Here is a 57,671-nt window from a genome sequence, read left to right on the forward strand (position 1 = left end):
CCCCGCTCAGCGGCAGGGTGATGCGGGTGCCGGCGTCCAGCAGCACTTCGCAGCTTTGGCCGTTAACGCGGGTGACTTTGCCCTTGAGGAAGCCCATTTTCGGCGTGCCGAGGAAGCCTGCGACAAACAGGTTGGCCGGCTGGTGATACAGGTCCAGTGGCGAACCGACTTGCTCGATCTTGCCGCCATTGAGGACGACGACTTTGTCGGCCATGGTCATGGCTTCGACCTGGTCGTGGGTCACGTAGATCATCGTGGCTTGCAGTTCCTTGTGCAGGCGCAACAGTTCCAGGCGCATCTGCACCCGCAGGGCGGCGTCGAGGTTGGACAGTGGTTCGTCGAACAGGAATATTTTCGGGTTGCGCACGATCGCCCGGCCGATCGCCACGCGTTGACGCTGACCACCGGACAGTTGCTTCGGCTTGCGCTCCAGCATCGGCCCGAGTTCAAGGATGCGCGCCGCTTCGCCGACTTTTTTCTCGACTTCGGCTTTCGCCACACCGGCCAGGTCCAGAGCGAACGACATGTTTTTGCGCACGCTCATGTGCGGGTACAGGGCGTAGGTCTGGAACACCATCGCCAGGTCGCGCTTGGCCGGGCTGACTTCGGTGATGTCGCGGCCATCCAGTTCGATGGTGCCGCCGCTGACCTCTTCAAGACCCGCGATCAACCGCAGCAGGGTGGATTTACCGCAGCCCGACGGGCCGACGAACACCACGAATTCCTTGTCATTCACTTCGAGGTCGATGCCTTTGATGATGGAAAAACCTTCGAAGCCTTTTTGCAGATTTTTGATTTTCAGGTTGGCCATGATGGCGCTCCTTTGTGCTTATTCTTTGAGGGCTATTTCACGGCACCGAACGACAGGCCGCGGACCAATTGTTTCTGGCTGATCCAGCCGAAGATCAGGATCGGCGCACAGGCCAGGGTCGACACTGCCGACAACTTGGCCCAGAACAGACCTTCAGGACTCGAGTACGAGGCGATCAACGCGGTCAGTGGCGCGGCCTGCGACGAGGTCAGGTTCAGCGACCAGAACGCCTCGTTCCAGCACAGGATCAGCGACAGCAAAACCGTGGAAGCCAGGCCGCCCTTGGCGATCGGCAGTAGCACCCGGACCATTTCCTGCCACAGCGTTGCGCCGTCCAGGCGTGCGGCTTCGAGGATGTCTTTGGGGATGTCTTTGAAGTAGGTGTAAATCATCCAGACCACGATCGGCAGGTTGATCAGCGTGTAAATCACGATCAGCGCGATTCGCGTGTCCAGCAGGCCGAAACTCTTGGCCAGCAGGTAGATCGGCATCAGCACGCCCACCGGCGGCAGCATCTTGGTCGAGAGCATCCACAGCAGCGTGCCTTTGGTGCGCTGGGTTTCATAGAACGCCATCGAGTAGGCCGCCGGCACGGCGATCAGCAGGCACAACGCAGTGGCACTGAAGGAAATCACCACCGAGTTCCAGGCGAAGCTGAAGTAGTCGCTGCGCTCGTTGATGTGCAGGTAGTTCTCCAGCGTCGGTGTGAAGATGAACTGCGGCGGCGTGGCGAACGCATCGATTTCGGTTTTAAAACTGGTCAACACCATCCAGAAGATCGGGAAGAAGATCAGGATCGCGATGGCCCAGGCCAGAGTGCCGAGCAGCAGGCTTTGCAGGCGGCGGGATTGTTGAAGAGTCATGGCGCAGGCCTCAGGCTTTGTCTGTCAGGTTTTTGCCGATCATTCGCACCAGCACGATGGCCGCGACGTTGGCAATCAACACCGCGATCAAACCACCGGCGGACGCCATGCCGACGTCGAACTGCACCAGCGCCTGGTTGTAGATCAGGTAGGCGAGGTTGGTCGAGGCGTAGCCGGGGCCACCGTTGGTGGTGGTGAAGATTTCGGCGAACACCGACAGCAGGAAGATGGTTTCAATCATCACCACCACCGCGATTGGCCGGGCCAGGTGCGGCAGGGTCAAGTGCCAGAAGATCGCGACCGGACCGGCACCGTCCAGGCGCGCGGCTTCTTTCTGTTCCTGATCGAGGGACTGCATGGCGGTCATCAGGATCAGGATCGCGAAGGGCAGCCACTGCCACGAGACAATGATGATGATCGACAGCAGCGGGTAGTGCGCCAGCCAGTCCACCGGCTGCGCGCCGAACAGCTTCCAGATGTAGGCGAGAATCCCCGAGACCGGGTGAAAGATCAGGTTTTTCCAGATCAGCGCACCGACGGTGGGCATGATGAAGAACGGCGAGATCAACATCACCCGCACGATGCCGCGACCGAGAAACTCACTGGCCTCCAGCAACGCACTGATCAACACGCCGAACACCACGCTGATCAGCAACACGCTGCCCACCAGCAACAGGGTGTTGGTGGCGCCAGGCAGAAAGCCCGAGTCGCTCAGAAAGTAGCTGAAGTTCTCCAGCCCCACGAACTGGTTTTCACCGGGGTAGAGCAGGTTGTAGCGAATCAATGAAAAGTAAACGGTCATGCCCAGCGGCACGATCATCCATAGCAGCAACAACGCTACCGAGGGGCTGACCAGAAACCAGCCGGGGTTGCTCAACCGGCTTTTACGCACCGGTTGGGGGATGTCCATGTGAGCTTTGACAGTTGAAATATTCATGGCGATAGAACCGATTGGGAACAGACAAATGAAGATCTAATGTGGGAGCGGGCTTGCTCGCGAAAGCGGTGTTCCAGTCTCTGAAGATGCATCGGATGTACCGGCCTCTTCGCGAGCAAGCCCGCTCCCACATGGATTGCGTTACACCTGTGGGAGCGTGGCTTGCCCGCGATGGAGGCAACTCGGTGTCCAGACAATCAGAACAGTTGCACCCACCGCACCGTTACTATTTGGGATAACCGGCGCGCTTCATCTCACGTTCGGTGGTTGACTGGGCGGCGGTCAGGGCCTGGTCGACCGTGGTCTGGCCGATCAGCGCTGCCGAGAACAGCTTGCCGACCTGGGTGCCCACGGCCTGGAACTCAGGAATGGTCACCAATTGGATGCCGACATAGGGCACAGGCTTGAGGGACGGTTTACTCGGGTCCGCGGCCTTCAGCGATTCCAGCGTCACCTTGGCGAACGGCGCGGCATTCATGTAGGCCTCGGTGTAGGTCGAGGCACGAGTGCCTGGCGGCACGTTGGCGATGCCGTCTTTTTCCGCGACCAGCGCACCGTATTCCTTGGAAGTGGCCCAGGTGCTGAATGTTTTCGCCGCGTCCTTGGCCTTGGAACTGGTCGGAATGGCCAGCGCCCAGGAATACAACCAGGCCGAACCTTTGTCGGTGGTTTCATGCGGTGCGTAGGTGAAGCCGACGTGATCGCTGACCTTGCTTTGGGTCTTGTCGGTGACGAACGAACCGGCGACGCTGGCATCGACCCAGATCGCACACTTGCCGCTGTTGAACAGCGCCAGGTTTTCGTTGAAGCCGTTGCTCGACGCGCCCGGCGGGCCGGACTTTTTCATAGTGTCGACGTAGAAGTTCAGCGCGTTCTTCCACTCCGGCCCGGTGAATTCTGGCTGCCATTTTTCATCGAACCAGCGTGCGCCATAAGCATTGGCGACGGTGGTGATCAGCGCCATGTTCTCGCCCCAGCCAGCCTTGCCGCGCAGGCAGATGCCGTACTGTTCTTTGTCTTTATTGGTGAGTTTGCTGGCAAATTCGCTGATCTGAGTCCAAGTAGGGCGTTCGGGCATGGTCAGCCCGGCGTCCTTGAACAGGTCGGTGCGGTAATAGGTGATGGAGCTTTCCGCGTAGAACGGCAGGGCATAGAGCGAGCCCTTGACCGAAAGGCCTTCACGGACCGAAGGGAACACGTCGTCGAGGGCGTAGGTGGCCGGCAAGTCCTTCATCGGTTCCAGCCAACCCTTGGCACCCCAGAGTGCGGCTTCGTACATGCCGATGGTCAACACGTCGAACTGTCCGCCCTGGGTGGCGATGTCGGTGGTCAGGCGTTGACGCAGGACGTTTTCTTCGAGCACCACCCAATTGAGCTTGATGTCCGGATGTTCGGCCTCGAAGGTTTTCGAGAGTTTTTGCATGCGGATCATGTCGCTGTTGTTGACGGTGGCAATGGTCAGGGTCTGGGCGCCGAGGCTGACGCTACTGAGGGTCATGCAGGTGAGAGCAAGCAGAGCTTTTACAGAAGGTTGCATCGTGCACTCCTTTTCTGCACCCGGCGGGTTACAGAAGGACAGTTATTGTTTTTGTGTCTTCCGAAGGGCAGGAAGAATGTGCACTGATTACAGCCTTCAAACGATGGGCTGACAAATCATCCATCGCACTGTCACCGATACTTTTTTGCACTGGGGTTCAGTTCAAGAAGCTTGGAGAACGGTGTTTTAGCGATTAGAATCGATTGAATCCGTACAGGTTTATAGGGCTGAAAATCAAAAGATCGCAGCTTTTAACCGTGGTTTTGCTCAGTCAAACGCTGCACTGCCAACCGCCGGTAGTGCGACGGCGTCATGCCCTTGAGCTGTTGGAAACGTCGGTTGAAGTTGGAAATATTATTGAAGCCTGACTCGAAACACACATCGGTCACCGTTTTGTCGCCATCGGCCAGCAGCTCGCAGGATTTGCTGATGCGCAGACGATTGACGAATTCGATGAAGCAGCGCCCGGTGGCCTGTTTGAACACTCGGCTGAAGTAGGTCGGCTTCAGACCCAGATGCTCGGCGACTTCTTCCAGCGGCAGTTCCCGGGCGTAATGGGCAAAGATGTAGTCCACCGCGCGGTTAGTGCGGTCGATATTGTGTTCATCGGCCAATTGCGGCGTCGTGGCACCGGACAGCAACTGATAGTCATCGGACGCCGCCAGCAACTCCAGCAGAATGAAAAAATGCCCGAGCCGGGTCATGCCCTTGGTATCAGCGATGCGCTGCATCAAGGTCATGGCCTGACGGATCGTGCGCTTGCAGCGAAACTCGATGCCGTACTGCGCGCGCTCCAGCAAGGGTGCAAGCGTCTTGAGTTCGGCGAACACCTGATGGCCGCTTTCAAACAGCTCGTCAGTGAAATTGACCAGCATGTCGCGCTTGGGCACCACTTCGTCTTCAGCCACCTGGCTGATCCAGTTGTGCGGCAGGTTGGGGCCGGTCAGGAACAGCGTTTCCGGGTAGAAGTTACCGATGTAGTCACCGATGAACACCTTGCCGGAGCTGGCGACGATCAGGTGCAGTTCGTATTCCTTGTGGAAATGCCAGCGCACCAAAGGGCACGGGAAGCCGTGCTGACGATAGATGATGGACAACCCGTTATGGTCGTCCATCAATTCGTAGGAAGGATCGGTAACTCTGGCTGGTCGGCTCATGTCAGGGCACTTTTATTGTTATCGCCCGTTGATCATGCCTCTTTCCAGGCTCACTGTGCCAGCCCGCGACGTTGACCGTTCAGGACCGTTCATGCAACGAGCGGCCATAAACGGCTTTCATGCTGGAGGCGATCCAGCAGTAGCGAACAATCTCGCACTCGTCGAAAAAGTCAATGTTAATGATGCTGCAACGGGTTACCCAGTCGCGCGTTGTGCTGAACCAGTCATTGATTTGGCTTTTTATGTGCTGAGGGCCGCCCAATAGTGAATAGGTGGTCGCCGACAGCGACCAGAGAAACGTTTCGTAGGGCGCATCTTCAAGGGTCGTAGCGATATGGCTATGCAGCTCTGTGGTATCAGTGAAGGCCTGGTCGCGCCACTTGTGCGTTATGCGCGGCCAGAAGTACTTGCTGTCCAGCCCCGACGCACCTTGGGCCGCCATGACGATGCGGCGCAATGAACTGGTGCGCTTGAGTTCGCCCACGGTTTTCAATGCGTCGCTATGCGGGATGATTCGCAGCCCAAGGCGACGCACCAGTACGTCGTTGAATTTCCGATAGTCGAAGGGTTTGCCCGCGATTCCAAGTTGATGAAAGTCCAGCACGATGAATTCATCCGGATTTCGATCCAGGAAGGTCGATACCGCATCGATCAGTTCATCGAGGATCCGATGGGACTGAAACCCATTGTGATGAAAGTAAAACACCGGCTCTACGGGGCCGAATGTGTAACCAAGCCGCAGATCGAAAGCCCGCGCGCCATTGGCCAGTTGCCAGGCAAATGAATCGTTCTGGCAGGTTGTCCAGTTGCCGACCACCACTTCATAGTTTGGCGCTTTTTTGTCCATGCCGGCGTTATGAGCGCCGGGCCAGACAATGTCGGTCAGCTTCAACTGATCGATATCCAGTACGTTGCTCATCCACTTCTGTTTATCAAGCGTTCCCGTTGCACTGTGAGTCATGATTATTCCTTGTGCGTTAACTTCGCCCCATCCGTGGGGCGAATTGGTTCGTGAGCCGGAGGCGGCGAAGGGCCGCGTCCGGATTGTCAGGCTGTCATAAAGACAAGTTCAGAAACCAGCATAGGAGTGCTTGGCAGTATTGCCAGCGATAGAAATATCTCAACAAATATAGCTAAATGATGGCGCGCTAGAGTGGGGGGTTATTTGATCCGGCTGTTCGCCTTCTTAAGATTTACGGTTCGGCAATAAGAAACTATCTTCGTTTCTTCAAAAAAATCGACGTTGATAATGTTGCACTTTTCCGCCCAATCGGATTTTTCCGGATCAAACCACAAATCAAGTTGAGTGTGAATGTCTACGGGGCCGCCGAGAATGCTGTAGCTGGTTGCGGAAAGAGACCACGGTGCCCATTTGCCGGGAGGGTTGTTCAGCACTTCGATGATGTGTTTTTCCAGCTCCGCGGCACTGGTAATATTGTTGCCACTCCATTTGTGGTCGATCTTCTCGCAAAATGCATTTCGATCAAGTGCGCCGTGCCATGGGGCTGCGACCAAAATTCTTTGCTCAGTGCTGATTTGTTTGAGTTGGCTGAGGCTCAGGTGCAAGTTTCTGGTGGGAATGATGCGATGGCCAAGGAAGTGGATCATCATGGAGTTGAAGTAGGTAAAATCAAACGCCTCTTTATTTTCATTCAGTTCGTGGAAGTCAAGGGTAATGAACTCATCGGGGTTGTCCTTTAGGAATTGATTCACGTCAGTAATGAGTTCCCCCAAGGTGCGGGAAGAGAGGATGCCACCGTGCTGGAAGCGAAATTTTCCGAGCCCCTGTGCACTAGCGTCGTACTCCAACCGGACATCAAGTACGCGTGCACCGCTGTTCAGTTGTGCATGAAATGGTTTGTGCTGACACGCCACCCAGTGCTTGGGCAAGGAATAGGATGCTTCCCAGTCGCAGCCCGCGTTGTGAGTGCCTGGTAGAGTCAACTCGCAGAGCGATAAAGTGTCGATGGCCGGTGTCGCGGTCATCCAGTTGTTGAGTGCGTAATTGTCTAAAGTATCGTTGTTCATTAATGCATCCTTGCATCATTTAATAGGAAAGGTCGCACCTTTGGTGAGTGATGTGTTTGGGGTGCGACTTCCCCATGTTTATAGCGATGAAAGTATCAATGGCCAATCGCTGGATTGATGCAAGGTATGTGGTTTCTATATCAGATAGTTGGAATGAATTGAAAACTTAGTTATTGAGTTCGATTCTTTGCCTCAATCCACTGCGCCATGTACTGAGTGCTTTTGTGATGGTGATGGCGCAACATGCTGCCGGTGAAGTTATCCCTTCTAAGTTGTGCCAGGTGTTGCTGGCAATACAACAGTTTCTCGATCAGTGCCGGGCCATGTATCGCTGACTGATAGCGCTCGGCCAACAGCGTCTGCCCATTGGATTGGGCACTCATCCAGAGGTCTTTGTCTTTATAAAGACGAACCGCACAATCGGCGAACTCACGCGCAGTTCGGGTCACGGCGCCCGGCCACGGCTGTTCGCGGTGCATCGCTTCTGCGCCAATCGGCGTGGTGACATTGGGTGTACCGCACAGCATGGCATCGACGATCTTGCCTTTAATGCCCGCACCGAAACGTAACGGCGCCAGACACACCCGGGCCGCAGACATGACTTGCAATGCATCTTCTGCCCAATTCATCACATGAAACCCTTGGGCTGCATTGTGCAGGGCGGTGGCTTTGGGTGGCGTATAGGCGCCATAGATATGCAATTGCGCCTCTGGCAACTGCGCACGGATCAGCGGCCAGATCGTGGTTTTCATCCAGAGTACGGCGTCCCAATTCGGCGCGTGGCGGAAGTTACCGATACTGAGGAAATGCGCACGCTCCTCAAACGCCGGCGACGTGGTGGTCAGCGGTTCGACCATCAATGGGCAGCAGTGCAGCAGTTGTTGCGGCAACCCGAACTGCTCGACCAACAATTCAATCTCCACTTCGGAGATCATCAGGTTCAAGTCGCAGCGATACAGCGCGGCGATCTCCCGTTTTGCCAGATCGGTGTCGGCCATGAGTTCGAACTCTTCACGCAATGTCGGGGCGAATAACTCGCTGAAATCGTTGGCGTCGTCACTGGCCTTCAAGCGCTCCTTGAGGCGCTGATGCCGAGCATGTCGCAGGCATTGCAGATCGGAGGTCTCCAGCACGCGCAAGGCGTCGGGGCAGTGTTTCTCTACTCGCCAGCCGAACTGTTCCTCCATCATGAACTGGTCGAATAGCACGATATCCGGTGCCAGTTTACTGACAAAGGTGTCGAAACTGCTGTTATTCAACTCGATCGGCACTTCGCGAATGCCCAACGCAGTCAGGTCCGCACGGTGCTCACCGGTGCCGGCCGGGCTGCTGAAGGTAATGTCCCAGCCTTGCTGCAAGAACGTATCGAGAATTTGCATCACATGCCCACTGGCCGCAGAAGAGCGGGGCTCGGGCCAGACGTAACCAATCACCAGGACTTTGGTTGCGCGGGGCTGACTCATTGACGGGTATTCCTTGAAGCGGGTAGAGAACGGAGAGAATCGGGGCGCGAGAAAAGTCAGGCCTGGACGAGTATGCCTTTGACCTTGTCCCGCAACTGATCAATGGAAAACGGCTTGCCAATGATATGCATGCCGTCAGGTACCTCGATGCTTTCGGCATAACCGCTGGCGAACAGAATGGGCAATTCGGGACGCAGCATGTGTGCCTGTTTCGCCAATTCCCGACCGTCCATGACGGGCAGACCCACATCCGTCATCAGCAAATCGATGTCCTGGTCTTCATCATTGATGAACTCCAGCGCCATTTCGCAGCCATCCGCCGCAAGTACCCGGAATTCCAATTCCTCCAGTACATCAACGATCAGCGTGCGCACGATGGCATCGTCTTCGACGACAAGGATGGTGGAGGCGTTGGTGGGCATAGTGGGCTCTCAAAGGTTGAATTCGCGGTTGCCGGTCGATCGAAATCGCCGGGCTCTTGCATGAGTAAGTGACGAATCATGACAAGTTCCCGACGCGCTACAAAAACAATAGCCGCACAAGAGCCGCAGAGAATAACCGCTCCTTTGTCCCAGAGCAGCTAAATGCAGGTTTTTGCCGCAAAACATGTCAGAAAAATGGATGAGCTCGGCCGTTTTGGGGCAGACTCGATGCTTTTCAACAGTACGACAAGGCTTCCCCATGACCTCTGCGTCCTCGGTTGATGAGCAACGATTCCGTAAACTCCTGAGTCGCAACGTCAGTCTGCCGTTGGGTGTCGGCATTATCAGCGCGGTTTTCTTCGTTTCGCTGATCAGCTACCTGCTGTCGGTGATCCAGTGGGTCCAGCACACCGACCGGGTGATCAATAATGCCAATGAGGCGATAAAGCTGACCGTCGATCTGGAAACCGGCATGCGCGGGTTCCTGCTCAGCGGCGACGAACATTTCCTTGACCCTTACGAGACGGCCAAGCCGAGAATCGCCGTCGCTCTCAATACCTTGCTCGAATTGACCACCGACAATCCGGTCCAGACTGATCGTCTGCGCCGGCTCCAGGCCTTGCAGACGGAATGGGCTAATTACGCGCAATCGATGATCGATTTGCAGCGCGCCAGCGGTGACTACCGTGGCGCGGTCAAGGCCGGACGCGGCAAGCGTCTGACCGATGAGATCCGCAAGCAATTCGAAGATGTGATCGATCTGGAACAACAGTTGCGCGCTACTCGCAACGAGGAAGTGCGCCAAACCACGATTTGGAGCATCGCCCTTTATCTGCTGTTCGTGGCCGGTATCAGCGGGTTGCTGGCCTACATTGGCCGTCGGGACTTGCTCAAACTGTCCCAAAGCTATAGCGCCAACCTCGCGGGGCAACAGGCCAGTGCCCGGCGCCTGGAACAGCAAGCCTGGTTACGCAACGGTCAGACCGAATTGGCCGAGCAAGTCCTGGGGCAGTTATCCCTCAATCTGTTGGGGCGCAACATTCTGCAGTTCTGCGCCCAATATTTAGGTACGGCTGTCGCGGCGATCTATGTCCGTGAGGATCATGGTGGCCTGAAGCGCATCGCGTCTTACGGTTTCTCCCGGGAGCAGGAAGCGCTTGAGCAGCAGATCTACAGTGGCGAAGGGATTGTCGGCCAGGTGGCGCAACAGGCGCGCTTGATTCGTCTTGATGACGTACCGGGCGACTACTTCAAAGTCAGCTCCGGCCTGGGCGAAGGTTTACCACACAGCGTGCTGGTGGTGCCGACCAGCGACGACGATCGGGTCAACGGTGTGATCGAACTGGGGTTCCTGCGCACGCTGACCGATCGCGATGTTGAACTGCTCGAATTGATTGCCGGCAACATCGGTACCTCGATCGAGGCCGCCCGCTATCGCCAGCGCTTGCAGGAAGTGCTGGCCGAAGCCCAGCAACTCAACGAAGAGCTGCAAGTTCAGCAAGAAGAACTCAAGACCGCCAACGAAGAGCTGGAAGAGCAGTCGCGGATTCTCAAGGAATCCCAGGGCCACCTGGAAGCCCAGCAGGTAGCGCTGGAGCAAACCAACGAACAACTCGCCGAGCAGGGGCAGATCCTGGCCGCGCAACGCGATGCCATGGACCTGAAGAACACTGAATTGAATCTGGCTCAAGTTGAGCTCGAAGCGCGCGCCGAAGAGTTGCAGCGCTCCAGCAAGTACAAATCCGAATTCCTCGCCAACATGTCCCACGAGCTGCGCACGCCGCTGAACAGTTCGTTGATTCTGGCCAAATTGCTGGCGGAAAACCCGCAGGAAAACCTCAGCGCCGAGCAGGTCAAATTCGCCGATTCGATTTACTCCGCCGGCAACGACTTGCTTAACCTGATCAACGATATTCTCGATATTTCCAAGGTCGAGGCCGGCAAGCTTGAGGTGCGTCCGGAGAACACCAATGTTGCGCGTCTGGTGGAAGGCCTGCGCGGCATGTTCCAGCCGATGGCTGCGGACAAGAAACTGGATTTTCAGGTGCAATTGCAGGCCGATGCACCGCTGACGCTGTTCACCGACCGCCAGCGGCTGGAGCAAGTGATCAAGAACCTGCTGTCCAACGCGGTGAAGTTCACCGAAAAGGGCACGGTCAACCTGAGCGTCGCTGCTCAGCCAGACAATGGCATCGCCTTTATCGTCCGCGATTCCGGTATCGGTATTGCGCCGGATCAGCAGGAAAGCATTTTCGAAGCCTTCCGTCAGGCCGATGGCACCACCAATCGTCGTTACGGCGGCACCGGCCTGGGCTTGTCGATCTCTCGTGATCTGGCCACGTTATTGGGCGGCTCCATCAGTGTGACCAGCATGCCTGGGCAGGGCAGTGTGTTCACCCTGGTGTTGCCGCAGCACTACGTCGAGCCGGGCGACGCGCCTGTCGAGACGATGAAAGCCACGCCGGTGGTCATGCCGAAAAGCGCCGTGGTTACTGCGCCTGTGCCGCTGATTGCCGACGTCGACATTCCGCGTTTCGACGATGATCGCAACAAGGCGCCATTCGCCACTCGCTGCATTCTGGTGGTGGAGGATGAGCCGAACTTTGCGCACATCCTCTACGACCTGGCCCATGAACTGGGTTATCAGTGCCTGGTAGCCCACGGCGCCGACGAAGGCTACGACCTGGCCAGGCAGTTCATCCCTGATGCGATTCTGTTGGACATGCGCTTGCCGGATCATTCCGGGCTGACGGTATTGCAGCGTTTGAAAGAACATGCCGAAACCCGGCACATCCCGGTGCACGTGATTTCGGTCGAAGACCGCGTCGAAGCCGCCATGCACATGGGCGCCATCGGTTATGCGCTCAAGCCGACCACGCGTGAGGAACTCAAGGATGTGTTTGCTCGCCTCGAAGCCAAACTGACGCAGAAGGTCAAACGGGTATTGCTGGTCGAAGACGACGATGTGCAGCGCGACAGCATCGCCCGACTGATCGGCGACGAGGACATCGAAATCACCGCTGTCGGCTTGGCGCAGGATGCGCTCGACCTGCTGCGCACGACGATTTTCGACTGCATGATCATCGACCTGAAGCTGCCGGACATGCTCGGCAACGACTTGCTTAAACGCATGTCCACCGAAGATATCTGCTCGTTCCCGCCGGTAATCGTCTATACCGGACGTAACCTGACCCGGGACGAAGAGGCCGAGCTGCGCAAGTATTCGCGCTCGATCATCATCAAGGGCGCGCGCTCGCCCGAGCGGTTGCTGGACGAAGTGACACTCTTTCTGCACAAGGTCGAATCCCGGTTGTCCCAGGAACGCCAAACGATGCTCAAGACCGCCCGCAGTCGCGACAAGGTTTTCGAGGGACGTAAAGTGCTGCTGGTGGACGACGATGTACGCAACATCTTTGCCCTCACCAGTGCGCTGGAGCAGAAGGGCGCAATCGTGGTCATTGGCCGTAACGGCCGTGAAGCGATAGAGAAATTGAATGAAGTCGAGGACATCGACTTGGTGCTGATGGACGTCATGATGCCGGAAATGGATGGTTTCGAAGCCACCCTCGAAATCCGCAAGGACCCGCGCTGGCGCAAGCTGCCGATCATTGCGGTGACGGCCAAGGCCATGAAGGACGATCAGGAGCGCTGCTTACACGCCGGCGCCAACGACTACCTGGCCAAGCCCATCGATCTGGATCGTCTTTTCTCGTTGATTCGTGTGTGGTTACCGAAGATGGAACGCATCTAGTGGAGCGCAACACCGAAATCGAATTGCGCTTGTTGATTGAGGCGATCTACCTCAAGTACAGCTACGATTTTCGCGATTATTCCGCCGCGTCGATCAAACGCCGGGTCAATCATGCCTTGAGTCAGTTTGAGTGCAAGACCATCTCGTCGCTGCAGGAGAAGGTTCTGCACGACCCGACCGCATTCATGCAACTGCTGCAATTGCTGACGATTCCGGTCAGCGAAATGTTTCGCGACCCTTCGCACTTCCTGGCGCTGCGTCAGGAAGTGGTGCCACTGCTCAAGACTTATCCGTCGATCAAGGTCTGGATCGCCGGTTGCAGCACCGGCGAAGAGGTCTATTCAATGGCGATTCTGCTGCGCGAAGAAGGCTTGCTGGATCGCACCATCATCTATGCCACCGATATCAACCCGCGCTCACTGGATAAAGCCAGGCAGGGGATTTTCTCCCTGGAGAATGTTCGGGCCTACACTCACAACTATCAGCAGGCGGGTGGTCAGCGCTCGTTCGCCGATTACTACACGGCGGCCTATGGCTACGCCATTTTCGACAAGAGCCTGTGCGACAACGTGACCTTCGCCGATCACAGCTTGGCCACTGACAGTGTGTTCTCGGAAACTCAATTAATTTCGTGTCGTAATGTGTTGATTTATTTCAACAAAAAACTACAGGGTCGCGCGTTCGGCTTGTTTCACGAATCCCTGTGTCATCGGGGGTTTCTTGCACTGGGCAGTAAGGAAACCCTGGATTTCTCGGCTTATGGCAATCAGTTTGAAGCCTTGGTCAAACCCGAACGGATATACCGCAAATCATGAACAGGGCAGTGCAGGATACTCATCAGCTGGATCTTCGCGGCATCAGCCGTCTGCTTGTCGAGCTGGAAGGAGTCGCATGTTAAGTAGCATCCAGGCCAAATTACTGATCGTCGACGACCTGCCGGAGAATCTTCTGGCGCTCGAAGCATTGATCCGGCGTGAAGACCGTATGGTCTATAAAGCCCTATCCGCCGACGAAGCCTTGTCGCTGTTGCTGCAACACGAATTTGCCATGGCCATTCTCGATGTGCAGATGCCCGGCATGAACGGCTTCGAGCTGGCCGAGTTGATGCGCGGCACGGAAAAAACCAAAAACATCCCGATTGTGTTCGTCAGTGCCGCCGGCCGCGAGCTTAATTACGCGTTCAAGGGCTATGAAAGCGGTGCGGTCGACTTCTTGCACAAGCCGCTGGATGTTCATGCGGTCAAGAGCAAGGTCAATGTCTTCGTCGACCTGTATCGTCAGAGCAAAGCGATGAAGCATCAGGTTGAAGCGCTGGAGCAAAGTCGCCGGGAGCAGGAGGCGCTGCTCAAACAGTTGCAGAACACCCAGAATGAGCTGGAGCAAGCGGTGCGCATGCGGGATGACTTCATGTCCATCGTGGCCCACGAAGTCCGTACGCCGCTCAATGGCCTGATTCTCGAAACCCAGTTGCGCAAAATGCACCTGGCCCGGGATAACGCCGCAGCCTTCACCCTGGACAAGATGCACGCCATGGTCGACCGCGATGAGCGGCAGATCAAAAGCCTGATCCGCCTGATCGAAGACATGCTCGATGTGTCGCGGATCCGCACGGGCAAGCTGTCGATTCGCCCCAGTCGGTTTGACCTGGTGCAACTGGTGAACAACCTTCTGCAAAACTTTGCCCCGCAGGTTGAAGCCTCGGAATCGTCGGTCACCCTGACGGCCGAGCAGCCCGTGATGGGGCACTGGGACGAGTTCCGTATAGAACAAGTGATTTCAAACTTATTGACCAATGCGCTGCGTTACGGCGCCAAGAGCCTGATCGACGTACGCGTGTACAATCAGGACGGGCAAGCGTGGGTTGAGGTTCAGGATCGCGGCATCGGGATCAGTGAAGAGAATCAGCAGCGCATTTTTCAGCAGTTCGAGCGAGTGTCCGCCAAGGCCGTTGTAGCAGGGCTGGGCCTGGGGCTGTTTATTTCGGAACAGATTGTCGCCGCCCACGGTGGCTCCATCACCGTCGAGAGCCGGATTGGCGAAGGCGCCTTGTTTCGCGTTTGTCTGCCGCTGCAGGAAAACAGCCCGATAAACGCAACCTCTGAGTGACCACACGGTCGTATCAGCAGCTATTGACCGAACAAAGGCTTTCCATGAGTGAAGATGCACAAGATGTGGTACTGATCGTCGAGGATGACCCTTCGATCTTGATGGTGCTGTCTGCTTATTTGTCGGGTGAGGGGTATCGGGTGCTGCAAGCCGAAAACGGCGAGCAGGCCTTTGAAATTCTGGCGAGCAAACCGCATCTGGACATGATGATCACCGACTTCCGCTTGCCGGGGGGAATCTCTGGCGTGCAGATCGCCGAACCCGCCGTGAAGCTTCGACCGGAGCTCAAGGTCATCTTCATCAGCGGCTACCCGCAGGAAATTCGCGAGACCGACAGCCCGATCACCCGCAAAGCGCCGATCCTGGCCAAGCCGTTCGATCTGGATGTGTTGCAACAGATCATGCAGGACATGTTGTCTTGATCGTACCTCCGTGTCAGGGAACGATTTGATCAGCCGGATAGTAGGCGAACAGCGCCTCTTCGCGGGGAGAGGCGGGTAGTACCATTTGCACGATTGGAACCACCATCCCCCCACTTTTATTGTAGAAGTCCTTCTGGTCATGTTGTGCACCGGCCAACCCGCCCGGGGTGTAGAGATAGAAGAACGCCTGGATGGGCAATTCTCGAGGGATATTCTGCGGCCAAGTCGCCAGGATCAGTTCGTTTTGTTGAGGGAACCAACTTGCGCCGAGCATGTTCCTCGTGCGTATGGATTGGTAAAAGGAGTCGGCCGCCAGGTGGTTCATGCTGTCGCGCACATCAAAACTGCATTGATAAGCCGGGGCATTCGACGGAGCAGGGGCGCGTTGCCAATGCGCCATCCATTGTTCGGCCGTCGTGATGCCCAACGTTTGGCAGCGCCGGCTTTCCAAAGGGTAGGCGGTGTGCCCCCCGCACCCCGGCTTGTCTCGAAGCTGACTCCAGCCGTCGATGGGGTAGCTGCACAGTACCTCGATCTTCCGCATGCCAGGCTGGTTGGCAAGAACCGGAAGGAAAATGAGCCCGTTGGTCTGGCCGAACACCAGATCCCTGAATTTCGAATCCTTGCGCAGAAATGAGAACGACACACCACCACTTTGCTGTGAATGCGGGCTGGGATTCCAGCTTGAGTATTCCGTGGATGGCACCGTCGAGCGCAGCACAATGCCTGAGCACAGAAACGCCGGCATCGAGGCCTGGCCGCAATCGGTGCGGGTGTCTTGATAACGTCTGGTCAGCTCGGCCACAACCGCCGCGCCATTGGCTGTCGCGCCGCGGGTTGGCGAAGTGCTCCCCGTTCCTTGTTGTTCCTCACGAACCTGACAGCCCGCCAAAACAACCATCAACATTAGTGCGATGATATTTTTCATTGACTACCCATCCTTCGAAGTTGACCTGCACACAATGCGTGGGGTTCTGATCGTTACTTGACCTGATCCGCCGCGCTGTAGATGAACTGCGCGTTTGCCGAAGCGGTACGTGGCAAGATGATTCTGATGATGGGCATCACCCGTCCACCGGTCTTGTTGAAGAAGTCCCGTTGATCATGTTGCGCACCGGGCAAGCCGCCATCGAGGTAGAAGAACGCTTCGATGGGCAGTTCTTTGGGAATGTTTTGTGGCCAGGTTTTAAGGATTAGTTCGATGTAGTCGTGAGGACCAGCGAAAAAGCCTGCTCGGTTGTGGACCAGCAGGGTGCGGTGAAACGAGGGGGCACCTTCACTATTCATGGTGTCACTCACGTCGAAGCCGCACATTCTGTAACCGGCTTTATTTTGCTGCCAGCGTGTTACCCATTGTTCAACATTGTGTATTCCCACGGTATGGCAAGGGCCACTGCCCACTGGATCCAGCTCGTGTCCACCGCAACCAGGTTTGGCGCGTCTATCGGATCCTGCATCCATGGGAAAAGCGCAGAGTACTTCGATTTGCCGTGTGCCGCTGGGACGATTTAATACCGGGTAAAAGATAAAGCCGTTCTTCTGTCCGAAGACAAGTCCGGTAAAGTTAGAGTCTTTACTCAAGTAGGAAAAAGAAACACCTCCGCTTTTCACGGAGGGCGGGCTGGGGTTCCAACTGGAATAGTCGTTCGATGCCACGGTTGACCGCAGCATTACCCCGCGGCACAGGAAGGCTGGCATTGAGTCTGTACCGCAAGTGGGACGAGTATCGTTGTATTGTGCGGTCAGTGCGGCCGCGACCGCTGCGCCACTCTGCGTTGTGCTGTTGGTAGTGCTGGCGATGCCGGTTTCAGCTTGCACGGCCCGCATGGGTGTCTGTTCAGTTGGAGCCGATTGTTGTTGTTGTTGTTGTTGTTGTTCGCGAACCTGACAGCCCGCCAAAACAACCACCAATATTAGCGCGATGATTTCCTTCATTGCCTGTCCATCCCTTGAATGTGACCTGCGCGTGGCAGGCGGGCGCAGAGCGACCTGTCAAAGGACGTGCTGCGGACTTCAGAGGAGAGTTAATCAAGGAAGAACTGCACTGAATAGCTGTCAGAGTTGACAGCTGACAGGCTTCAAATCGAGGTCTATGCTGAGCGGCTGTGCGGTGCGATCAAGGTGTGATTTTCCAGATTACACATTAGACCCGAATCATCTCCCGCACCTTCGCCGTCAACAAATCGAAGGTGAACGGCTTGGTGATCATCTGCATGCCAGGGTCAAGAAAGCCCCCGCGCACGGCGGCGTGTTCGGCATACCCGGTGATGAACAATACCTTGAGATCAGGCCGATGTTGCCGGCCGATTTCCGCCAGTTGTCGACCGTTCATGCCCGGCAGCCCCACGTCGCTGATCAGCAGGTCGATTCGCTGACCGGAGTCGAGAATCGGCACGGCGCTGTCGGCATCGCCCGCTTCAACGAAGGCGTAGCCCAATTCACTCAATACGGCGCTGACCAGGACTCGCACGGCGGGATCGTCTTCGACGATCAGCACGGTTTCGCCATCCCGGGCGTAAGGAGCGTGTTGGGCATCGACTTGGGTGTCCTGGAGCAGTTCCCCGCTGAAGCGTGGCAAAAACAGACTGACCGTGGTGCCTTTTCCTACTTCACTGTGAATGCTGACGTGGCCGCCAGATTGTTTGCTGAAACCGTAAATCATCGACAACCCCAGGCCCGTGCCCTGGCCGATGGGTTTGGTCGTGAAGAAAGGATCAAAGGCCCGGTTGATGGTGCTTTGCGGCATGCCGCAACCGGTATCGGTGACGCTCAGAACAATGTAATCGCCCGGCTGCAGATTGCTGTGTGCCTCGGTGAACCCGGTATCCAGATGCTGATTGGAGGTTTTGACCAGCAGCTTTCCGCCGTCGGGCATGGCGTCCCGGGCGTTGAGCACCAGGTTGAGCAGGGCGCTTTCGAGTTGGTTGGGGTCCACCTCGGCCACCCACAGTTGCTCGTCCAGTTGCATTTCCAGGTGAATGCTTTCGTTGATGCTGCGCTGCAACAGTTCAGCCATGGACACCACCAGGGTATTCATCTGCACCGGTTTTGAATCCAGCGACTGGCGTCGGGAAAACGCCAGCAGACGATGCGTCAGGCCCGCCGCGCGGTTGGCTGAGGTCACCCCAAGATCGATCAGGCTGTCCAGGTCCTCGGTGCGCCCCCGTGCCAGGCGTCGACGCAGCAGCTCCAGGCTGCCGATGATGCCGGTCAGCATGTTGTTGAAGTCGTGGGCAATACCGCCGGTGAGTTGGCCGACCGCTTCCATTTTCTGCGACTGCCTGAGCACCTCTTCGTTGTGGCGCAATTGCGCGGTGCGCTCCTCGACCTGTTGCTCGAGGGTTTCCAGGGTGTTTTGCAGACGCAGTTCGCTTTGGCTCAGATCAATCAACCGGTCCCTGGCTTCATACTGCCGTCGTCGCCCGCGCAACGCTGTGGTGACGAGGCTGATCAGCGTGACCGGATGAAAAGGCCGTTCGAGAAAGGTCACGTTGCCCAGTTGCAGCCCGAGTTGCGACGCAGGGTTCTGCTCCGGGCCACCGTGGTGGGTCAGCAGTACGATCGGCAGATCCGACCATGTCGGTTGCTGCTCGATCAGACCCAGCAGCGGTTCAAGGTTTGCGCCCAATAAGGCCTCGGAAGCAATCACCAGCAGGCCGGCACCCAGCGACAGTTCGTTGCACAACGCGCCCAGATCCCGGGTGATGACCCCGTCGAACCCTGCCTCGTTAAGCATCATCAGCGCGATCTGACTGTCGCGTCCCAACGGTGCAAGAATGATCGCACGCTCGGACATTGCCCCTATGGCCGTCACTGGACATCTTCCTCAAGCAGCGGTTTGCTCGCACCCAGGTAACTGGGCACACCACGCAATACACCCTGGAATGCATCCAGTGGTTCACCGATGGTCATGCCCTGGCTGCTGATGCGGTACTCGCGGATGGTCGATTCGTGGCTGCCGGTACGTTTCTTGATGATCGAGATCGCCCGGCGAACCTTGCCCAGGGCTTCGAAGTAACGCAACAGGATGACGGTGTCGGCCAGATAGGTAATGTCGACGGGGGCCTGCATGTCACCGACCAGCCCATGTTGGGCGACGGTCATGAACGTCGCGGCGCCTTGGCGATTGAGGTACAGCAGCAACTCATGCATGTGCAGCACCAGGGCATTTTCCTCAGGCATCGCCGCCTGATAGCCGTTGATACTGTCAATCACCACGGTTTTGATATTGCCTTCATCGACACAACGACGAACCCGGTAGGAGAACTCACCGGGGGACAATTCGGCGGCATCCACTTGCTCGATCAGCAGGTTGCCGGTTTCTTCGAGGGCCTTCAGGTCGATGCCGATGTTTTTCATCCGCTCGAACAGCAGCCCCAGTTCTTCATCGAAGATGAACAACGCGGCCTTTTCGCCACGGGCCACCGCCGCAGCGGCGAAGACCATTGAGATTAGCGATTTGCCGGTGCCCGCCGGGCCGAGGATCAGGGTGCTGGAGCCCGTCTCGATACCGCCACCGAGCAGGGCATCCATTTGCGCGATGCCACTGGTCAACTGCTGGCGGATATAACGCCCGCGATGTTCGGCCGCCACCAGGCGTGGGAACACATGCACACCGTCACCCGTGATGGTGAAGTCATGAAAACCGCCCCGGTATTTCTGGCCGCGATACTTCACCACGCGGATGCGCCGTCGTTCGGCACCGTAGTTGGGCGTCAATTCTTCCAGACGAATCACCCCATGGGCCACACTGTGCACGGTTTTGTCGAGGGCTTCGGTGGTCAGGTCATCCAGCAGCAGCACCGTAGCCTCGTAACGCACGAAGTAATGCTTGATCGCCAGAATCTGCCGGCGGTAGCGCAAAGAGCTTTGGGCCAACAGGCGGATTTCGGACAGGCTGTCGACCACGACGCGGGTCGGTTTGACCCGTTCGACTGCTTCGAAAATCTGTTTGGTGGCTTCGCCCAGTTCCAGGTCCGAGGAATACAGCAGACTCTGCTGATGCTCGGCATTGAGCAGGCTTTCCGGCGGCGTCAGCTCGAAGATGTGGATGTTCTCATTCAGCTCCCAGCCGTGGGATAACGCCCCTTGGCGCAGCTCTCGCTCGGTTTCCGACAGGGTGATGTATAACGAGCGTTCGCCGGCACGGGCGCCAGCCAACAGAAAATGCAATGCGACGGTGGTTTTGCCGGTACCGGGTTCACCCTCCAGCAAGAACACATGGCCGCGGGACAATCCACCGGCCAGGATGTCATCCAGACCTTCAATGCCGGTGGCGGCTTTTGCACTGATCAACTCGTTAGATGTAGACAAGAAATGCCCTCTCATGACTAGGGGAAGCGAGGCAGCAGGCTGGGGGCGCCTGAGTGGACTGCCTGATCACTTGACCTTTCGCCGAGACGGCGGTTCAACCTTTTGTGTTTGTGTGTGGTTCTTGTACGAAAAAGCAAAAATCTTGATTAAAGCCCTTGCTGCAACGCCGGATCGTCGGGATTGAGCTGTTCCAGCTGTGCCAGCAGGATCTGCACGTTCTGCAGCTGTCCGCTTTCCTTCCAATAGTTGATCAGCAGTACACGCGCCTTGCGATCGGCCGGGTGGCGCTGGACGATTTCCTGCAACTGGTTCTGCGCCGCCTCCAGTTCTTGCTCACCATGCAGCGTGGTGGCCAGGTCGTAGCGGTAATCCTTGTTGTCGGGCTCAAGCTCCACGGCTTTGGACAGCCCGAGCAGGGCGAACTCACTTTGCCCGTGATGCAGCAACCAGAGTCCCAGCGCATGTTGCAGGTAGGCCGAGTCAGGCTGGGCCTTTAACTGTTTCGCCAACAATTGCCTGGCCGCATCGCTTTGGCCCTGTTTATCCAGCACTTCGATCTGCATCACCAGCGCTGGCAGGTTGCCGGGCGCCAGTTGCAACGTGCGCTCCAAGGCCTGCTGTGCGTCCTTCAGCTCGGCATTGTGCAAGTGCAGGCGTGCCAGTTGGTATTGGGTTTCGGCGCTTTCCGGCTGACCCTTGAGGAGCTGCTCCCAGGCATCGATGGCTTGCTCCAAGGGGCCGAAGTACAACCCCAGTTCATCCGGCGTCAGACCCAATAAGGCATTGACCGCCGCAAACCGGACGCTCGGATCACTGTCATCGAGCAAGGGCCCCAGCAACAGGCTGCGCTGCCCACTGGGCACCAGCCCATTGATGCTTTTGATTGCTGCGATGCGCACGTCCGCCGAGGGATGTTGCAGGTCCGCATCCGCCAGTTTCAGGGCTTGCGGGCTTGGGTAGTTGGGCAGTTCGGCATGCAGCCAGACACGGCGCTTGGCCGACAGGTCAGGGCGGCCCAATTGCTGATAAAGCACCCGCGCCGCCCCCGGTTGACCCGCGCGTGCCTGGGCCAGAGCTTCGCTGTAGCCATGCTTGATCGCCGCCGGCACCACGGGCGTCGTGCTACGCAGGAAAAACCAGGCGAGGGCGAGGGCAAACAATACGCAGAGGCTGATGAGCAAGTAGCGGCGGGACTGAGGCATGCAGGAATCCGGGAGCTGGCAGGCTTTTGCAAAGCCACCAGCTTCGGTCAGGCCGGGCTGTGAGTCAAACCCAAGCTCGATTCAGCAGGTAGTCGTCGGCGAATTTGCCTACAGGTTTTGTCGACACTGAAACCTGTCGAGGCACTGAAGCAATGACTACGCTTGCTGGAGATGACTTAATGAGCGCTCCCATGCAACCGCTGCTTCAATATTTCAAGGCGATACTCAACCCCGGACGAGAGGTGCTGCTGTTCGCCCTGAGAACCATTGTGGCCGGGCTGCTGACGTTGTACCTGGCCTTCCTGTTCGACCTTGAGCAGCCCAAGTGGTCGATCATGGCGGTGGTCATCGTCAGCCAGCCATTGGGCGGCATGGCCCTGGCCCGAAGTTTCGGTCAGGTCATCGGCACCACTTTAGGAGCGGTGGTGGCGGTGTTGATCATGGCGATCTTCCCCCAGGCGCCCCTGCCTTTCATCCTCACCCTGGCCTTGTGGTTGGCATTCTGTACCGCCGGCGGCACCTTGTTGCGCTACACCAGCTCCCAGGCATTTGTGCTGAGCGGGTACACGGCGGTGGTCGTGGCGCTGCTGGCGGTACCCGATCAGGAAGGCACGTTCCTGCTGGCCGTCACTCGTGTGACCGAAACGCTTTTGGCGGTGGCTTGCGTGTGCGTGGTCAGCCTTCTCACGGCGCGACCGGAAGCTGTGGCGCGGGATTACTTCGCCAAGATCGATCAGGTCATCAAGCTGCTCGCGACCCACGCTGCTGCCGTCATCCGAACCGAAGAAAGCGAGGCCGATTTCCATCGGCGGCAGATGCAACTGCTCGGCGCAATCAGTGCTCTGGAGGGAGTACGTCGGCATTTATATTACGATGCGCCACGGTTGCGCAGCGCCAATGGTCTGGTGCAACTGCTGGGCAATCAACTGGTGCTGCTGACTTCGCGGTTGACGGCCTTGCGTCACCAGCGGCAACTGCTCACCGAACGCTGGGAAGGCGCGTTGCCGGAAGAGATACAACGTTTGCGCGCCGAAGAACTGGCGTTTCTCGATGAATTGGCCCAGCAAGGGCGTTCATTGTCGAGTGAGGCACGGTACCATTTCGCCGCGCTGCAACAGCGTTTCGATGACCAGGCCTACAAGGCCGAACAACTCACCGAGACGATGCCTGCCACCCTGCGTTCATTGGCTTGGGCACTGCGTTGGGAGCAGGCACGGATGCTAGAGCAACTGGCGCAGATTCTGGAGCTAAGCGACGCGATCCAGGAAGGGCGTGAAGCCAGTTGCGTGTTCCGTGGCCAGGAAAATCCGCTGCATCTGGATTTCACCTTGGCGGCAATGAATGCAATCCGGGCATTTTTCGCGTTGCTGGTGGCCGGGTTGATCTGGATCGAGACCGCTTGGGATGGGGCCCGTGGCGGGATGATTGTGGTGGGGATTCTCTGTTCGCTGATGGCGACTTTTCCACGGCCGTTGCTGGCCGCGCAAAGCTTTGCCAAAGGGCTGGGTCTGGCCTTGGTGGTGTCGGCGCTCTATCTGTTCATGCTGATACCGATGATTAGTAACTTCGAGTTACTTGCCTTGTTGCTTGCCCCATTGCTGTATGCCGTCGCGGTGGGGTTGGCCAGTCCGCCAACCACTGGCACAGGCATCGGTCTTGGGCTAACGACAATACTGTTGTTGGGCCCGCAAAACACAGGAAGCGGCCAAAACAGCGCTATTCAGTGGTTCGAGTTTGCCGGTGCGTATATCAGCGCCTCCGCGCTGGCGCTCAGTGTCTATGCCTTGATCTTCCCGTTCAGGCCCGTTTTACGGATACGTCGGCTGTTCAATGAAAACTGCGAGCAGGTCTACGCTTTGCTGAAGACGCCGGCCACCGATGAACAACAATTTGCGTTTGAAAGCCGTATGGTCGATCGCCTGACCATGATGTTGGGATTATTGCCGGCGACCAACGACAAGCACTCCACAGAGCTGTTCGAAGTCAGCCTTGGCTGCATGGCACTGGGTGTGGCCTTGAACCAGCTCAGGCAACAGGGGCAAAGCAACACGTTACTGAGTACAGACCAGCAAAACCGTTTGCTGGCTGCCGTGCGTGAGACAGGCCGATTGATCGCCGGGCGGCCCGGGATAGACCTTGAGCAATTGCTCGGCAACTTGCGTGTCTTGGGCGATGAAATGGACGACTTGCATTTAGACGTTCATGAACACCTGTGGTCGGTATTCAGGATGCGCGTGGCGTTGTTGATCGTGGTGTCGTTTCTGGAGCGACATCGCCAATACTTTCAACCCGTCCAAAGGGAAGGAGAGCCAGCCCTTGCCCATTGATTTTGAATTGGGTGGTGTCTACTTGCCGCCGATTGCCCAGGCGTTACTGCTGGCCCTGCCGATCTTCCTGCTGCTGGACTGGATCTTGCGCCGTTTTGGCGTGCTGCGTTTTGTCTGGCACGAGGCCTTGTTCGAAGGCGCGTTATACGCCTGCGTTTGCGCGACGCTGATTCTGGTGATGGGAGCTTGATGCCTTGAAGAAGATCCTCGCCCGACTCGTGACTGTGGCAGTGGTATTGCTGGCCTTCGTGCTTGGCTGGTTCGCCTGGGAACATTACACCCGCGCTCCCTGGACTCGGGACGCGCGGGTTCGCGCCGATGTGGTGACGTTGTCCGCCGATGTCTCGGGGCGCATCGTCAGCCTGAGTGTTCAAGACAACCAGCATGTTACGAAAGGCCAGTTGCTGCTGGAGATCGACCCGGCTCGTTATACGCTGGCAGTGGAGCATGCCAAGCGCGCGGTGGAAGTCGCAAAAGCCACACTGGGCCAATCTGAAGCGACGATTGTCTCCAGTGAAGCGCTGCTCAGGCAGCGCCAGAGCGAAGAGCGTCGCCGTCGAACCCTCAAACAGGGTTTCGCGATCTCCGGCGAAGAATGGGAGAAATCCAGTACCGAAGTGGCGGTGGCGCAGGCGGAGCTGTTACGCAATCAGGCCAATCTGGGCCTGGCCCAGGCCAACGTGCAACTGGCGATCGCTGCATTGACCCAGGCCGAACTGGACTTGCAGCGCACGCGGGTCGCAGCGCCTGTCAGCGGTTACGTGACCAACCTGCTGACTCGCCAGGGCGATTACGCCACTGCCGGGGGGGCGTTGTTGGCACTGGTAGACAGCGACTCGTTTTATATCAGCGGCTACTTTGAAGAAACAAAGCTGCCGCGAATCGAGGAGGGCGACCGGGTCAGGGTCGAGTTGATGAGCGGCGAGACCTTCGGCGGCACTGTGCAAAGCATCGCTTTTGCTATCGCCGACCGCGAGAACTCCCCCGGCAGTCGCCTGCTAGCCAGCATCAACCCCAGTTACACTTGGGTCAAGCTGGCGCAACGAGTGCCGGTGCGGATTCAGATCGATGCTGATTATGTCGCTAAAAACCGCCTGCGGGCCGGGACTACGGCCACGGTAACCGTTGAGGAACACCGAGATAACGAGACTGCCCACTAATCCCCTGTGGGAGCGAGCCTGCTCGCGATAGCGGTCTGTCTGCCAACATCACGTCGCCTGTCAGTCAGTCATCGCGAGCAGGGGGTTGTGGTGTTTGCGCTATGGCGTGCAGACAAAAAAAAGCCCCGCGACCGAATGAGGCGCGGGGCAAAGAAGTTGGTTGGTTGCGGCCAACCAAAGGAGCTCTTTAAAACGTTACTTGCTGGCGACCGTCTCTGGTTGCCAGCCGCCGCCGAGGGCTTTGTAGATGGCGACAATGCCGCGATACAAATCGACTTCGGCCTGGGCCTGGGTGTCTTCGGCTGCCAGGCGCTCACGCTGAGCATCGAGCAGCACGAGGAAGTCCACGGTGCCTTCGCGGTAGCGAATGTCGGCGAGATCGGCAGCGGCGCGGCTTGATTCGCTTTGACGAATCAGCGAGATCAGGCGCTGCTGACGTTTACCGTAATCGCTGAAGGCGTTTTCCGACTCTTCCAGCGCCAGCAGCACTTGCTGCTCGTAGGTCGCCAAGGCGCCTTCGGCTTCCGCATCGGCACCGCGCAAACGGGCGCGCACGCTGCCCAGGTCGAACGCCGCCCAGGTAATGCTTGGGCCCAGTGCCCAGGCGTTGGCTGCCGAGGAACCGATCTGCGATCCGCGCCCGGCGGTGAAACCGAGGAAGCCGCTGAGGCTGACCCGTGGGAACAAATCAGCCTTGGCCACGCCAATACGGGCGGTGGCGGCCGCCAGTTGGCGTTCGGCGCTGCGGATGTCCGGACGCCGTTGCAGCAGTTCGCCCGGATCACCGATCGGCAGGGCCTTGGCGATTGCCGGCAAATCTTTTGGGCTCAGGTCGACGGTCAGCTTGTCCGGACGCTCACCTAGCAGGGTGGCGATGCGGTTGCGCTGACGAACCTGTTCGGCTTGCAGTTGCGGCACGCTGGCTTCGACAGAGGCCAGGCGCGCATCAGCGCGAACCACGTCCAGCTGATCGCCGACACCGGCATCACGCAGGCTTTCGGTGATCTTGCGCGATTCCTGCTGGTTGTTCAGGTTGGCCAGGGCGATCTTTTCCCGCAACTGCGCACCGCGCAGTTGGCCGTAGGCGTCCACCAGTTCGGCAATCATGGTGACTTGCAGTTGGTAAAGATCGGCTTCGGCGGCCTGCTGTTCGGCGTCGCTGGATTCCAGGTTGCGCTGGATGCGACCGAACAAGTCCAGTTCCCAGGCCATGTCCAGCCCCAGGTCATAGCGTTCACTGCTGACGCGTTTAGTGGTCTGGCCGGGAATCTGTCCTTTGGCCAAATCACTGCTCGCGCGGCTGGTGATGGTCGGCATGGCGTCATTGCTGGCGTCATCGCGAATTGCCCGGGCCGCTTTCCAGCGGGCGAAGGCCACGCGCAAATCGCGGTTGCCTTGCAAGGACTGCGTCACCAACTGGTTCAGGGTCGGGTCCTCGAACTGCTGCCACCAGATGCCTTCGAAACGGGCGCGGTCAAAATTCTTCTGACCGGCGCTGCCATCGGTGGCGGCCGTGATATTGGCCGCCTCCGTAGCTGGGGTTTTGTAGTCCGGGCCAACGGCGCAGGCACTCAGGGCCAATACCAGAAGGCTCGGCAGGAAGGCTTTCAGGCTCATTGTTGCGCCTCCACTTGCTTTTCCAATTTCAGCGCCTTGGCCGCTTTGCGTTGCTCACCGCGCTCCACAAAGTTGCGAATCAGTACGTAGAACACCGGCGTCAGCAACAGACCGAAGAAGGTCACCCCGAGCATCCCGGAGAACACCGCCACACCCATGGCATGACGCATTTCGGCACCGGCACCGCTGGAAAAAACCAGAGGCACAACACCCATGATGAACGCGAAGGAGGTCATCAGGATCGGCCGCAGACGCAGACGGCAAGCTTCCAGCACCGCTGCCAGCGGGCCGAGGCCTTCTTCCTGTTTATCCTTGGCAAACTCGACGATCAGAATCGCGTTCTTACATGCAAGTCCCACCAGTACGATCAGGCCGATCTGGGTAAAGATGTTGTTGTCGCCGCCCGAGGCAATCACACCGGTAATGGCCGACAGCAGGGTCATCGGAACGATCAGGATCACCGCCAGTGGCAGGCTCCAGCTTTCGTATTGAGCCGCGAGCACCAGGAACGCCAGCAGTACGCAGAGCGGGAACACGAACAGCGCCGTATTGCCGGACAGAATCTGCTGGTAGGTCAGGTCGGTCCACTCGTAGGTCATGCCGTTGGGCAATTCGTCCTTGAGCAGTTTCTCGATGGCTTTCTCGGCCTGGCCGGAGCTGTAGCCGGGCGCTGCCGCACCGTTGATTTCAGCAGTGATGAAGCCGTTGTAGTGCATCACGCGGTCCGGCCCCGAGGTGTCGCTGACCTTGATGAAGGTCGCCAGCGGAATCATCTCGCCCCGGTTGTTACGCACTTTCAGCTGACCAATCTGGTCCGATTCGAGACGGAACTGTTGCTCAGCCTGAACGTTGACCTGATAGGTGCGACCGAAGCGGTTAAAGTCGTTGGCATACAGCGAACCCAGGTAGATCTGCAGGGTGTCGAAGATGTCGCTGACGGCAACGCCGTGGGTCTTGGCTTTTTCCCGGTCGATGGCGGCATCGACCTGCGGCACGTTCACGGTGTAACTGGTGAACAGACCGGCCAGTTCCGGCACGCTGTGGCTTTTGGTGATGATATTCATGGTTTCTTTGTACAGCTCGTCATAGCCCAGGTTGCCCCGGTCTTCGATCTGCAGGCGGAAACCACCAATGGTCCCCAGGCCTTGTACCGGCGGCGGCGGGAAGATCGCCATGTAGGCTTCCTGAATCCCGGCGTACTGGCCGTTCAATGCACCGGCAATCGCACCGGCGGACATGCTCGGATCCTTACGCTCGTCGAACGGTTTCAGGGTAACGAACACGATGCCGGCGTTCGGGCTGTTGGTGAACCCGTTGATCGACAGACCCGGGAAGGCCACCGCGCTTTCCACGCCAGGCTGTTTCAGGGCCAGGTCGGACATACGCTTGATCACGTCTTCGGTACGGTCCAGGCTTGCGGCGTCCGGCAGTTGCGCGAAGGCCACCAGGTACTGCTTGTCCTGGCCGGGTACGAAACCGGTCGGGGTGTTGGAGAAACCGAAGAAGGTCAACACCATCAGGCCGGCGTACACCAGCAGGGCGATACCGCTGCTGCGGATAACCCGGCCCACGGTGCCGACATAACCATGGCTGGCCTTGTCAAAGAAGCGGTTGAACGGACGGAACAGCCAGCCACCAAAGATCTTGTCCAGAACCTTGGAGAAACGGTCTTTCGGTGCGTCATGGCTCTTGAGCAATACGGCGGCCAGCGCCGGCGACAAGGTCAGCGAGTTGAAGGCCGAGATCACGGTCGAAATCGCAATCGTCAGGGCGAACTGTTTATAAAACTGCCCGGTCAAGCCGGAGATGAACGCGGCCGGGATGAACACCGCACACAGCACCAGCGCCGTCGCAATGATCGGACCGGTCACTTCGCGCATCGCACGCTTGGTGGCTTCTACAGGGGTTAATCCGAGCCCGATGTTTCGCTCGACGTTTTCCACCACCACAATCGCATCGTCGACCACGATACCGATGGCCAGTACCAGCCCGAACAGCGACAGGGCGTTCAATGAGAAGCCGAACAGGTGCATCACGGCAAACGTACCGATCAGCGAAACCGGCACCGCCACCAACGGGATGATCGAGGCGCGCCAGGTTTGCAGGAACAGGATTACCACCAGCACAACGAGGATCAGCGCTTCGAAGAGGGTATGAACCACCGCCTCGATGGAGCCGCGCACGAAGATCGTCGGGTCATAAACGATGCTGAAGTCCATGCCTTCCGGGAAGTTCTTCTTCAGCTCGGCCATTTTCTCCCGAACGTCGTTGGAGATCTGGATCGCGTTGGAGCCAGGGCGCTGGAAGATCGGGATCGCCACCGCCGGCTGGTTGTTCAGCAAGGAACGCAGGGCATATTGGCTGGAGCCGAGTTCGACGCGAGCGATGTCTTTCAGGCGGGTGATTTCACCATTTTCACCGGAGCGAATGATGATGTTCTCGAACTCTTCCTCGGAAACCAGACGACCTTGCGTGTTGACCGACAGCTGGAACGCGGTGGCATTTGGCGCAGGCGGAGCGCCCAGGGCACCGGCCGCCACTTGACGGTTTTGTTCGCGAATCGCGGTGACCACATCGGTGGCGGTCAGGTTGCGCGAAGCCGTCTTGTTCGGATCGAGCCACACCCGCAGCGAGTAATCACCCATACCGAACAGCTGCACGTCACCGACACCGCCCAGACGCGCCAACTCATCCTTGATGTTGAGCAAGGCGTAGTTGGACAGGTAGAGCATGTCGTAGCGTTTGTCCGGCGAGGTCAAGTGCACAACCATGGTCAGGTCGGGCGAAGCCTTGTCCACGGTGATACCAATGCGCGTCACTTCCTCGGGAAGTTTCGGTTCGGTCCGGGTCACGCGGTTCTGGACCTGTACCTGCGCGTTGTCCAGGTCGGTGCCAAGGGCGAAGGTGATGGTCAGGGTGATCTTGCCGTCAGCGGTGGACTGCGAGGACATGTACAGCATGTTCTCGACGCCGGTGATGGCTTGCTCCAACGGAGCGGCCACGGTTTCACCGATGACTTTAGGGTTGGCGCCCGGGAAGTTGGCACGGACCACAACGGTCGGTGGCACGACTTCCGGGTATTCGCTGATCGGCAACTGGAACAGTGAGATGGCGCCAGCGATCAGGATCAGCAGCGACAGTACCGCCGCAAAGATCGGCCGTGAAATGAAGAATTGGGAAAAATTCATCGGAGTAATTGTCCCTTAACCGCGTGGAGTGGCAGCTGCCACTTTCACAACCGTACCCGGCGCGACCTTGGCAGGTGCGACTTGAGGCAGGTTGCTGGCTTCCAGCGCTTGTCGTTGTTGTGCGAGAGCCGCGAGGGTTTGTTCGCTGGCCATCGGGATCACTTCAGGGGTGACCGGTGAGCCAGGGCGAACCCGTTGCAGGCCCTTGACGATGATGGTGTCGTCTTTGTTCAGGCCGCTGCGCACGATGCGCAGACCTTCGATCTTCGGACCCAGCTCGACAGGGCGGTAAGCCGTTTTGTTGTCGGCATCCATCACCAGCACGAACTTTTTACCCAGGTCGGTACCGACCGCCTCGTCGTTGATCAACACTGCGGAGTAAGTGCCGCTGCCCACCAGTTTCAGGCGTGCATAAAGCCCCGGGGTGTAGGTGCCGTCGCTGTTGTCGAACACCGCACGACCGCGGATGGTGCCGGTCTTCGGGTTGACCTGGTTGTCGACGAAGTTCATCTGGCCCTGGTGCGGATTGCCGTCTTCATTGGACAGGCCGAGGTAAACCGGCGTAGTTGCGCCGCGCTGACCCTGGCGGGCGAGCTGGGTGTATTTAAGGAAGACACGCTCGTCGGCATCGAAATAGGCGTAGACCTTGTCGGTGGACACCACGCTGGTCAGCGCGGTGGTATCGGCGGTCACCAGGTTGCCGGCAGTGATTTCCGCACGGCTGACACGGCCGCTGATTGGCGCAGTGACGCGGGTGAAGCTCAGGTTCAGTTTGGCCAGGTCCAGTTGGGCCTGGAGGGCGCCAACGGCCGCGCGAGCTTCTTGAGCCGCGCTGGTGCGCGAGTCGGCGAGTTCGGCGGAAATCGCGTTGCTGGTGCGCAGACGTTCGCCGCGCTGGGATTCGTTTTCGCTGCGGGTGGCGGTAGCGCGAGCCTGGGCAACCAGGGCTTCGAGGCGGCGGACCTCAGCCTGGAATGGACGCGGGTCGATCTGGAACAACAGATCGCCTTTCTTGACCAGCGCGCCTTCGGTGAAGGCCACGTCATCGATCTGCCCGGAAACCCGTGGACGAATCTCTACCGTTTCCGGCGCTTCAAGGCGCCCGGTGAATTCGTCCCACTCGTTGACCGGTTGTTCCAGCACCTTGGCCACGCTGACTTTGGCCGCGGGCATGGTGGCGGCAGCGTCCGGGGTCTTGCCGCAGGCGCTCATCACCAGTACGGCCAACAGGGCCAAGGGGAAGCGCAAATGTTTGAGTGAATGTTCCATGGATTCATCCGCCAATGTATTGAGATGGACGGATGATGCTTGGCGGGGTTGTATGGCACGAATCGAATGAACCGAAGGTAACTATCATTCGGAATGATATAAGCTCAAAGCGAGCCCTCTAGCATGCACCTTCCGTTAGCGGGCTATCAAATGAAATGATGACAAATCAGTGTTGCAGGGAGTGTAAGGGATTGGCATCAACACGCGTCGTGGCCGTCGCGAGCAGGCTCGCTCCCACATTGGACCGGCGGCGTGCACAAATCCCCGTAGGAGCGAGGCTTGCCCGATGTGAGTATCGTTCCCTGTTCAAAAAACACAAAAGCGCTGCGGGTGCCGTTTGTTTTGCCTGGTGTTTATGCAAAGTCGAAGCCTTGTAAAACCACTCAATGTAGTCAACGATGCAATTGGCCTTCGGACCTGATCGACCGGGTGAGGCATGCCTTGCAAAATCGACCTCCTCGCGCTCAAGCAGCTCATAGGATGAACTATACAAAGGACATTTGAATCGCTCGGCAATGGCCTCGCCCTTCACGTGCTCTGAGTCCGATACGGCTACCACTTGAACCCGCAGACGGGCATGACAGCATCGGCGAGTCAATAAAAAGAACCACCCCGTCAGCTTACCTCCGTGGCCTCGTCAAACTTCAACCGTGCCGCCTCAACCTCGGGCAATTTATCGAGCGTCCATTTATGCAATTCGCGAAATGGCTGCTGCAGTGTTCGACCAAGTTGGGTGATCTCATACTGCACTGCCACAGGCGAGAACGAAATGACCTTGCGCGAAACAAGACCATTTCGTTCCAGCCGTCGCAGGCACTGTGTCAGTGCCTTCTGAGTGACGCCTTCCAGACGGCGCCTGATGGCATTAAAGCGATGCGGCCCGTCATCAAGCACCGCCAGAACCATCATTGACCACTTATCTGCGATTTGGTCGAACAGCGCCCGGCTTGGGCACTCCGACGAAAAACATTGCGGCTTTAATTCCAGCATCGAAGTTTCCTCATGTATACCTAGGCGACTCTAGGTGCCTAATTGACATTTGGTTTACAAAATATACTTATATGGCTTCCGAAAGCAAATGGAGTCCATCCAATGTCAAATCCTGATACCAGCATTTTATTTCGTCCTTTTTCCATCCGGTCGCTTGAGTTGAAAAACCGGATTGTCATGGCACCGATGACGAGGCAATTTTCGCCAGAGGGCATCCCCGGCGAAGGGAGCGCTGCATACTACCGGCGGCGCGCTGAAGGTCGGGCCGGATTAATTTTGTCAGAAGGGACCGTCATCGATCGTCCCGCTTCACGTAACGGTTCCGGCATTCCTTTTTTCCACGGTGAAGCAGCGCTGGCCGGATGGAAGAACGTGATCGATTCTGTCCACAATGCGGGTGGCCGTATGGGGCCGCAACTCTGGCACACCGGTGCAGTGCGTGACGTCAGCGGCTGGGAGCCTGATGCGCCAGTTGAAAGCCCATCTGGCCTCGATTCGCCAAACGACCCGCGCGGTGTGGCGATGAGCGAAGAGGATATTGCAGATACAATTGCTGCTTTTGCCAAGGCAGCAGCGGATGCCAAACGCCTGGGTTTCGACACCGTTGAGATCCATGGGGCTCATGGTTATTTGATCGATCAGTTCTTCTGGGCCGGCACCAATCAGCGCACCGATCGTTATGGCGGACCGACGATCAAAGAGCGCTCGCGCTTTGCCGCTGAGATCGTGTCTGCCGTTCGTCATGCGGTCGGCCCCGAATTCCCTATCATCATGCGCGTTAGCCAGTGGAAGCCGCAGGACTTTGGGGTGCGCCTCGCCGAGACCCCTGCATTAATGGAAGACTGGCTGCTGCCGTTGGTCGAAGCGGGTGTTGATGTTCTGCATTGCTCGCAGCGACGCTTCTGGGACCCTGAGTTTCCCGAAATTGATGGTGAGAACGGGCTGAACTGCGCGGGCTGGGCGAAGAAAGTCACTGGGGCCACAACCATTAGCGTCGGTTCGGTCGGGCTGGATAACGATGTTACTCACGCATTCGCCGGCAAGGGATCAACCCCTGCGAGTCTGGATCGACTCGTCGAGCGTATGGAGCGCGAAGAGTTTGATCTGATCGCTGTAGGGCGTGTTCTGCTGAGTGACAAGGATTGGGTCGCCAAAGTGGAACAAGGCGATTACGCGGATCTGAAGGGCTTCAATCCGGCATCTTTAGCCGAATTGGTTTGAGCCTTACAGCGGAGTGGAGAGTGTGATGCCACAAAGGTTTTAGTCTGAAGGAATCAGAGGTCTCGCCTCGGATCTTGCGAAGTCGAGTCGTAATGCGGCTTGACTGTTTCAATGACTCACCTGCAACTCAACATCCGTCAGAGTTGGATTGAATTACAGTGGGTCCCGGGCATCTACGTGCGAGTCGTAGATGTCCGTTGGCCGGGTGAAGCCGACGGTTCCACACGAAAGCATCCACTGGTACGCCCGTATTGATCAATGGTCAGTCGAGCCAATTGCTAAGGTTTACTACTACGTTCAGGGCCACGCCGTAGATGGCGTGCCGATCTGGCAAGGGGGGCCGACCGGCCAGGGGAAGGTGTGTTCAAGTATACCTAGTAGGGATTTGGTGCCTAATTGAAACCAGGTATACAACGTATATCATTGATTTCTTTAGCCATCGCCTCTACTTGAAGTTTGGGGGGAGGGGCGGAACAGGACTGATCATGACGCCTATAAGCCAATCAGTGACGCTCATAAAAAACAACGTCACGAGGTTTACCTGCAACGGGTGCGGAACTTGCTGTAAAGAACGTCTTATCCCTCTGACTCTTCAAGAGGCCGAGGAATGGTTAAATCGCGGCGGTAACATCGCAGTCATACTCGAAGCTTTCGACACGTCAGTCTTCCCCCTGCCAGAGCATTACGCCCACAGCGTGCAACGCGCGGTAGCCGTCGTCAGTGGAGATGCACGCATTCAGGTAATAGCCATTTTTGCGGGCAACGCACTGACACAGTGTCCAAGTTTAGGGGAGGATAACCACTGCAGGATCTATGAAGATCGACCGCTGGTCTGTCGAATCTATCCGATGGAAATCAATCCATTTCTAACCGTGCGCCCCGAAGAAAAGGTTTGCCCGCCGGAAGTCTGGGAGGCGGGAGAGGTGTTATGTTCTGACCGTATAGTTGACCCTGTCTTGGAGGATCAGATTCAACGCTCCCGGCAGGCTGACCGTGACGACGCCAAGGCTAAAGTTTTAGTGTGCGCAGCGATGGGGATGAGTGTTGCCGCTTGGAAAGGCAACGCGCTGGCTGTTTACTTAGCCGACCGTGCGCAATTGCGGCAGGCCATCAGTCTCGTTAGGGCGGGGGTCGATGTACCGGCAAATGTGTCTTGGAAAGTACGTGTCGATGATGCTGACCTTCACACTCGTCTGCATGGGGCAGGTGTTGAACTGGATCTTCGCGCACAGACTGAATATATCTTTCACTCGATTTAATCGGAGAGCTTAGTGATTTGCCTGGCTTTTAGTCAGAGTCGATGATTGGTAAGCGTCCCGTCCCCCCTCCGGACATACAAAAACGCCGCTTATGAGGGGCGTTTTTGTTTGTGTGTAATTTGTTGGGGTGCGTTGAGGAGAAGTCGCAATCTCTACATTAGTTCCGGCTTTTCCTGCGAAAACGTGCTTGCTCTTGTCCAGATGCTTGGTCTTGTTCACCACATAACGCCAATCGGCGCCCACCAAGTCGACGTCTTCCCAGCGCATCTGCACCAGTTCGCCAGGGCGGACAGGCAACATGACCAGCAAGCGCATTACGGTGGCAACGCTGCCGTTGCTGCCGTTGCTGCAGTCATCCAGTCGCAGCAGAAACCTGCCTAGGTCGGCTGGCCTTTCGATCGCCGGGTTGCTGGTGACGACGTGGCGGATCTTCAACTCCTCGATGTTGCTGAGTGCCACGTTGCGCTCCACCCAGCCGCGCCCCTCGGCAAAGCCCAAGATTGCACGGATGATGGTGCACACGCGCCGAGCCATGGCCATTGTGCGCTGGCGACGCAGCGCGGTGATGATCGTGGTGATGTGCTCCAGCTTGATCTCGCTGACCGGCTTTTTGCCAATGGCAGGCAAGATGTGGTTGTTCAGAGCTCCGCGAAACCCCGTGATGGATTTGGTCACCAGTTCAGCAGACTTGAATGCCAGCCATTGCTCGGCCACGTACGCGAAGGTGCGCTCTTCGTTGAGTAACTGAATTCCATTACAGGCTATCGGGGTCCCCAAAGAACATCTGAATCCGCGACCTTAACCAACGCTCACCCGGGTCATTATCCTGCGACCCACGCCAAGCCATGTGCAATTCAAAACTGCGCACCGGCAACGGCGGGTCTTCCGCGCGAACGCCACCGGCCGCGGTCAACGCTTCAGCAGTGTAGTCCGGGACGGTGGCCACGATATCAGTCCCGCTGATCAGTGTGCTCAACCCGTTAAATTGCGGCACCGCCAACACCACATGCCGTTTGCGTCCCAGTTTCTCCAGCTCTTCATCTATAAAGCCGCTCAGGTCGCCCGCGAACGAAACCAAAGCATGGGGGCGGGCGCAGAAATCATCCAGGCTCAATGGCCCCGGCACCGTGTCGGCCCGCAGCAGTTTCGGCATGCTGCGGCGCAGCACTTTGCGCTTGGCGTTGGCTGGCAGATCGGCGGTGTAACTGACGCCGATGGAAATCTCGCCCGAGGCCAGCAGGTTCGGCATCAGGATGTAGTTGGCCCGACGCACCACCAGTACGATCCCCGGCGATTCCGCGCGCAGCCGCTTGAGCAGCATCGGCAGCAGCGCGAACTCGACATCATCCGACAAGCCGATGCGGAATACCGCGGTGCTGGTCGCCGGGTCGAACTCCGCCGCACGGCTGACCGCGGTGGAAATCGAATCCAGGGCCGGCGAGAGCAGGGCGAAGATTTCCACCGCTCGGGCGGAAGGCTCCATGCTGCGGCCGGTGCGCACAAACAGCGGGTCATCGAACAACCCGCGCAGGCGCGAGAGCGCCGCACTGATGGCCGGCTGGCCGAGGAACAGTTTTTCCGCAGCGCGGGTCACACTGCGTTCGTGCATGAGTGTTTCGAAAACGATCAACAGGTTCAGGTCGACACGACGCAGGTCATTACGATTCATCTGGAGTCCTGGCAGATTCAGCAAACTTGACGTGAGCGGCCATATGAGAAGAATGGCCGGCATGAATCTTACGGGCAAAGGCTGGTACTCTGCACAGAGTAATTCAGTTTTTTCTGAAAGGCTGCTTCGGTTTTTACGGCATTGGATGATGTCGCCGTCGCTGCGGAATCAATGACAGGCATGTCGACTATTAATAGCCACTGATGGTCTTGGGTAGAAAGCCCAGATAGAGTTCAGGGCATTAGAGGTTACTTTGACGAGGTTTGCGATGTCCCGCACGATCCGTTTTCACAAGTTTGGTCCAGCCGAGGTGCTCAAATGCGAAGAGCATGCGGCCGCTCTGCCTGCGCCGGGCGAAGTGCAGGTGCGCGTCGAAGCGATAGGCATCAGCTGGTACGACATTCTCTGGCGCCAGAACCTGGCCTCATCCCATGCTCGTCTGCCTTCAGGCCTTGGTCATGAAATGGCTGGCGTGGTCACGATGGTCGGCGAAGGCGTCGATGACCTGGCCGTTGGTGACAAGGTCGCCAGCTTCCCGGCCGAGAGTCCCAATGACTACCCGGTTTACGGCGAACAGATCGTTCTGCCACGCTCGGCGCTGACCCGCTACCCGGATGTACTCAGCCCGATCGAAGCCAGCGTGCACTACACGCCGTTATTGATCGCTTATTTTGCCTACGCCGATCTGGCTCGGGTCAAACCCGGGCAATTTGCCCTGGTGACCGATGCCAGCCACTGCGCTGGTCCGTCGTTCGTACAACTGGGCAAAGCCCTTGGTGTGCGAGTGATTGCTGCGACCAAAACCGCGGATGAGCGTGAGTACCTGCTGTCCCTGGGCGCCGAGAAAGTCATCGTCACCGAAGAACAGGATCTGCTGATGCAGATCAACAAGATCACCGATAACCGCGGCGTCGATGTGGTGTTCGACGGCCTTGGCGGGCCGCAGATGTCGCTGCTCGGCGATGTGCTCGCACCTCGTGGCAGCCTGGTGCTCTATGGTCTGCAAGGGGGTAACCAGACGCCATTCCCGGCCTGCGCGGCGTTCCAGAAGAACATTCAGTTCTTCGTGCACTGCATCGGTAACTTCACCGGCAAGCCGGAGTTGGGCATCATCCAGGATCAGGCCGCACTGCAACGTGCCCTGCGCGACATCAACCAATTGACCGCAGACCGTGTGCTGCTGCCACTCAAGACCCGGGTGTTTCCGTTTTCCGAGTTTGTCGAAGCACACCGCTATATGGACGAATGCCCATGTCGCGAACGGGTCGCCCTTCAGGTCGAGCCTGCGTAAGCTGTTCTCTGCAAGAGTCCGTGAGAGCACGGACTCTTTTGCTGGCAGTCACTCCCAAATGAGACGTCCATCGATCTGTCGATGGGCCGGTTCAGCAACTGAACTGGTTTTTGCTCTCAATCTGTATCTTCTAATCATTATATAAGCCCTGATAATTGAATGATTAATTTCATCTCAAGGAAAGAGTCATGGCCGAATATCAGGCTGAAACTCCTCAATGCGCGTCGGCAATATATGCTCAACAAATAATGCAGCGTCGCTCAGTTGTCTTACATTCATTGGCAACTTCTTTCTTTATTTCTTGTGCTAAGTGTCTGTGGGACGCTGTCGGAAATTTCCTAGGAACGTTCGCGGGAGCACAAGACGCCCATTCTGCCGGGTGTTGCGGAGATCCTGATGTACCAGGGGTACCCTCGACATGCAATTATTTCAAATAATTACACAATGCTTAAGTGCTAGCATTTGAACAACAACCCCGGCACTCCCTTCATGACAGATACCTGTTGCGCAATACACCTCATTGTTTGCGCGGCATTGAACTTATGAGTCACAGGTAAATAATGATGACCGCTACCCATGATCAGGCAATGAACTATGTTTATCAGCAAATGCTGCAGCGTTTGCTGGGTTTTTTCTCTCGCGCCGAGCGCACGGCATTGCAATTGATGATTCAGCGCCTGGTGATGTCCGCAGGAGGTATGGAGCGTATCGGCGACTACAAGGTGCTGGCGATGCAGTCCGGGTCCCGCGACAGCTGCTACACCCTGGCGCTATTGCGTGCCGCGCAACTGAGTATCGCTGGCCGCGCACCGGCGACGTTTCAGCTGCGAGTGGCGACCTTACGCTTGAATGGTGTGGACTCGACGGCTCTGGAAAACATCCATCGCAGCTGCAGTGCGTTGTTTCTCTACGACGATCCCCGGGTCGAAGTGTTGATGGTCGATAATCGTGAAGTCCTGCCGTTCAACCATCTGGCGTCGATCTCCGAAGCCGGTCGCGAGTCGAATCGGCTCAATCTGCTGATGGTCGGGCACCGCCGTGCCTGGAACGAGCCGCTTGATCTGTGGGATGACGGGTACCTGGCGACCGGCGAGTTTTACGGACAAATCGCCCGCTGGGACAAAGGTGTCGATGCATTGGTCAGTAGCGATACGCCTCGTCGGCAGAAGCAGTTCCTCGAGGGGTTGAACCGTGCAGCGGCCAAGGCCGGGCTCAAGGCACCGGACCGTCATGAAACCGGCTACGAGGGGCTGTTCGCGCGGCTCGATGAATTGGGCTGCGATTGCTATAGCGAGTTTTATCCAGAGTCTGCCCAGGCGCCGTGGCGTCCCGCCGAGCGTTTTGAAGCGTGTCGCCGCACGATCTTCATCGATATTCACGACATGCTGGTCAGCAACCTGGAAGAGCGCTGGCCATTGCTCACCGATTTCCTCGGGTTTCAACCTGACGAGTTGTCGGCTCAGCTCAGTGATAACGACTACGTCAGCCTGTCGATATCCGCGCATATCCGTGGCTTGCAAGCGTGCTTTGTACACGGTCGCGCCTACGAGACGGGCGTCAGCGAGTATGTGCAGCGGGCGCTGGTGATGATGCGGCGTAAACACGTTCCAGAGCGCTTTTGCGAACAGGCCATGAAGACGTTCGGCAACCCGATGACAATGACTGACCAGCGCGCATTGGCAGCGGCTGAAGCACAAAAGAACCTCGGTCTGAGCGAGGCTCAACTGGTGTGTCTGCTGTTCGCGCCTTTTGTCGATAACGGCGCGGCGCTTGAGCATTTTCTTCGTCAGTGCCATCCCGGCATGCTCGTGGCGTTGCCGGACTTGCACCGGGCAATGCAGGGCGGCCCGGCACCCGAGCAGGTTCTGCAGTGGATGGTGGATGTCAGCGGGTTGCCCGTGAGTCTGATCGGTACGCTTTACCGCATGGCCCCGGTGGTTCGGGATGAGGGCAGGGGGCTCGGCACGGAAAGCGGCGAGGTGGGTGTGCAAGCTGAAGTCGTGGAACCTGACCGTGAAACGAGCGTGGCTGGCGAATGGTCGACGGGGCGGTGAAAGTGCCAGGTTTGACGGATTCAGCAAGGATGCGTCACGACGTTCGTAGCCTGTTCGGCCATTACCCATGAAAGGACCACGAGATACCGATTTTGCCTACCAGGCGGTGTACCGTTACCTGACTAACCTGATCAATGAGCCGGGCAGTGACGTGCAAGTGCGCCTGCCTTCATTGCGACAGTTGGCGCACCGCCTGAGTGTGTCGATCTCGACCATTCAGTACGCCTATTCGCTGTTGGAGAAGGAAGGGCGCGTCTACTCAGTGGCCAAGTCCGGCTACTACGCTCTACCCGTGTCCTCAATCGGCATACCCGGCAGTGGCAAGGACCTGCTCGAAACGGTTTATGTCAACGCCAGGCGTCCCGGCATGCTGGTGCTGAGCGCCGATGAGCCGGCGTCATTACAACCCCTGGATAGCCCGTTGCTGTTGCTGGAGAGAGAGCTGCTGCGCCAGTACCCACGCCAGCCACAACCGTCTTCACAACCCTGCGGCGAGCTGGAGCTGCGCACAGCCCTGGCGGCGCGCTACACCACTTCGCCGACACGCTGCTGGCATGCCGATGATGTCTATATCGGCGCCGACCTGCGGGGAGTCCTGGAAATATTGATCGCCGCTCTTGGCCTCAAAGACGCTGTGATGGTAGTCGAATCACCGTGCGACTGGGGCATTCTGCGTCTGCTCAAGGATGCGGACGTGCGGGTGATCGAGCTGCCGTTGCAAGCCGATGGTGGTCTGGATCTGGAGCAGTTGAAGGAACTGCTTGAGACCGAGCAGGTGCGACTGGTGATGCTTTCATCGGGGCTGAACATGCCACGAGGCAGTGTGGCGCCTGACAGCAACAGGCAATCCGCCGCACAGCTGCTGAAGCGACATGGCAGCTGGGTACTGGAAAACGATTGCTATGGCGAGCTTGAGTTCGAGCCGAACGGCCTGCGATTTCGCGATCTGCTGGACCCGGATCGGCTGATCGTGTTTTCCACATTCGAGAAATTCATCGGGTCGGAGGCGCCCTTCGGCTATCTGCTGTCGCGACAAATGCGTGCCAGATTGCAGCGGCACTTTTTGCTGCGCGCTTTCCGTTTGTCGCTGATCCGTCAGAAAGCCATTGCGCGGCTGTACAGCAATGGACGCATCGATCAACACCTGCTGGTGTTGCGTCGACTGCTCAAGGAACGCATGGTGCAGATGACTCAGTTGCTTGAAGAGCGCCTGCCCGATGCGCTGTACTTCGTTGAACCCCAAGGCGGGGCGACGATCTGGATCCGCTCGTTGCGCCAGGTCGATGTACATCGAGTATTCGAGCGTTTGCTCAAGCAACATGTGGTGATTGCGCCGGGGGAGCTGTTCAGCCTGCAGGGCCTGCATGGGCAGCATTTGCGCCTGAGTCACACCTTCGGGGGGCATCACGACCTCACCGACGCGCTGGGGCTTTTGGGGGATGCCTTGCGCCTGGAATCGATCGACTGAGCCGAGGCGCCAACCCTCCTCGGTACCTGACAATTGATAACGTCGCGCCAGGAGCAAACTGTCAGTAAACTGCGTTCTATTCCCGAACCACTCTCTCTCAGAGGTTTTGCATGACACTCAGTCCTTTTGCGGGCAAACCGGCACCGGCAGAACTGTTGGTCGACATCCCGCGACTGGTGACGGCCTATTACACCGGCCAGCCCGATGCAGCCATTTCTACCCAGCGCGTCGCCTTCGGCACGTCCGGACACCGAGGTAGCTCGTTCGATCTGAGTTTCAACGAATGGCACGTTCTGGCCATCAGTCAGGCGATCTGCCTGTACCGCGAAGCCCAGGGCATCGACGGTCCGCTGTTCGTCGGCATCGACACCCACGCGCTGTCCACGCCGGCCGGTGCCAGTGCCCTGGAAGTCCTGGCGGCGAACGGCGTGACGGTGATGATCGCCGAAGGCGATGAGTACACGCCGACGCCGGCCATTTCCCATGCGATTCTTTGCTACAACCGTGGGCGCACTTCGGGCCTGGCAGACGGTATTGTCATCACGCCGTCTCACAACCCGCCACAAAGCGGTGGCTACAAGTACAACCCTACCAACGGCGGCCCGGCCGATACCCACATCACCAAGTGGATCGAAGCCAAGGCCAACGAGCTGCTGGCGGCCAAACTTGCCGGCGTCAAACGCATCAGCTACGAGCAGGCCCTGAAGGCCAGCACCACCCATCGTCACGATTATCTCAACACCTATGTCGCCGACCTGATCAACGTGATCGACTTCGACGCCATCCGCGATGCGAAGCTGCGTCTGGGCGTCGATCCGCTGGGCGGAGCAGGGGTGCGCTACTGGTCGGCGATTGCCGAGCACTATCGCCTGGACCTGGAGGTGGTGAATAAACAGGTTGATGCGACATTCCGTTTCATGACCGTCGACTGGGACGGGCAGATCCGCATGGATCCATCGTCCAGCCACGCCATGCAAGGGCTGATCGGTCTGAAACAGCGTTTCGACGTGGCCTTTGCCTGTGACCCGGATCACGACCGCCATGGCATCGTGACTCCCTCCGGTGGTTTGCTGGCACCCAACAACTACCTCGCAGTGTCGATCGATTACCTGTTCCAGAACCGTCCACAATGGCGCGTCGATGCGGCCGTGGGCAAAACCGTGGTCAGCAGTGGCTTGATTGATCGCGTTGCCAAACGTCTGGGCCGTCGCCTGTACGAAGTGCCGGTCGGCTTCAAATGGTTTGCCGACGGCCTGTTCGACGGTTCCCTCGGTTTTGGCGGTGAAGAAAGTGCTGGCGCGTCGTTCCTGCGCAAGGACGGCAGTGTCTGGTGCACCGACAAGGATGGCTTGATTCCGGCATTGCTGGCCGCCGAAATGACCGCTCGCACGGGCCGTGACCCTAGCCAGGCCTATCGCGCGCTGACCGATGAGCTGGGCGAACCTTTCTCGGTACGGGTCGATGCCAAGGCAAACCCTGAGCAGAAAGCGCTGTTGAGCAAATTGTCGCCAGACCAGGTCACCTCGACTCAGTTGGCGGGCGAAGCGATCCAGAGCATCCTCAGCCATGCGCCGGGCAATGACCAAGCCATCGGTGGTCTGAAAGTCATGACCGAGAACGGTTGGTTCGCGGCGCGTCCGTCGGGCACTGAGGATATCTACAAGATCTATGCGGAGAGCTTTGTCAGCGACGACCACCTCAAACAGTTGGTGGCGGAAGCTCAGACACTTGTGGATAGCGCTATTTCTGCGAAGTGATTGAGGGCCCCCTCGCCACAACGGCTATACGTAAAAAAAGGGGCGACCATTAACGGTCGCCCCTTTTTTTGCCTTGCAATTACCTCATCAAGCCACATCCACCAACACAATCTCACTGTCCTCAATCGCGGTCACGCGCAACACCTGCTCATCGGCAATCGCAACACCGTCTCGAGCTTGTGCGCGCAAGCCATTGATTTCAATAACGCCGGTTGCGGGAACCAAATAAGCACGACGGCCGCTGTCCAGGTGATACTCCGCGGACTCGCCAGCCTTCAGATTCGCCGCCACCAGACGCGCATCGGCACGAATGTGCAGGCTTTGATCGTCGCCAGCCTTACCGCTGGCCAGGGTCACGAAACCTTCGCGCTCGCCTTTGGGGAACGGCTTGGCGCCCCACGACGGTGCCGAACCGGCTTCGTTGGGGATGATCCAGATCTGAAAGATCCGGGTCTCGGTCGCTTCCAGGTTGTACTCACTGTGAGCAATCCCGGTGCCGGCGCTCATGACCTGCACGTCGCCCGCTTCGGTACGGCCCTTGTTGCCAAGGTTGTCTTGGTGGGTAATCGCGCCTTCACGAACGTAAGTGATGATTTCCATGTCGCGGTGCGGGTGTTGCGGGAACCCGGTTCCGGGGGCAATCACATCGTCGTTCCACACCCGCAGGTTGCCCCAGTTCATGCGTTTGGGATCGTGGTACTCGGCGAACGAAAAGTGGTGATGGGCATCCAACCAGCCATGGTGTGCGCCACCCAGCGAGTTGAAAGGTCTGAGTTCAAGCATGATCGTCTCCTGAAAAGGTTCGTCATGGGGCAGAACGCCTGAGCCACAAACGAGAACCGGTGGTTGATGGCGAGCATCATCTATCAGGCACTAATCGATAAAAAGCGTAAAAAATGCCTCAATACAATCGAATTAGTTGATCTCAAATAACCTCGAAATATTCTCATCCAGCCTTCACTTCATCGCATAAGCCAATGACCTGTAAGCATTTCACTAGAACTCAACGGCAAATGCAGACACCATAGCCCTCAACAGCCTCACACCCTGGAGTCCGTCAGCGTGCCGCAACACACCCCCGATCTTCCCCCCGAACTTCGCCCCTTGGCTGAGATGCCTTTGTTCAAGCGCCTGGCCGCCCGGTTCTTTGGCCATGGCCTTACTCGGTTGCGTGCGCAACACCGTGCCTCTTGGCTGCACGGCCAAGCCGACGGTTTTCGCAGCGGCCACAGCGCCGGCGTGGAGTACGGCTATAAGGAAGGCAAACTCGAGGGACTGGAGGAAGGTCGGCAGGTCTTGTTGATTCGCGACTCGCGCTCGACCGAGCATCGACCACCCAACGTCGATGACAATCTGTTCGACGATTGGCGCCTGCCATTGAGTGCTGAGCTGAAGAAGCGCATGAAGGCCGACGTGGCGCGACTGCTGCCCGCGTATGCCCAACCGAGCGCAGCCCAATGGAAGATGATTTTCAGCGACACACCGTCGACCTCGGTGATCGCCGGGGCGGGCGCGGGCAAGTCGACTACCCTGGTGCTGCGAATTCTGCTGCTCAACCACTACCTGGGGTTTGAGCTGAGCTCTATGACCGTGGTGACCTTCACCCGCGAATCGCGCAAGGACTTCATCAATAAACTGATCGAGCTGTTTGCAGTCTGGGGTCGGGGAATCAGCCTTAAAGAAGCGCGCGATCTGGTGCGCACTTTCCATTCGCGCATCCTGCCGATGGTTCGCAGTCTGCCGGGTTTCGAGCGGCTACAAGCCTTCGAAAACCTCAGTCACCGCGTGCAAGGCGGCGACGAAGAGGTCGACAGCAACCCCTTCGACCTTCGCATCAATGACGCCCAGCGTCAGCAACTCAACGCCTGTTATCACAGCCTGCACACCCGCGATGAACGTTTCCGCGAACTGATCAAACCTTTGTCGCGTCATGCCTTGCAGCTCAAAGAGCTGGAGCGTGATCACCCGGACGTGCAGAAACGCATGGCGGTGACTGAACTCGCCGCCAAGCGCGATGAAGAACTGTGCGACACCATCGAGGACTTATGGTTTCGCGCCGGTGCCTGGCCGATCAAGGGCATCGAGCCGAATCGTCAGACCTTCGACATCAACGGCTCGACCTTTCATTGCCACGGCTACATTCCGACGCTCGACGCCTGGGTGGTGCTGGGTTTCGATCCCCGGGAAAATCCCCAGGTCAGCCGTCCAAATGCCAAACTTTCAGTGCGCGCAGAATGCGCGGTAAAGCGCACACTGTTTCAAGCTTTCTGTCGTAAGCCTTTGATATGGATAGACAGTTATGAGTCTTCAAAACGTGTTTTGGCCTCTCTTGCCGGAGACGCCAGCGCCGGGCCGGGTTTCGATTACAAGGTCAAGGGCGAGCTCGGCTCCGCGCCGTTGTTGGACTGTTTTGTCGCGGCGGCCGGGTTTATTGAAAACCTCGGCCTGGATGTGCCGAATGCCGTGGGCCAGATGAGTTTCGCCAAGGACGACCCGGACCGGTTCTTCTTCGAGGCCTTGAGCCTGTTCTGGCGAGCGCTGGAAGATCATCTGCTGGATCAATCGCCACCGGTGATGACCTATAACCGGATGTTCGCCTTGTTCAGCGAACATTCGCCGGAGAACCTCAAGCTGCTGAGCGATGAGTTGCTCAGGCCAATGTCGCACCTGATGATCGACGAGTTTCAGGACGTGTCACCGCAGATCGTTTCGTGGATTCGCGCCAGCCTGGCGGAGATCCGCAGCCGCGGACCGGCCATGCATGTGGGGCGCGGCGCGCAGCGTTCGTCATTGCTTTGTGTCGGTGATGACTGGCAGTCCATCTATGGCTGGCGCGGCAGTTCGCCGACTTACTTCATGGAGTTCAACAAGGAATTCCCGTCGCCGAGCACGACCAAAGTGATGCTCAGCGACAATTACCGCAGCCATCAGCACATCATCGACGCGGCGGAGCATATTGTCCGCGCGGCACCGGCGATCGCCGGCAAGAAGGCCAAGGCCAGTGGTGAACCCAAGGCGCTGTTGCCAGTGAATGTTCTCGACCGGGATGACCAAGGCTTGTCCCAGCGGCTGATCGAGCACTACAGAAAAGGCGATTCAATCTTGATGCTTTATCGAAAAAGCAGCGATAAGTCATTGATAGAGGAGCATATTCAGTCTGTAGTTAATGTAGATTCTAACTTGCCGTACGACGCTCGACGACTCAAACAACTGACCTATCACAGCGCCAAAGGCCTGCAGGCTGATGCGGTGTTTTTGCTGGGCGATTGCCAGCACCTGACCAGTTCACCCTACAAAAATCAGGTCTATCGCATGGCCGGGCTCGGCAAGGCTGGCGACAGCGAAGCTTACGACAGCGCACAGAAAGACGAGATTCTGCGACTGGCTTACGTGGGCATCACCCGGGCAGTCAGCCATTGCTACTGGTATGTCGATGGCCAGGATACCTCGGCTGCGAACATGCCCAAGGCCTCCGACCGGATCGGCAAAGGCAAGGCGTTCTTCGCGGATCACCGCCAAGGAAAAGTCTCTGCCTGACCCCTGAAGCTGTTCACTGAAAATCTTGAGTCAGAAAAACCTGTGGCGAGCAAGTTCGCTCGCCACAGAGACATTACCGACTGGCTGCGAAAAGTTGCGGGGGGCGCAATCCCGGCCTAAGGTCCAAGGCGAGGCTTTGCTTGCGACTGGCGCGCAATGATTCGCCGCAGGTCGCTGTCCATCCAATGCGGATACATGCAGCGAGGTGACGACATGCCGAACGACTCCCGTCCCGCCGTGCTCGAACTGATCGGCAATACGCCGCTGGTACGCGTCAGCCGCTTCGATACCGGCCCGTGCACACTGTTTCTCAAACTCGAATCGCAGAACCCCGGAGGCTCGATCAAGGATCGCATCGGCCTGGCAATGATCGACGCCGCCGAGCGCGATGGGCGCCTGCGCCCCGGCGGCACCATCGTTGAGGCCACCGCTGGCAATACCGGTCTGGGCCTGGCCCTGGTCGGCCGGGCCAAGGGTTATCGGGTGGTGTTGGTGGTGCCGGACAAGATGTCCACCGAGAAAGTCCTGCACCTCAAGGCGATGGGCGCTGAAGTGCACATCACTCGCTCCGATGTCGGCAAAGGCCATCCCGATTATTACCAGGACGTCGCTGCGCGGTTGGCACAGGAAATTCCCGACGCCTTCTTCGCCGATCAATTCAACAACCCGGCCAACCCGCTGGCGCACGAGTGCAGTACCGCCCCGGAAATCTGGGCGCAGACTCAGCATGATGTGGATGCCATCGTTGTCGGCGTCGGCTCGGCCGGCACGTTGACGGGGCTGACCCGTTTCTTTCAGCGCGTACAACCGAATCTGGAAATGGTGCTGGCCGACCCGGTCGGCTCGGTGATGGCCGAATACAGCCGCAGCGGCACCTTGGGTACGCCCGGTTCCTGGGCGGTGGAGGGCATTGGCGAAGACTTCATTCCGTCGATTGCCGACCTGTCCAGCGTGCGTAAGGCCTATTCGATCAGCGACGAGGAAAGCTTCGATCATGCCCGCCAATTGCTGCGCGCCGAAGGCATTCTCGGCGGCTCCTCGACCGGCACATTACTGGCGGCGGCACTGCGTTACTGCCGCGAACAAACCGAGCCGAAGCGGGTGGTCAGTTTCGTCTGCGACACCGGCACCCGCTACCTGTCGAAGGTCTATAACGACCAGTGGATGAATGATCAGGGGCTGCTTGCGCGCAAGCGCTACGGTGATTTGCGAGACCTGATCGCGCGGCGCTTCGAGGATGGCCGGGTGGTCAGCGTGGGGCCGGACGACACTTTGCTCACCGCTTTCCAGCGCATGCGCCTGGCGGATGTGTCACAACTGCCGGTGCTGGTGGGCGGGCAGCGGCTGGTCGGCGTAATCGATGAGTCGGACATTCTGCTTGGCGTGCACGAAGACGCTTCGCACTTCCGAATGCCGGTGAGCAGTGCGATGACTGACAAGCTGGAAATCCTGCCGCCCGGCGCCAGTCTGGCCGAACTGGAGGCGAAGCTCGACCGTGGATTGGTGGCGATGATCGCCGACGACTCGGGTTTCCATGGGCTGATTACCCGCGTCGACATGCTCAATTACCTGCGGAGATCCCTTGCATGAGTCAGCACGATGAAACCGCCAAGCCACGTGCCTTCGCCACCCGTGTGATTCATGCCGGACAGACGCCGGACCCGTCCACCGGGGCGCTGATGCCGCCGATTTACGCCAACTCCACCTATCTGCAACAGAGCCCTGGTGTGCACAAGGGTTTCGACTACGGGCGTTCGCACAATCCGACGCGCTTTGCGCTGGAGCGTTGTGTGGCGGACCTCGAGGGCGGTACTCGGGCCTTCGCCTTCGCTTCCGGGCTGGCGGCGATCGCCAATGTGCTCGAGCTGCTCGATGCTGGCGCCCACATCGTCTCTGGTAATGACTTGTACGGCGGTACATTCCGGCTGTTCGACAAGGTGCGCCAGCGCAGTGCCGGGCATCGTTTCAGCTTCGTCGATCTGACAGACCTGACGGCATTCGAAGCGGCGCTTCAGGATGACACGCGGATGGTCTGGGTCGAGACGCCGAGCAATCCTTTGCTGAGTCTCACTGACCTCGCCGCCGTCGCGCGCACCTGTCGCGAGCGAGGCATCATTTGTGTGGCCGACAACACTTTCGCCAGCCCGTGGATACAGCGTCCGCTGGAGCTTGGTTTCGATATCGTGCTGCACTCGACGACCAAGTACCTGAACGGTCACTCCGACGTGATCGGCGGCATCGCGGTGGTCGGGCAGAACACTGAATTGGCCGAACGCCTGGGTTTCCTGCAGAACGCAGTGGGGGCTATTGCCGGACCGTTCGACGCTTTTCTCACATTGCGCGGGGTGAAGACCCTGGCGCTTCGCATGGAACGTCACTGCAGCAACGCGCTGGAGCTGGCGCAATGGCTGGAGCGTCAGCCACAGGTGGCGCGCGTTTACTATCCGGGCCTGCCGTCACATCCACAGCACGAACTGGCGCGGCGGCAGATGCGCGGATTCGGCGGGATGATTTCCCTCGACCTGAACAGCGACCTGGCTGGCGCCAAGCGTTTCCTCGAGAGTGTGCGGATCTTCGCCCTGGCCGAGAGCCTGGGCGGGGTGGAAAGCCTGATTGAGCATCCGGCGATCATGACCCATGCCAGCATTCCCGTCGAAACTCGCGCGCAGCTGGGCATTGGCGATGCGCTGGTACGTTTGTCAGTGGGGGTCGAGGATGTCGAAGACCTGCGCGCCGATCTGGCACAGGCCCTGATGCAGATCAGTTAAACCCAATCGATGTGGGAGCGGGCTTGCTCGCGAAGAGGGAGTGTCAGTAAGCATTAATGTTGCCTGACACACTACATTCGCGAGCAAGCCCGCTCCCACAGGTTTTGTGAAACGCTGACCGTCAGGCATAACTTCTGAGGGCCTGCGGTGGAATGAACGTCTCCAGCTCATCTTCAACAGCTTCGATAATTCGTTCTACATCTGCTGCATTCATGACCGTTGCGCAAGGAATGCCGGCAATGGCGATCATGGTTTCGCCACTGGCGCGATCGAACAGCCGCGCAACCATACTGCCCGGTGCATCCATGGTGGCTTCGAAACCCATGGGATGAAAATGCCAGCGCATCAGCTGGCAGGCATTTGGAAAAGTGACTTTGCTGAAGGACCCTTTATTCATGTGTTGCCCACCTTATTCATCGAGCGCTTCCTTTAGCTCATGTTAGGAGGGAAGAACCTTCAATGGCTCAACCGGTGACTGTCTTTAAAAGTAGCATCCAGATGTGAAAATCATGTGGATTTTTTCAGTCCGTTTGGCGATTGGTTGATTTTTTTTTGATGCAGATCACGAGACACGGTTTTTTCGACCCGAGGCCTATATGGCCGGGGGTATTCCTCGGGGGCCAAAGCTTCTTGCGTGCACGCGCGCAAGACAATCTCTGAACCCACGCATTAGGATCGACGCTATCGAAGTTTGAATGGCGGAGTCTTGCATGTCAGCGTGGCGCACGATCAGTTTGTGGATGGACCAACTCGACGAGCCATTGCTGGCGCGCCCGGCGCTGGAGCAGGATCTGGACGTCGACGTGGCCATCATTGGCGCCGGGTACACCGGGCTCTGGACCGCGTACTACCTCAAGCGCCTGGCGCCAGGGCTGAATATTGCCATCGTCGAAGCAAACATCGCGGGTTTTGGTGCGTCGGGCCGTAATGGCGGCTGGTTGATGGGTAATCTACTGGGCGAAGATCGCTTGCTTGCCGATTTACCGGCCGAACAGCGCCGCGCCTCTTTCGAGCTGCTGCACGGCATCCCCGATGAAGTAGAGATTGTCCTCGAACGAGAAGGCATCGACTGCGATTATCGCAAAGGCGGAGTGCTTTATTGTGCTGCGCGTTATCCCGAGCAGGAAGCCAGCCTGCGCCATTATCTGAACACGCTCTACCGCCAAGGGCTGACCGAAAGCGACTACCGTTGGCTCAGTCCCGGGCAATTGGCGCAACAGATCAGAATTGCCAAACCTTATGGCGGTATCTATGCACCGCACGTCGCGACCATTCACCCGGCAAAGTTGGTCCGAGGTCTGGCGCGTACGGTGGAGCGCATGGGGGTCAACATCTATGAGAACAGCCCGGTCTCTCAATGGCAGTCGGGCAGTTTGCGTACGGCCAAGGCTCAGGTTCGCAGCCGCTGGATCGTGCCGGCGGTAGAAGGGTATGCGACCACATTGCCACCGTTGGACCGTTATCAGTTGCCGGTCCAGAGTTTGCTGGTGGCGACCGAACCACTGTCCACCGTGACTTGGGACGAAATCGGTCTCAGCCACGGTCAGGCCTTCAGTGAAAGCAGCCGACAAGTCACCTATGGCCAGCGCACGGCGGATAACCGCTTGGTATTTGGTGCCCGTGGTGGCTATCAATTTGCTGGCAAGTTGCGCCATGACTTCGACTTGACCACCAACGAAATAGAGTTGCGGCGCTACCTGTTCGGCGAACTCTTCCCGCAGCTCAAGAACGTACGAATCACCCATGCCTGGGGCGGCAACCTGGGCATGTCCCGGCGCTTCAAGCCGCACATGCTCTGCGATCAGGCCAGCGGCATCGCCTTGTCTGGCGGTTATGGCGGGGAGGGGGTCGGTGCCAGCAACCTCGGCGGGCGAACCTTGGCCGACCTGATTCTTCAGCGTGACACCGACTTGGTCCGCCAACCGTGGGTCATTCCTCAGGGCGGTCTCGACGCGCTCAAGGCCTGGGAACCCGAGCCCTGCCGCTGGTTGGGCTACAACGCGATCATCCGCAGCTTCGTCCACGAAGACCAGACCCTGGCCAACCCGGCTACCGCGCCCTGGCGTCGCAAACTGGCCAGTCGGGTCGCGGGGTTCATGGAGGGTTTCATGCACTAAACGGCGACGCTCTGATTTGCCAGCCCGTGCGCAAGACCTGCGTTTTGATTTTTTGATCCTCTGATTGCGCGTTGCGCCCCCCATCGACGGGGGGGGCGCTTCGCTCAACCGTCCCGAACCTGAAGCGCAGAGATAGACTTGCCCACCAGTATCGCAACTAACTGATTATTTAATTTATTTGATAGCAATACACTGGCACTTATATTGATAAATCCGGAAAACGAGAACTAGTCTACAGAAAACAACTTACCCATATTTAATATTTAAATATCAGATTGTCGGACAATCCGGCTAAAAACCTTCAACTACAAACTATATTTCGATAGCACACGCACTGTTTACTGGAGTTCGCCGGAACAGATCAATTTGACGTCAAAAAAAATGTAGACGTTTGATTTCGAATTGTGTCAGTTTTTATACGCCTTCATTGGGCGAGTGATAGGACGATCTCGCCAGAGATTGTCGTATCGGACAAAAACTGTTCCATTGCTAAACAAGGAAGTGTGTTTATGTCGAAAGTAAAAGACAACGCTATTGATCTTGCCGAACAGGCCTTTGCGCCATTGCAAGCGCTGGCTGCACCCAGTTCCGCCTACAACCAGATCGATAGTTTCAGCCATCAGTATGATCGGGGTGGCAATCTCACGGTCAATGGCAAACCCTCCTTCTCCGTCGACGAGGCTGCTACCCAGCTGCTACGTGACGGCGCTGCCTACCAGGACAAGGACGGCAGCGGCAAAATCGAACTCACCTACACGTTCCTGACCTCGGCCTCGTCGAGCACCATGAACAAGCACGGTATCACCGGGTTCAGTCAGTTCAGTGCGCAACAGAAAGCCCAGGCCGCACTCGCTATGCAATCCTGGGCCGACGTGGCCAATGTCACCTTCACCGAGAAGTCTTTTGGCGGCGACGGTCACATGACCTTCGGTAACTACAGTGGCGGTCAGGATGGCGCGGCGGCATTCGCCTACCTGCCAGGCACCGGTCCAGGTTATGACGGTACTTCGTGGTATCTGACGGGCAGTGGCTATAACGTCAACAAGACACCGGACCTGAACAACTACGGTCGTCAAACCCTGACCCATGAAATCGGTCATTCCCTGGGCCTGGCTCACCCTGGCGACTACAACGCCGGTGAAGGTGCGCCGACCTACAACGACGCGACTTACGGGGAAGACACCCGCGGCTATAGCCTCATGAGCTACTGGAGTGAAAGCAATACCGACCAGAACTTCAGCAAGGGCGGTGTGGAAGCCTATGCGTCCGGCCCGTTGATGGACGATATCGCTGCCATTCAGAAACTCTACGGTGCCAACACCACCACCCGTACCGGTGATACCACCTACGGCTTCAACTCCAACGCCGGTCGCGACTTCCTGAGTGCGTCTTCGTCGTCGGACAAAGTCGTGTTCTCGGTCTGGGATGCGGGCGGCAAGGACACCCTGGACTTCTCCGGTTTTACCCAAAACCAGAAGATCAACCTCAATGAAGCCTCGTTCTCCGACGTTGGCGGCATGGTGGGCAACGTGTCCATCGCCAAGGGTGTCACCGTCGAGAACGCGATTGGCGGTTCGGGTAGCGACCTGCTGATCGGTAACAGCGTGTCCAACGAGTTGAAGGGCGGTGCCGGCAACGACATCCTCTTCGGCGCGGGCGGTGCGGACAAACTGTGGGGCGGGTCGGGTTCGGACACCTTTGTGTTCGCGGCCAGCAGCGACTCCAAGCCAGGTGCCGTCGACCAGATCCTCGATTTTGTCAGTGGCCTGGACAAGATCGACCTGACCGGCATCACCAACGGCGCAGGACTGCACTTCGTGAATTCGTTCACCGGTGCGGCAGGTGATGCGGTATTGACCACTTCGGGCGGCAATAGCCTGTTGTCAGTGGACTTCTCCGGGCACGGCGTGGCTGACTTCCTGGTCAGCACCGTTGGCCAGGCGGCGTTCTCGGACATCGTGGCCTGATTCAAGGCAAAAGGAGGGCGGCGCTTGAGGCGCCGCTCTCTGTCCCTTGAACGGTAGGTGCTATGAGTAAGGCTATAACCATGAGTAAAACGCCCTATGATTCAGAACGCTTTTACCTACAAAGCAACCGCGTGGCTGTTGGCGACGCTGATGATGTTTCTTGGAGATGTAGCCATGGCTCGCAGTCTTAAATTAGCCGACCCGTCGGAACTCGCGGGGAAATGGCAGGCCACCTTGAACGCCGCGCAAGACTCGCCCGAGTCCCAGGCGCTGCAGGACAAACCGTCGAATGTTTGCTCGATCGAGCTCAAATTGAACCAGACCCTGGGTGAGGGGGCCGAGTGCCTCGGTGCCTGGCTGAACGAGTCGGCGATTGGCTGGTTCCCGGAACCGGATGGCATTGCTGTGACCGGTAAAGAAGGCTCGAAAATTGTGTTTTTCAGCCGACAGCATGAGGGGCTTTATAAAAGCACCTTGAAGTCAGGTCTGATCATTACGCTCAAGCGCACTGCGCATTAAGTAAGTAATGCCTGCCTGAATAAAAATTATAAGCAGCACATCAATAGCCGGAACTCTCTGAAGAACTCAAAGGGTTGTTATTGATGTGCAAGCGATAGCCGGCAAAAGAATGTCTCGGCCCATGTGCGGACAGTTAATTGGAACCTCGCCAAGTAAGGCGAGGAATAACACCTCAGGAAAAACCAATGAAGAAGGCGAAGAGCCCGGCCACCGCACCGTTATTCAAGGCACTGGGCGACTATAAAAATATCCTGATCAGCGTTGGATGTTTCACCGCACTGATTAATGTGCTGATGTTGGTCCCGTCGATTTATATGCTTCAGGTCTATGACCGGGTACTGTCTTCGCAAAACGAAACCACACTGGCGATGTTGTCGTTGATGGTGGTCGGGTTTTTCGCTTTTATCGGTCTGCTGGAGATCGTGCGCAGCTTCATTGTCATTCGTATCGGCAGCCAACTGGAGCGCCGTTTCAACCTGCGGGTGTATCAGGCCGCTTTCGAGCGCAACCTGTTCAAGGGCGAGGGCAACGCCGGGCAATCCTTGGGCGACCTGACCCATATTCGCCAATTCGTCACCGGCCCGGCGCTGTTTGCCTTCTTTGATGCGCCGTGGTTTCCGGTCTATCTGTTTGTGATCTTTCTGTTCAACGTCTGGCTCGGTGTATTGGCCACCGCAGGTGCGGTACTGCTGATCGGGCTGGCCTGCCTCAACGAGGCGATGACCAAAAAGCCCTTGGGCGAAGCCGCAGGGTTTTCCCAGAAATCCAGCCAACTGGCCACCAGTCACCTGCATAACGCCGAAACCATCCAGGCCATGGGCATGCTCGGTGTCTTGCGCAAGCGCTGGTTTGGGGTGCACTCGCGTTTTCTCGGCTTGCAGAATCAGGCCAGCGACACTGGCGCGGTCATCAGTTCCCTGAGCAAAACCCTGCGCCTGTGCCTGCAATCCCTGGTGCTGGGGCTGGGCGCCTTGCTGGTGATCAAGGGTGACATGTCCGCCGGGATGATGATCGCCGGTTCGATCCTGATGGGTCGGGTGCTGAGCCCCATCGATCAGTTGATCGCCGTGTGGAAACAGTGGAGCGGCGCCAAACTCGCTTATCGCCGTCTTGACGCCTTGCTGCAAGCCTATCCACCGACTGAGGAGGCGATGGCGCTGCCGGCGCCGAAAGGTCAGATCACGTTCGAACAAGTCAGCGCCGGACCGCCAGGGCAAAGGGCAGCGACTTTGCACATGGTCAATTTCAACCTGGGCGCCGGGGAAGTGCTGGGCGTGCTCGGGGCTTCCGGCTCCGGTAAATCGACCCTGGCCCGGGTGCTGGTCGGCGTCTGGCCGACGTTGGGCGGCACGGTGCGCCTCGATGGCGCGGACATTCATCGCTGGAACCGCGACGACCTTGGCCCCTATATCGGTTATCTGCCCCAGGACATCGAGCTGTTCAGCGGCAGCATCGCCGAAAACATCGCCCGATTCCGTGAAGCGGATCCGCAAAAAGTGGTCGAAGCCGCGCAACAGGCCGGCGTTCATGAACTGATCCTGCGCATGCCGCAGGGCTACGACACCGTGCTTGGCGAGGACGGCAGCGGCTTGTCCGGTGGCCAGAAGCAACGTGTGGCGCTGGCTCGTGCGTTGTATGGCCACCCAAGCCTGGTGGTGCTGGATGAACCGAACTCCAACCTCGACACCGTCGGCGAAGCGGCATTGGCCAGCGCCATCGCGCACATGAAGGCCCGGGGCACCAGCGTGATTCTGGTTACCCATCGTTCTTCGGCGCTGGCACAGGCCGACAAGTTGCTGGTGCTCAACGAAGGTCGCTTGCAGGCCTTCGGCCCAAGCCAGGAGGTGCTGAAGGCGCTTGCCGGTAATCAGTCAGGCGCTCATGAACAGCCACGTGAAAAAGCCGCGCAAGCACCGGGCGGGCTCAGCATGAGCCGGCAGTATCAGCCCACGACAAGGAATTCGGGTGTATGAGCAGTACACGCATGAACGACGACAGCGAAGCGACGATGGAACACGACTACATCGCCGAACGTCCTGAGCGCGACGCGCGTTTCTTCGCCCGCATGGGCTGGATTCTGGCGATTGTCGGTGCCGGCAGCTTCTTCACCTGGGCGAGCCTCGCGCCGCTCGATCAAGGCATTCCGGTGCAGGGCACCGTGGTGGTCTCGGGCAAGCGCAAAGCCGTGCAATCGATGAGCAGCGGCGTGGTCAGCCAGATTCTGGTGCTCGAAGGCCAAGTGGTGAAGCAGGGCCAGCCGTTGTTTCGCCTGGACCAGACCCAGGTCGCGGCCGACGTGCAATCGCTGCAAGCGCAATACCGCATGGCGTGGGCCAGCCTGGCGCGCTGGCAGAGTGAACGGGACAACCTCAAGCAGGTGAATTTCCCCGCCGAGCTGAGCAACGATCCTGACCCGCGTCTGGCCTTGGTACTCGAAGGCCAACGGCAATTGTTCAGCAGCCGTCGCGAAGCGTTTTTTCGCGAGCAAGCCGCCCTGCGCGCCAACATCGAAGGCGCCAGCGCGCAACTGGCCGGCATGCGCCGCGCGCGCACTGACCTGACGGCCCAGGCCAGTTCCCTGCAACAACAGTTGAGCAATCTTCAGCCCTTGGCGGACAACGGCTACATTCCGCGCAACCGCTTGATGGATTACCAGCGTCAGTTGTCGCAAGTGCAACAACAGCTGGCCGAGAACACCGGCGAAAGCGGCCGCGTGGAGCAGGGCATCCTTGAATCCCGCCTGAAACTGCAACAGCACAGCGAGGAATACCAGAAGGAAGTCCGCAGCCAACTGGCCGATGCGCAGCTCAAAAGCGTGACCCTGGAAGAGCAATTGACCTCCGCCGGTTTCGACCTGCAACACAGCGAAATCATCGCCACCGCCGACGGCATCGCCGTCAACCTTGGGGTTCACACCGAAGGCGCCGTAGTTCGTCAGGGCGACACGCTGCTGGAGATCGTCCCGCAAGGTACCCGCCTTGAAGTGGAAGGGCACTTGCCGATCAACCTGATCGACAAGGTCGGCACGCACTTGCCGGTGGACATTCTGTTCACCGCGTTCAACCAGAGCCGTACCCCGCGAGTCCCCGGCGAAGTCAGCCTGATCTCCGCCGACCAGATGGTCGATGAAAAAACCGGTGTGCCGTACTACGTGCTGCGCAGCAGCGTCAGTGACCAGGCCATGGAAAAACTCAACGGTCTGGTGATCAAACCCGGCATGCCGGCAGAAATGTTCGTGCGTACCGGTGAACGTTCACTCCTCAACTATTTGTTCAAACCGCTGCTCGACCGGGCAGGCTCCGCGTTGACCGAGGAATAAGGATGTTCGGCTGTATGAATAAGCTTTCCCTGCTCGCAGCGACCGTGGCGTTGCTGACGTGCAACGGCGCGATGGCCATGGGGCCGTTCGACATTTATGAGCAAGCGTTACGCAATGATCCGGTGTTCCTCGGCGCCATCAAGGAACGCGATGCAGGCCTTG

The 57,671-nt window shown here is 58.0% G+C and carries 43 protein-coding genes and 1 pseudogene (2 of these 44 cut by a window edge); 22 read left to right on the forward strand and 22 right to left on the reverse strand.

Translation table 11 applies throughout. The features are described from left to right. The 9 genes from KVG95_RS05555 to KVG95_RS05595 form a co-directional block, all read right to left on the reverse strand. On the reverse strand, positions 1–811 hold the 5' portion of the coding sequence (locus tag KVG95_RS05555) for an ABC transporter ATP-binding protein (RefSeq protein ID WP_217854832.1). It extends 293 nt beyond the left edge of the window; the window shows 811 of its 1,104 coding nt (coding positions 1–811); the start codon lies at positions 809–811; its stop codon lies beyond the left edge, outside the window. 32 nt (positions 812–843) lie between these two features. Then, positions 844–1,674: a carbohydrate ABC transporter permease gene (locus KVG95_RS05560; protein ID WP_007905617.1), complete on the reverse strand. Its 831-nt coding sequence runs from the start codon at positions 1,672–1,674 to the stop codon at positions 844–846. 10 nt (positions 1,675–1,684) lie between these two features. Next, positions 1,685–2,584, reverse strand: coding sequence for a carbohydrate ABC transporter permease (locus KVG95_RS05565; RefSeq protein ID WP_225922933.1), 900 nt, complete (start codon positions 2,582–2,584; stop codon positions 1,685–1,687). A gap of 253 nt (positions 2,585–2,837) precedes the next feature. Continuing rightward, positions 2,838–4,148, reverse strand: a complete 1,311-nt coding sequence (locus tag KVG95_RS05570; RefSeq protein WP_217854833.1) for an ABC transporter substrate-binding protein — start codon at positions 4,146–4,148, stop codon at positions 2,838–2,840. Positions 4,149–4,399: 251 nt separating this feature from the next. Next, positions 4,400–5,305, reverse strand: coding sequence for an AraC family transcriptional regulator (locus KVG95_RS05575; protein WP_052963349.1), 906 nt, complete (start codon positions 5,303–5,305; stop codon positions 4,400–4,402). A 79-nt stretch (positions 5,306–5,384) separates the two neighbouring features. Further along, positions 5,385–6,266: a phosphatidylinositol-specific phospholipase C domain-containing protein gene (locus tag KVG95_RS05580; protein WP_217854834.1), complete on the reverse strand. Its 882-nt coding sequence runs from the start codon at positions 6,264–6,266 to the stop codon at positions 5,385–5,387. A 200-nt stretch (positions 6,267–6,466) separates the two neighbouring features. Then, complete coding sequence (locus KVG95_RS05585) at positions 6,467–7,333, reverse strand: phosphatidylinositol-specific phospholipase C domain-containing protein (RefSeq protein WP_217854835.1); 867 nt, start codon at positions 7,331–7,333, stop codon at positions 6,467–6,469. Positions 7,334–7,503: 170 nt separating this feature from the next. After that, entirely contained in the window at positions 7,504–8,796 is a 1,293-nt protein-coding gene (locus tag KVG95_RS05590; RefSeq protein ID WP_217854836.1) for a glycosyltransferase, read from the reverse strand. A gap of 56 nt (positions 8,797–8,852) precedes the next feature. Next, positions 8,853–9,218 carry a response regulator gene (locus KVG95_RS05595; protein ID WP_217854837.1) on the reverse strand — a complete coding sequence of 122 codons (366 nt, stop codon included), beginning with the start codon at positions 9,216–9,218 and terminating at the stop codon, positions 8,853–8,855. A gap of 259 nt (positions 9,219–9,477) precedes the next feature. Here KVG95_RS05595 and KVG95_RS05600 point away from each other — a divergent pair, with 259 nt between their 5' ends. The 4 genes from KVG95_RS05600 to KVG95_RS05615 all read left to right on the forward strand — a co-directional run bounded on the left by KVG95_RS05600 (position 9,478) and on the right by KVG95_RS05615 (position 15,497). Then, complete coding sequence (locus KVG95_RS05600) at positions 9,478–12,969, forward strand: response regulator (protein ID WP_217854838.1); 3,492 nt, start codon at positions 9,478–9,480, stop codon at positions 12,967–12,969. Next, positions 12,969–13,784 carry a CheR family methyltransferase gene (locus KVG95_RS05605; RefSeq protein ID WP_217854839.1) on the forward strand — a complete coding sequence of 272 codons (816 nt, stop codon included), beginning with the start codon at positions 12,969–12,971 and terminating at the stop codon, positions 13,782–13,784. The genes KVG95_RS05600 and KVG95_RS05605 overlap by 1 nt, the downstream gene beginning before the upstream one ends. A gap of 76 nt (positions 13,785–13,860) precedes the next feature. Continuing rightward, positions 13,861–15,075, forward strand: coding sequence for a hybrid sensor histidine kinase/response regulator (locus KVG95_RS05610; RefSeq protein WP_217854840.1), 1,215 nt, complete (start codon positions 13,861–13,863; stop codon positions 15,073–15,075). Positions 15,076–15,119: 44 nt separating this feature from the next. Next, a complete protein-coding gene (locus tag KVG95_RS05615) occupies positions 15,120–15,497 on the forward strand; it encodes a response regulator (protein WP_038983388.1) in 378 nt (125 codons plus the stop codon). A gap of 13 nt (positions 15,498–15,510) precedes the next feature. Here KVG95_RS05615 and KVG95_RS05620 read toward each other — a convergent pair whose 3' ends face one another. The 5 genes from KVG95_RS05620 to KVG95_RS05640 all read right to left on the reverse strand — a co-directional run bounded on the left by KVG95_RS05620 (position 15,511) and on the right by KVG95_RS05640 (position 22,012). Further along, a complete protein-coding gene (locus KVG95_RS05620) occupies positions 15,511–16,425 on the reverse strand; it encodes a halovibrin HvnA (RefSeq protein ID WP_217854841.1) in 915 nt (304 codons plus the stop codon). 53 nt (positions 16,426–16,478) lie between these two features. Then, positions 16,479–17,432 carry a halovibrin HvnA gene (locus tag KVG95_RS05625; protein ID WP_217854842.1) on the reverse strand — a complete coding sequence of 318 codons (954 nt, stop codon included), beginning with the start codon at positions 17,430–17,432 and terminating at the stop codon, positions 16,479–16,481. Positions 17,433–17,640: 208 nt separating this feature from the next. Then, entirely contained in the window at positions 17,641–19,293 is a 1,653-nt protein-coding gene (locus KVG95_RS05630) for an ATP-binding protein (protein ID WP_225922908.1), read from the reverse strand. 14 nt (positions 19,294–19,307) lie between these two features. Then, positions 19,308–20,810 carry an ATPase domain-containing protein gene (locus tag KVG95_RS05635; RefSeq protein WP_217854844.1) on the reverse strand — a complete coding sequence of 501 codons (1,503 nt, stop codon included), beginning with the start codon at positions 20,808–20,810 and terminating at the stop codon, positions 19,308–19,310. Between the two features lie 146 nt (positions 20,811–20,956). Further along, a complete protein-coding gene (locus tag KVG95_RS05640) occupies positions 20,957–22,012 on the reverse strand; it encodes a tetratricopeptide repeat protein (RefSeq protein WP_217854845.1) in 1,056 nt (351 codons plus the stop codon). 179 nt (positions 22,013–22,191) lie between these two features. On the opposite strand from KVG95_RS05640, the gene KVG95_RS05645 reads away from it, so the two are divergent. Genes KVG95_RS05645 through KVG95_RS05655 form a run of 3 tightly spaced genes read left to right on the forward strand, consistent with a single transcriptional unit; the run spans position 22,192 to position 25,499 of the window. Further along, on the forward strand, positions 22,192–24,339 hold the full coding sequence (locus KVG95_RS05645) for an FUSC family protein (protein ID WP_217854846.1): 2,148 nt from the start codon (positions 22,192–22,194) through the stop codon (positions 24,337–24,339). Further along, a complete protein-coding gene (locus tag KVG95_RS05650; RefSeq protein ID WP_038983381.1) occupies positions 24,329–24,529 on the forward strand; it encodes a DUF1656 domain-containing protein in 201 nt (66 codons plus the stop codon). Before KVG95_RS05645 ends, KVG95_RS05650 begins: the two co-directional genes overlap by 11 nt. A gap of 4 nt (positions 24,530–24,533) precedes the next feature. After that, on the forward strand, positions 24,534–25,499 hold the full coding sequence (locus tag KVG95_RS05655; protein ID WP_217854847.1) for an HlyD family secretion protein: 966 nt from the start codon (positions 24,534–24,536) through the stop codon (positions 25,497–25,499). A gap of 195 nt (positions 25,500–25,694) precedes the next feature. Here KVG95_RS05655 and KVG95_RS05660 read toward each other — a convergent pair whose 3' ends face one another. From KVG95_RS05660 to KVG95_RS05675, 4 genes are all read right to left on the reverse strand, one after another. Then, positions 25,695–27,116 (reverse strand): efflux transporter outer membrane subunit, encoded by a 1,422-nt coding sequence (locus KVG95_RS05660; RefSeq protein WP_217854848.1) that lies wholly within the window; start codon positions 27,114–27,116, stop codon positions 25,695–25,697. Next, on the reverse strand, positions 27,113–30,304 hold the full coding sequence (locus tag KVG95_RS05665; RefSeq protein ID WP_217854849.1) for an efflux RND transporter permease subunit: 3,192 nt from the start codon (positions 30,302–30,304) through the stop codon (positions 27,113–27,115). The genes KVG95_RS05660 and KVG95_RS05665 overlap by 4 nt, the downstream gene beginning before the upstream one ends. 15 nt (positions 30,305–30,319) lie before the next feature. After that, on the reverse strand, positions 30,320–31,573 hold the full coding sequence (gene mexE / locus KVG95_RS05670; RefSeq protein ID WP_217854850.1) for a multidrug efflux RND transporter periplasmic adaptor subunit MexE: 1,254 nt from the start codon (positions 31,571–31,573) through the stop codon (positions 30,320–30,322). Positions 31,574–32,188: 615 nt separating this feature from the next. Next, a complete protein-coding gene (locus KVG95_RS05675; RefSeq protein WP_217854851.1) occupies positions 32,189–32,563 on the reverse strand; it encodes a winged helix-turn-helix transcriptional regulator in 375 nt (124 codons plus the stop codon). A gap of 102 nt (positions 32,564–32,665) precedes the next feature. On the opposite strand from KVG95_RS05675, the gene KVG95_RS05680 reads away from it, so the two are divergent. Next, positions 32,666–33,784, forward strand: coding sequence for an NADH:flavin oxidoreductase (locus tag KVG95_RS05680; protein WP_217854852.1), 1,119 nt, complete (start codon positions 32,666–32,668; stop codon positions 33,782–33,784). A 485-nt stretch (positions 33,785–34,269) separates the two neighbouring features. After that, complete coding sequence (locus KVG95_RS05685; RefSeq protein ID WP_225922909.1) at positions 34,270–35,043, forward strand: YkgJ family cysteine cluster protein; 774 nt, start codon at positions 34,270–34,272, stop codon at positions 35,041–35,043. Positions 35,044–35,223: 180 nt separating this feature from the next. On the opposite strand, the pseudogene KVG95_RS05690 reads toward KVG95_RS05685, so the two are convergent. Then, a pseudogene (locus KVG95_RS05690) lies at positions 35,224–35,790 on the reverse strand (tyrosine-type recombinase/integrase); the annotation flags it as partial. 7 nt (positions 35,791–35,797) lie between these two features. Further along, the gene (locus KVG95_RS05695) at positions 35,798–36,712 is read right to left on the reverse strand and encodes a LysR family transcriptional regulator (protein ID WP_225922910.1); all 915 of its coding nucleotides are present in this window, start codon (positions 36,710–36,712) and stop codon (positions 35,798–35,800) included. Between the two features lie 268 nt (positions 36,713–36,980). Between KVG95_RS05695 and KVG95_RS05700 the strand changes: the two genes are divergently transcribed. From KVG95_RS05700 to pgm, 4 genes are all read left to right on the forward strand, one after another. After that, positions 36,981–38,003 (forward strand): zinc-dependent alcohol dehydrogenase family protein, encoded by a 1,023-nt coding sequence (locus KVG95_RS05700; RefSeq protein WP_008006061.1) that lies wholly within the window; start codon positions 36,981–36,983, stop codon positions 38,001–38,003. A 563-nt stretch (positions 38,004–38,566) separates the two neighbouring features. Further along, positions 38,567–40,057, forward strand: a complete 1,491-nt coding sequence (locus KVG95_RS05705) for a hypothetical protein (protein ID WP_217854853.1) — start codon at positions 38,567–38,569, stop codon at positions 40,055–40,057. A 67-nt stretch (positions 40,058–40,124) separates the two neighbouring features. Further along, the gene (locus KVG95_RS05710; RefSeq protein WP_217854854.1) at positions 40,125–41,525 is read left to right on the forward strand and encodes an aminotransferase-like domain-containing protein; all 1,401 of its coding nucleotides are present in this window, start codon (positions 40,125–40,127) and stop codon (positions 41,523–41,525) included. Positions 41,526–41,635: 110 nt separating this feature from the next. Continuing rightward, positions 41,636–43,282 (forward strand): phosphoglucomutase (alpha-D-glucose-1,6-bisphosphate-dependent), encoded by a 1,647-nt coding sequence (pgm, locus tag KVG95_RS05715; RefSeq protein ID WP_217854855.1) that lies wholly within the window; start codon positions 41,636–41,638, stop codon positions 43,280–43,282. Positions 43,283–43,369: 87 nt separating this feature from the next. On the opposite strand, the gene KVG95_RS05720 is transcribed toward pgm, so the two are convergent. After that, positions 43,370–44,065: a pirin family protein gene (locus KVG95_RS05720; RefSeq protein WP_052963329.1), complete on the reverse strand. Its 696-nt coding sequence runs from the start codon at positions 44,063–44,065 to the stop codon at positions 43,370–43,372. A gap of 279 nt (positions 44,066–44,344) precedes the next feature. On the opposite strand from KVG95_RS05720, the gene KVG95_RS05725 reads away from it, so the two are divergent. The 3 genes from KVG95_RS05725 (at position 44,345) to KVG95_RS05735 (ending at position 49,587) form a co-directional block, all read left to right on the forward strand. Continuing rightward, a complete protein-coding gene (locus KVG95_RS05725; protein ID WP_217854856.1) occupies positions 44,345–46,819 on the forward strand; it encodes a UvrD-helicase domain-containing protein in 2,475 nt (824 codons plus the stop codon). A gap of 213 nt (positions 46,820–47,032) precedes the next feature. After that, entirely contained in the window at positions 47,033–48,409 is a 1,377-nt protein-coding gene (locus KVG95_RS05730; protein WP_052963516.1) for a pyridoxal-phosphate dependent enzyme, read from the forward strand. Continuing rightward, positions 48,406–49,587: a cystathionine gamma-synthase gene (locus KVG95_RS05735; RefSeq protein WP_217854857.1), complete on the forward strand. Its 1,182-nt coding sequence runs from the start codon at positions 48,406–48,408 to the stop codon at positions 49,585–49,587. The genes KVG95_RS05730 and KVG95_RS05735 overlap by 4 nt, the downstream gene beginning before the upstream one ends. A 121-nt stretch (positions 49,588–49,708) precedes the next feature. On the opposite strand, the gene KVG95_RS05740 is transcribed toward KVG95_RS05735, so the two are convergent. Then, positions 49,709–49,984 carry a DUF1652 domain-containing protein gene (locus KVG95_RS05740; RefSeq protein WP_095631396.1) on the reverse strand — a complete coding sequence of 92 codons (276 nt, stop codon included), beginning with the start codon at positions 49,982–49,984 and terminating at the stop codon, positions 49,709–49,711. A 313-nt stretch (positions 49,985–50,297) separates the two neighbouring features. On the opposite strand from KVG95_RS05740, the gene KVG95_RS05745 reads away from it, so the two are divergent. From KVG95_RS05745 to KVG95_RS05770, 6 genes are all read left to right on the forward strand, one after another. Next, on the forward strand, positions 50,298–51,704 hold the full coding sequence (locus KVG95_RS05745) for an NAD(P)/FAD-dependent oxidoreductase (protein WP_217854858.1): 1,407 nt from the start codon (positions 50,298–50,300) through the stop codon (positions 51,702–51,704). A gap of 509 nt (positions 51,705–52,213) precedes the next feature. Next, positions 52,214–53,671 (forward strand): serralysin family metalloprotease, encoded by a 1,458-nt coding sequence (locus tag KVG95_RS05750; RefSeq protein WP_217854859.1) that lies wholly within the window; start codon positions 52,214–52,216, stop codon positions 53,669–53,671. Positions 53,672–53,767: 96 nt separating this feature from the next. Beyond that, the gene (locus KVG95_RS05755) at positions 53,768–54,190 is read left to right on the forward strand and encodes an AprI/Inh family metalloprotease inhibitor (RefSeq protein WP_217854860.1); all 423 of its coding nucleotides are present in this window, start codon (positions 53,768–53,770) and stop codon (positions 54,188–54,190) included. Between the two features lie 185 nt (positions 54,191–54,375). Beyond that, a complete protein-coding gene (locus KVG95_RS05760; protein WP_217854861.1) occupies positions 54,376–56,163 on the forward strand; it encodes a type I secretion system permease/ATPase in 1,788 nt (595 codons plus the stop codon). Next, the gene (locus KVG95_RS05765; RefSeq protein ID WP_217854862.1) at positions 56,160–57,509 is read left to right on the forward strand and encodes an HlyD family type I secretion periplasmic adaptor subunit; all 1,350 of its coding nucleotides are present in this window, start codon (positions 56,160–56,162) and stop codon (positions 57,507–57,509) included. Before KVG95_RS05760 ends, KVG95_RS05765 begins: the two co-directional genes overlap by 4 nt. A 2-nt stretch (positions 57,510–57,511) precedes the next feature. Next, a protein-coding gene (locus KVG95_RS05770; protein WP_217854863.1) for a TolC family outer membrane protein crosses the window boundary here: on the forward strand, positions 57,512–57,671 show its start. The gene runs 1,211 nt beyond the window's last position; 160 of the gene's 1,371 nt are visible here — the first part of the coding sequence; it begins with the start codon at positions 57,512–57,514; its stop codon lies beyond the right edge, outside the window.

Origin of the sequence: Pseudomonas farris (genome assembly GCF_019145235.1) — a bacterium.
GTDB lineage: Bacteria > Pseudomonadota > Gammaproteobacteria > Pseudomonadales > Pseudomonadaceae > Aquipseudomonas > Aquipseudomonas farris.

Bases quoted from the DNA above. Each gene is read 5' to 3' on its own strand.
- KVG95_RS05560 (WP_007905617.1), bottom strand. From the start codon at position 1,674: ATGACTCTTCAACAATCCCGCCGCCTGCAAAGCCTGCTGCTCGGCACT.
- KVG95_RS05565 (WP_225922933.1), bottom strand. From the start codon at position 2,584: ATGGACATCCCCCAACCGGTGCGTAAAAGCCGGTTGAGCAACCCCGGC.
- KVG95_RS05570 (WP_217854833.1), bottom strand. From the start codon at position 4,148: ATGCAACCTTCTGTAAAAGCTCTGCTTGCTCTCACCTGCATGACCCTC.
- KVG95_RS05575 (WP_052963349.1), bottom strand. From the start codon at position 5,305: ATGAGCCGACCAGCCAGAGTTACCGATCCTTCCTACGAATTGATGGAC.
- KVG95_RS05580 (WP_217854834.1), bottom strand. From the start codon at position 6,266: ATGACTCACAGTGCAACGGGAACGCTTGATAAACAGAAGTGGATGAGC.
- KVG95_RS05585 (WP_217854835.1), bottom strand. From the start codon at position 7,333: ATGAACAACGATACTTTAGACAATTACGCACTCAACAACTGGATGACC.
- KVG95_RS05590 (WP_217854836.1), bottom strand. From the start codon at position 8,796: ATGAGTCAGCCCCGCGCAACCAAAGTCCTGGTGATTGGTTACGTCTGG.
- KVG95_RS05595 (WP_217854837.1), bottom strand. From the start codon at position 9,218: ATGCCCACCAACGCCTCCACCATCCTTGTCGTCGAAGACGATGCCATC.
- KVG95_RS05600 (WP_217854838.1), top strand. From the start codon at position 9,478: ATGACCTCTGCGTCCTCGGTTGATGAGCAACGATTCCGTAAACTCCTG.
- KVG95_RS05610 (WP_217854840.1), top strand. From the start codon at position 13,861: ATGTTAAGTAGCATCCAGGCCAAATTACTGATCGTCGACGACCTGCCG.
- KVG95_RS05615 (WP_038983388.1), top strand. From the start codon at position 15,120: ATGAGTGAAGATGCACAAGATGTGGTACTGATCGTCGAGGATGACCCT.
- KVG95_RS05620 (WP_217854841.1), bottom strand. From the start codon at position 16,425: ATGAAAAATATCATCGCACTAATGTTGATGGTTGTTTTGGCGGGCTGT.
- KVG95_RS05625 (WP_217854842.1), bottom strand. From the start codon at position 17,432: ATGAAGGAAATCATCGCGCTAATATTGGTGGTTGTTTTGGCGGGCTGT.
- KVG95_RS05630 (WP_225922908.1), bottom strand. From the start codon at position 19,293: ATGTCCGAGCGTGCGATCATTCTTGCACCGTTGGGACGCGACAGTCAG.
- KVG95_RS05640 (WP_217854845.1), bottom strand. From the start codon at position 22,012: ATGCCTCAGTCCCGCCGCTACTTGCTCATCAGCCTCTGCGTATTGTTT.
- KVG95_RS05645 (WP_217854846.1), top strand. From the start codon at position 22,192: ATGAGCGCTCCCATGCAACCGCTGCTTCAATATTTCAAGGCGATACTC.
- KVG95_RS05660 (WP_217854848.1), bottom strand. From the start codon at position 27,116: ATGAGCCTGAAAGCCTTCCTGCCGAGCCTTCTGGTATTGGCCCTGAGT.
- KVG95_RS05665 (WP_217854849.1), bottom strand. From the start codon at position 30,304: ATGAATTTTTCCCAATTCTTCATTTCACGGCCGATCTTTGCGGCGGTA.
- mexE (WP_217854850.1), bottom strand. From the start codon at position 31,573: ATGGAACATTCACTCAAACATTTGCGCTTCCCCTTGGCCCTGTTGGCC.
- KVG95_RS05675 (WP_217854851.1), bottom strand. From the start codon at position 32,563: ATGCTGGAATTAAAGCCGCAATGTTTTTCGTCGGAGTGCCCAAGCCGG.
- KVG95_RS05680 (WP_217854852.1), top strand. From the start codon at position 32,666: ATGTCAAATCCTGATACCAGCATTTTATTTCGTCCTTTTTCCATCCGG.
- KVG95_RS05685 (WP_225922909.1), top strand. From the start codon at position 34,270: ATGACGCCTATAAGCCAATCAGTGACGCTCATAAAAAACAACGTCACG.
- KVG95_RS05695 (WP_225922910.1), bottom strand. From the start codon at position 36,712: ATGAATCGTAATGACCTGCGTCGTGTCGACCTGAACCTGTTGATCGTT.
- KVG95_RS05700 (WP_008006061.1), top strand. From the start codon at position 36,981: ATGTCCCGCACGATCCGTTTTCACAAGTTTGGTCCAGCCGAGGTGCTC.
- KVG95_RS05705 (WP_217854853.1), top strand. From the start codon at position 38,567: ATGACCGCTACCCATGATCAGGCAATGAACTATGTTTATCAGCAAATG.
- KVG95_RS05710 (WP_217854854.1), top strand. From the start codon at position 40,125: ATGAAAGGACCACGAGATACCGATTTTGCCTACCAGGCGGTGTACCGT.
- pgm (WP_217854855.1), top strand. From the start codon at position 41,636: ATGACACTCAGTCCTTTTGCGGGCAAACCGGCACCGGCAGAACTGTTG.
- KVG95_RS05720 (WP_052963329.1), bottom strand. From the start codon at position 44,065: ATGCTTGAACTCAGACCTTTCAACTCGCTGGGTGGCGCACACCATGGC.
- KVG95_RS05730 (WP_052963516.1), top strand. From the start codon at position 47,033: ATGCCGAACGACTCCCGTCCCGCCGTGCTCGAACTGATCGGCAATACG.
- KVG95_RS05735 (WP_217854857.1), top strand. From the start codon at position 48,406: ATGAGTCAGCACGATGAAACCGCCAAGCCACGTGCCTTCGCCACCCGT.
- KVG95_RS05740 (WP_095631396.1), bottom strand. From the start codon at position 49,984: ATGAATAAAGGGTCCTTCAGCAAAGTCACTTTTCCAAATGCCTGCCAG.
- KVG95_RS05745 (WP_217854858.1), top strand. From the start codon at position 50,298: ATGTCAGCGTGGCGCACGATCAGTTTGTGGATGGACCAACTCGACGAG.
- KVG95_RS05750 (WP_217854859.1), top strand. From the start codon at position 52,214: ATGTCGAAAGTAAAAGACAACGCTATTGATCTTGCCGAACAGGCCTTT.
- KVG95_RS05755 (WP_217854860.1), top strand. From the start codon at position 53,768: ATGATTCAGAACGCTTTTACCTACAAAGCAACCGCGTGGCTGTTGGCG.
- KVG95_RS05760 (WP_217854861.1), top strand. From the start codon at position 54,376: ATGAAGAAGGCGAAGAGCCCGGCCACCGCACCGTTATTCAAGGCACTG.
- KVG95_RS05765 (WP_217854862.1), top strand. From the start codon at position 56,160: ATGAGCAGTACACGCATGAACGACGACAGCGAAGCGACGATGGAACAC.